Origin of the sequence: Acinetobacter sp. WCHAc060025 (genome assembly GCF_004209355.1) — a bacterium.
GTDB lineage: Bacteria > Pseudomonadota > Gammaproteobacteria > Pseudomonadales > Moraxellaceae > Acinetobacter > Acinetobacter wuhouensis.
The window spans coordinates 1-57,671 of record NZ_SGSX01000009.1; the positions used below are offsets into that span (position 1 = coordinate 1).

Annotated in this window: 56 protein-coding genes (1 of these 56 running past the window's edge); 24 read left to right on the forward strand and 32 right to left on the reverse strand. The window is 38.3% G+C overall.

The features are described 5' to 3' along the window. Positions 1-15 precede the first annotated feature (15 nt). The 4 genes from EXE09_RS08895 to EXE09_RS08910 form a co-directional block, all read right to left on the reverse strand. Complete coding sequence (locus EXE09_RS08895; protein ID WP_068974547.1) at positions 16-231, reverse strand: hypothetical protein; 216 nt, start codon at positions 229-231, stop codon at positions 16-18. A 22-nt stretch (positions 232-253) separates the two neighbouring features. Further along, entirely contained in the window at positions 254-1,432 is a 1,179-nt protein-coding gene (locus EXE09_RS08900; protein ID WP_130117026.1) for a cyanate transporter, read from the reverse strand. A 91-nt stretch (positions 1,433-1,523) separates the two neighbouring features. Beyond that, on the reverse strand, positions 1,524-1,988 hold the full coding sequence (locus EXE09_RS08905) for a nucleoside deaminase (protein ID WP_068974545.1): 465 nt from the start codon (positions 1,986-1,988) through the stop codon (positions 1,524-1,526). A gap of 18 nt (positions 1,989-2,006) precedes the next feature. Beyond that, positions 2,007-2,675 (reverse strand): ankyrin repeat domain-containing protein, encoded by a 669-nt coding sequence (locus EXE09_RS08910; protein WP_130117027.1) that lies wholly within the window; start codon positions 2,673-2,675, stop codon positions 2,007-2,009. Positions 2,676-2,861: 186 nt separating this feature from the next. Between EXE09_RS08910 and EXE09_RS08915 the strand changes: the two genes are divergently transcribed. Beyond that, positions 2,862-3,725, forward strand: a complete 864-nt coding sequence (locus tag EXE09_RS08915; RefSeq protein WP_130117028.1) for a LysR family transcriptional regulator — start codon at positions 2,862-2,864, stop codon at positions 3,723-3,725. A gap of 269 nt (positions 3,726-3,994) precedes the next feature. Here EXE09_RS08915 and EXE09_RS08920 read toward each other — a convergent pair whose 3' ends face one another. From EXE09_RS08920 to EXE09_RS08945, 6 genes are all read right to left on the reverse strand, one after another. Then, positions 3,995-4,828 (reverse strand): tetratricopeptide repeat protein, encoded by an 834-nt coding sequence (locus EXE09_RS08920; protein WP_165382047.1) that lies wholly within the window; start codon positions 4,826-4,828, stop codon positions 3,995-3,997. A gap of 89 nt (positions 4,829-4,917) precedes the next feature. Beyond that, on the reverse strand, positions 4,918-5,517 hold the full coding sequence (locus EXE09_RS08925; protein WP_130117030.1) for a hypothetical protein: 600 nt from the start codon (positions 5,515-5,517) through the stop codon (positions 4,918-4,920). 58 nt (positions 5,518-5,575) lie between these two features. Then, positions 5,576-8,215 carry a bifunctional aconitate hydratase 2/2-methylisocitrate dehydratase gene (locus EXE09_RS08930; RefSeq protein WP_130117031.1) on the reverse strand — a complete coding sequence of 880 codons (2,640 nt, stop codon included), beginning with the start codon at positions 8,213-8,215 and terminating at the stop codon, positions 5,576-5,578. Positions 8,216-8,523: 308 nt separating this feature from the next. After that, positions 8,524-8,793, reverse strand: coding sequence for a hypothetical protein (locus EXE09_RS08935; protein ID WP_068974539.1), 270 nt, complete (start codon positions 8,791-8,793; stop codon positions 8,524-8,526). Between the two features lie 130 nt (positions 8,794-8,923). Further along, positions 8,924-9,298 carry a hypothetical protein gene (locus EXE09_RS08940; protein ID WP_087551728.1) on the reverse strand — a complete coding sequence of 125 codons (375 nt, stop codon included), beginning with the start codon at positions 9,296-9,298 and terminating at the stop codon, positions 8,924-8,926. A 95-nt stretch (positions 9,299-9,393) separates the two neighbouring features. Next, positions 9,394-10,158, reverse strand: coding sequence for a glutathione S-transferase family protein (locus EXE09_RS08945; protein ID WP_130117032.1), 765 nt, complete (start codon positions 10,156-10,158; stop codon positions 9,394-9,396). A 398-nt stretch (positions 10,159-10,556) separates the two neighbouring features. On the opposite strand from EXE09_RS08945, the gene EXE09_RS08950 reads away from it, so the two are divergent. The 7 genes from EXE09_RS08950 to EXE09_RS08980 all read left to right on the forward strand — a co-directional run bounded on the left by EXE09_RS08950 (position 10,557) and on the right by EXE09_RS08980 (position 18,145). Beyond that, positions 10,557-11,762, forward strand: a complete 1,206-nt coding sequence (locus EXE09_RS08950) for an SfnB family sulfur acquisition oxidoreductase (RefSeq protein WP_130117033.1) — start codon at positions 10,557-10,559, stop codon at positions 11,760-11,762. Positions 11,763-11,795: 33 nt separating this feature from the next. Then, on the forward strand, positions 11,796-13,043 hold the full coding sequence (locus tag EXE09_RS08955; protein ID WP_130117034.1) for an SfnB family sulfur acquisition oxidoreductase: 1,248 nt from the start codon (positions 11,796-11,798) through the stop codon (positions 13,041-13,043). Then, positions 13,043-14,482: an LLM class flavin-dependent oxidoreductase gene (locus EXE09_RS08960; protein ID WP_130117035.1), complete on the forward strand. Its 1,440-nt coding sequence runs from the start codon at positions 13,043-13,045 to the stop codon at positions 14,480-14,482. The genes EXE09_RS08955 and EXE09_RS08960 overlap by 1 nt, the downstream gene beginning before the upstream one ends. Positions 14,483-14,709: 227 nt before the next feature. Beyond that, complete coding sequence (locus EXE09_RS08965) at positions 14,710-15,576, forward strand: MetQ/NlpA family ABC transporter substrate-binding protein (RefSeq protein WP_130117036.1); 867 nt, start codon at positions 14,710-14,712, stop codon at positions 15,574-15,576. A 10-nt stretch (positions 15,577-15,586) separates the two neighbouring features. Next, positions 15,587-16,423, forward strand: a complete 837-nt coding sequence (locus EXE09_RS08970) for a MetQ/NlpA family ABC transporter substrate-binding protein (protein WP_130117037.1) — start codon at positions 15,587-15,589, stop codon at positions 16,421-16,423. Positions 16,424-16,434: 11 nt separating this feature from the next. Continuing rightward, positions 16,435-17,505 carry a methionine ABC transporter ATP-binding protein gene (locus tag EXE09_RS08975; RefSeq protein WP_130117038.1) on the forward strand — a complete coding sequence of 357 codons (1,071 nt, stop codon included), beginning with the start codon at positions 16,435-16,437 and terminating at the stop codon, positions 17,503-17,505. Further along, on the forward strand, positions 17,486-18,145 hold the full coding sequence (locus EXE09_RS08980; protein WP_130117039.1) for a methionine ABC transporter permease: 660 nt from the start codon (positions 17,486-17,488) through the stop codon (positions 18,143-18,145). The genes EXE09_RS08975 and EXE09_RS08980 overlap by 20 nt, the downstream gene beginning before the upstream one ends. A gap of 30 nt (positions 18,146-18,175) precedes the next feature. Here the strand turns inward: EXE09_RS08980 and EXE09_RS08985 are convergent, their stop codons facing one another. Then, positions 18,176-18,562, reverse strand: coding sequence for a hypothetical protein (locus EXE09_RS08985; protein ID WP_130117040.1), 387 nt, complete (start codon positions 18,560-18,562; stop codon positions 18,176-18,178). Positions 18,563-18,668: 106 nt separating this feature from the next. Here EXE09_RS08985 and ychF point away from each other — a divergent pair, with 106 nt between their 5' ends. Beyond that, positions 18,669-19,760 (forward strand): redox-regulated ATPase YchF, encoded by a 1,092-nt coding sequence (gene ychF / locus EXE09_RS08990; protein WP_130117041.1) that lies wholly within the window; start codon positions 18,669-18,671, stop codon positions 19,758-19,760. A gap of 214 nt (positions 19,761-19,974) precedes the next feature. Further along, positions 19,975-20,586 (forward strand): superoxide dismutase, encoded by a 612-nt coding sequence (locus EXE09_RS08995; RefSeq protein ID WP_130117042.1) that lies wholly within the window; start codon positions 19,975-19,977, stop codon positions 20,584-20,586. A gap of 199 nt (positions 20,587-20,785) precedes the next feature. Here EXE09_RS08995 and EXE09_RS09000 read toward each other — a convergent pair whose 3' ends face one another. Further along, positions 20,786-21,328, reverse strand: coding sequence for a DUF962 domain-containing protein (locus tag EXE09_RS09000; protein ID WP_130117043.1), 543 nt, complete (start codon positions 21,326-21,328; stop codon positions 20,786-20,788). A gap of 122 nt (positions 21,329-21,450) precedes the next feature. On the opposite strand from EXE09_RS09000, the gene EXE09_RS09005 reads away from it, so the two are divergent. Further along, positions 21,451-22,146, forward strand: coding sequence for a Crp/Fnr family transcriptional regulator (locus EXE09_RS09005; RefSeq protein ID WP_130117044.1), 696 nt, complete (start codon positions 21,451-21,453; stop codon positions 22,144-22,146). 313 nt (positions 22,147-22,459) lie between these two features. Continuing rightward, positions 22,460-22,897: a hypothetical protein gene (locus EXE09_RS09010; protein WP_130117045.1), complete on the forward strand. Its 438-nt coding sequence runs from the start codon at positions 22,460-22,462 to the stop codon at positions 22,895-22,897. 123 nt (positions 22,898-23,020) lie between these two features. Here the strand turns inward: EXE09_RS09010 and EXE09_RS09015 are convergent, their stop codons facing one another. Beyond that, positions 23,021-23,503: a hypothetical protein gene (locus EXE09_RS09015; RefSeq protein ID WP_130117046.1), complete on the reverse strand. Its 483-nt coding sequence runs from the start codon at positions 23,501-23,503 to the stop codon at positions 23,021-23,023. A gap of 103 nt (positions 23,504-23,606) precedes the next feature. Between EXE09_RS09015 and EXE09_RS09020 the strand changes: the two genes are divergently transcribed. Together EXE09_RS09020 and ygaH are read left to right on the forward strand one after the other, a co-directional pair. Continuing rightward, on the forward strand, positions 23,607-24,344 hold the full coding sequence (locus tag EXE09_RS09020) for an AzlC family ABC transporter permease (RefSeq protein WP_130117047.1): 738 nt from the start codon (positions 23,607-23,609) through the stop codon (positions 24,342-24,344). A gap of 1 nt (position 24,345) precedes the next feature. After that, entirely contained in the window at positions 24,346-24,687 is a 342-nt protein-coding gene (gene ygaH / locus EXE09_RS09025; RefSeq protein WP_130117048.1) for an L-valine transporter subunit YgaH, read from the forward strand. 7 nt (positions 24,688-24,694) lie between these two features. Here ygaH and EXE09_RS09030 read toward each other — a convergent pair whose 3' ends face one another. Continuing rightward, on the reverse strand, positions 24,695-25,489 hold the full coding sequence (locus tag EXE09_RS09030; RefSeq protein WP_130117049.1) for a PoNe immunity protein domain-containing protein: 795 nt from the start codon (positions 25,487-25,489) through the stop codon (positions 24,695-24,697). A gap of 156 nt (positions 25,490-25,645) precedes the next feature. Here EXE09_RS09030 and purT point away from each other — a divergent pair, with 156 nt between their 5' ends. Genes purT through dapC form a run of 3 tightly spaced genes read left to right on the forward strand, consistent with a single transcriptional unit; the run spans position 25,646 to position 30,776 of the window. Continuing rightward, positions 25,646-26,845 carry a formate-dependent phosphoribosylglycinamide formyltransferase gene (purT, locus tag EXE09_RS09035; RefSeq protein WP_130117050.1) on the forward strand — a complete coding sequence of 400 codons (1,200 nt, stop codon included), beginning with the start codon at positions 25,646-25,648 and terminating at the stop codon, positions 26,843-26,845. Between the two features lie 49 nt (positions 26,846-26,894). After that, positions 26,895-29,561: a [protein-PII] uridylyltransferase gene (glnD, locus tag EXE09_RS09040; RefSeq protein ID WP_130117051.1), complete on the forward strand. Its 2,667-nt coding sequence runs from the start codon at positions 26,895-26,897 to the stop codon at positions 29,559-29,561. Between the two features lie 45 nt (positions 29,562-29,606). Further along, complete coding sequence (gene dapC / locus EXE09_RS09045) at positions 29,607-30,776, forward strand: succinyldiaminopimelate transaminase (protein ID WP_130117052.1); 1,170 nt, start codon at positions 29,607-29,609, stop codon at positions 30,774-30,776. Between the two features lie 71 nt (positions 30,777-30,847). On the opposite strand, the gene EXE09_RS09050 is transcribed toward dapC, so the two are convergent. Next, complete coding sequence (locus EXE09_RS09050) at positions 30,848-33,025, reverse strand: TonB-dependent receptor (protein ID WP_130117053.1); 2,178 nt, start codon at positions 33,023-33,025, stop codon at positions 30,848-30,850. 316 nt (positions 33,026-33,341) lie between these two features. Here EXE09_RS09050 and EXE09_RS09055 point away from each other — a divergent pair, with 316 nt between their 5' ends. Together EXE09_RS09055 and EXE09_RS09060 are read left to right on the forward strand one after the other, a co-directional pair. Continuing rightward, positions 33,342-34,532, forward strand: coding sequence for an efflux RND transporter periplasmic adaptor subunit (locus tag EXE09_RS09055; protein ID WP_130117054.1), 1,191 nt, complete (start codon positions 33,342-33,344; stop codon positions 34,530-34,532). Between the two features lies 1 nt (position 34,533). Continuing rightward, entirely contained in the window at positions 34,534-37,707 is a 3,174-nt protein-coding gene (locus tag EXE09_RS09060; RefSeq protein WP_130117055.1) for an efflux RND transporter permease subunit, read from the forward strand. Positions 37,708-37,923: 216 nt separating this feature from the next. On the opposite strand, the gene EXE09_RS09065 is transcribed toward EXE09_RS09060, so the two are convergent. Further along, the gene (locus EXE09_RS09065) at positions 37,924-38,175 is read right to left on the reverse strand and encodes a hypothetical protein (RefSeq protein WP_068974514.1); all 252 of its coding nucleotides are present in this window, start codon (positions 38,173-38,175) and stop codon (positions 37,924-37,926) included. Positions 38,176-38,483: 308 nt separating this feature from the next. Between EXE09_RS09065 and EXE09_RS09070 the strand changes: the two genes are divergently transcribed. Then, a complete protein-coding gene (locus tag EXE09_RS09070; protein WP_087554065.1) occupies positions 38,484-38,672 on the forward strand; it encodes a hypothetical protein in 189 nt (62 codons plus the stop codon). On the opposite strand, the gene EXE09_RS09075 is transcribed toward EXE09_RS09070, so the two are convergent. The 3 genes from EXE09_RS09075 to EXE09_RS09085 form a co-directional block, all read right to left on the reverse strand. Beyond that, positions 38,659-39,297 (reverse strand): LysE family transporter, encoded by a 639-nt coding sequence (locus EXE09_RS09075; protein ID WP_068974512.1) that lies wholly within the window; start codon positions 39,295-39,297, stop codon positions 38,659-38,661. The two genes, EXE09_RS09070 and EXE09_RS09075, sit on opposite strands and share 14 nt — an antisense overlap. Positions 39,298-39,441: 144 nt before the next feature. Next, positions 39,442-40,023, reverse strand: coding sequence for an FxsA family protein (locus tag EXE09_RS09080; RefSeq protein WP_068974511.1), 582 nt, complete (start codon positions 40,021-40,023; stop codon positions 39,442-39,444). Between the two features lie 131 nt (positions 40,024-40,154). Beyond that, positions 40,155-40,478 (reverse strand): hypothetical protein, encoded by a 324-nt coding sequence (locus EXE09_RS09085; protein ID WP_130117056.1) that lies wholly within the window; start codon positions 40,476-40,478, stop codon positions 40,155-40,157. A 122-nt stretch (positions 40,479-40,600) separates the two neighbouring features. On the opposite strand from EXE09_RS09085, the gene ruvC reads away from it, so the two are divergent. After that, a complete protein-coding gene (ruvC, locus tag EXE09_RS09090) occupies positions 40,601-41,146 on the forward strand; it encodes a crossover junction endodeoxyribonuclease RuvC (RefSeq protein ID WP_068974509.1) in 546 nt (181 codons plus the stop codon). Between the two features lie 23 nt (positions 41,147-41,169). Here the strand turns inward: ruvC and EXE09_RS09095 are convergent, their stop codons facing one another. From EXE09_RS09095 to EXE09_RS09105, 3 genes are read right to left on the reverse strand one after another with little or no spacing between them, the layout of a single operon-like run. Beyond that, positions 41,170-41,511, reverse strand: coding sequence for a hypothetical protein (locus tag EXE09_RS09095; protein WP_087554063.1), 342 nt, complete (start codon positions 41,509-41,511; stop codon positions 41,170-41,172). Between the two features lies 1 nt (position 41,512). Further along, positions 41,513-42,391, reverse strand: a complete 879-nt coding sequence (locus tag EXE09_RS18790) for a hypothetical protein (RefSeq protein ID WP_165382048.1) — start codon at positions 42,389-42,391, stop codon at positions 41,513-41,515. 18 nt (positions 42,392-42,409) lie between these two features. Continuing rightward, complete coding sequence (locus EXE09_RS09105; protein WP_130117057.1) at positions 42,410-43,921, reverse strand: NAD(P)H-hydrate dehydratase; 1,512 nt, start codon at positions 43,919-43,921, stop codon at positions 42,410-42,412. Positions 43,922-43,989: 68 nt separating this feature from the next. Between EXE09_RS09105 and queG the strand changes: the two genes are divergently transcribed. Then, the gene (gene queG / locus EXE09_RS09110) at positions 43,990-45,084 is read left to right on the forward strand and encodes a tRNA epoxyqueuosine(34) reductase QueG (RefSeq protein ID WP_130117058.1); all 1,095 of its coding nucleotides are present in this window, start codon (positions 43,990-43,992) and stop codon (positions 45,082-45,084) included. A gap of 302 nt (positions 45,085-45,386) precedes the next feature. Next, complete coding sequence (gene bioB, locus EXE09_RS09115; protein WP_087554059.1) at positions 45,387-46,376, forward strand: biotin synthase BioB; 990 nt, start codon at positions 45,387-45,389, stop codon at positions 46,374-46,376. Between the two features lie 107 nt (positions 46,377-46,483). Here bioB and EXE09_RS09120 read toward each other — a convergent pair whose 3' ends face one another. The 9 genes from EXE09_RS09120 to EXE09_RS09160 form a co-directional block, all read right to left on the reverse strand. After that, positions 46,484-48,376, reverse strand: a complete 1,893-nt coding sequence (locus EXE09_RS09120; RefSeq protein WP_130117059.1) for a M48 family metalloprotease — start codon at positions 48,374-48,376, stop codon at positions 46,484-46,486. A 112-nt stretch (positions 48,377-48,488) separates the two neighbouring features. Further along, positions 48,489-50,033: an amidophosphoribosyltransferase gene (purF, locus tag EXE09_RS09125; protein WP_068974503.1), complete on the reverse strand. Its 1,545-nt coding sequence runs from the start codon at positions 50,031-50,033 to the stop codon at positions 48,489-48,491. Between the two features lie 24 nt (positions 50,034-50,057). After that, positions 50,058-50,651 carry a CvpA family protein gene (locus EXE09_RS09130; protein WP_130117060.1) on the reverse strand — a complete coding sequence of 198 codons (594 nt, stop codon included), beginning with the start codon at positions 50,649-50,651 and terminating at the stop codon, positions 50,058-50,060. Position 50,652: 1 nt separating this feature from the next. After that, positions 50,653-51,657, reverse strand: a complete 1,005-nt coding sequence (locus EXE09_RS09135; RefSeq protein ID WP_068974501.1) for a quinone-dependent dihydroorotate dehydrogenase — start codon at positions 51,655-51,657, stop codon at positions 50,653-50,655. Positions 51,658-51,746: 89 nt separating this feature from the next. Further along, positions 51,747-52,226, reverse strand: coding sequence for a type II secretion system protein GspM (gene gspM / locus EXE09_RS09140; RefSeq protein WP_130117061.1), 480 nt, complete (start codon positions 52,224-52,226; stop codon positions 51,747-51,749). Continuing rightward, positions 52,226-53,368 carry a type II secretion system protein GspL gene (gspL, locus tag EXE09_RS09145; protein WP_130117062.1) on the reverse strand — a complete coding sequence of 381 codons (1,143 nt, stop codon included), beginning with the start codon at positions 53,366-53,368 and terminating at the stop codon, positions 52,226-52,228. Before gspL ends, gspM begins: the two co-directional genes overlap by 1 nt. Positions 53,369-53,403: 35 nt before the next feature. Continuing rightward, entirely contained in the window at positions 53,404-53,859 is a 456-nt protein-coding gene (gene sixA / locus EXE09_RS09150) for a phosphohistidine phosphatase SixA (protein WP_087554055.1), read from the reverse strand. Positions 53,860-53,954: 95 nt separating this feature from the next. After that, complete coding sequence (locus EXE09_RS09155) at positions 53,955-55,028, reverse strand: NAD(P)H-dependent glycerol-3-phosphate dehydrogenase (RefSeq protein WP_130117063.1); 1,074 nt, start codon at positions 55,026-55,028, stop codon at positions 53,955-53,957. A gap of 128 nt (positions 55,029-55,156) precedes the next feature. Beyond that, on the reverse strand, positions 55,157-55,732 hold the full coding sequence (locus EXE09_RS09160; protein WP_130117064.1) for a nitroreductase family protein: 576 nt from the start codon (positions 55,730-55,732) through the stop codon (positions 55,157-55,159). Positions 55,733-55,941: 209 nt separating this feature from the next. On the opposite strand from EXE09_RS09160, the gene EXE09_RS09165 reads away from it, so the two are divergent. Next, positions 55,942-56,322, forward strand: a complete 381-nt coding sequence (locus EXE09_RS09165; protein ID WP_068974495.1) for a hypothetical protein — start codon at positions 55,942-55,944, stop codon at positions 56,320-56,322. 402 nt (positions 56,323-56,724) lie between these two features. Here EXE09_RS09165 and rhlB read toward each other — a convergent pair whose 3' ends face one another. Next, on the reverse strand, positions 56,725-57,671 hold the 3' portion of the coding sequence (gene rhlB, locus EXE09_RS09170; protein ID WP_068974494.1) for an ATP-dependent RNA helicase RhlB. It continues 205 nt past the right edge of the window; the window shows 947 of its 1,152 coding nt (coding positions 206-1,152); the start codon falls outside the window, past its right edge — the gene reads right to left on this strand; its stop codon occupies positions 56,725-56,727.

Below are 57,671 nucleotides of genomic sequence, written 5' to 3' on the forward strand. Positions count from 1 at the left end.
CTTTAACAAGAACAATTATTCGATGTCAAAAACCCATTTTTTAGCGTCTAAATCACTGGTTGTTTCACAGACATAGTAATCATGATCCCAAGCATCTTGATTGAAAATTTCTTTTTTGAAATAAGTGATTTGTTTGCCATTTTCAATACAGACAAAGCTGTCGCCTTGGTCTTTGACTTGTGTTCCGTTGAGGAAGCCTCCTATACAGAGGAATCGGGATTGTGAAGGCATGTAGAAGCTCAACTATCAGCACTTAGTTTAAGCGTATTACTTTATCATAATGTTGCGGATTCAACCTGATCATCAATACACCTACTACAATCACCATGGAGAAATGCCAAACCCAACCCATCACATAAGTACCCGTTAAACTATGGAAAACTGCAAGCAACCAAGGTGCCATCGCAGCCAGAATAAAACCACCACCTTGCATTAAAGCAGATAATTGACCTGCATGTATAGGATCAGGCAAATGATCTAAAACCACCACCATCAATAATGCAAAGCAACCACCTAAACCCGCACCCACTGTCACTGCCCATAAATACGGCATCCATTCAGGTCGCAATGCCAAACCAGCAAAACCAACCAATTGTAAAACCAAAGTCAAAGCAAGCCAGCTACGACGATCTTTGTTGTCACGAGATAAATAAGGTAAAAGTAATGCTGCCGCAGCTTGGCTTAAGGTAAGCACTGCCATTAAATGCCCACTGGCTGTGGTGCTCCAACCCAAATCCTGAAATGCAGGTGCGAGCCATGCAACAATTGAAGAATATCCTCCATTGATTAAACCAAAACAACTGATCAATAACCATGTTCGTGGCTGTTTGAGCGAAACCCTAACCTTCGGCATAGTTTTGGTTGCTGCTGAATTTGGTTGAATAAAAACATTGGCAAAAAACAAAGCAATCATTGCAGGGATGATGAAAATTGCCAATCCCATTTTCCAGTCACCACGACTTTCAGCAACAGCAGGTGCAAGCAAAGCACCCAATGCCCCTCCACCCATGAGCATGGCGGAATATAATCCCATCATCGGGCTTAAGTGCTGAATAAATTCTCGTTTGATTAAACTCGGGAAGATTGCCTGAATCACGGCAACACCAAATCCAATGATAGCCGCAGTTAAAATTAATACCGCACCATTAGGCACGACAAAACGTAAAGCACAGCCTAAAGCAATCAGCATCAATGCACTGAGAATCGCTTTACGCTCACCCAGTAGATTTTGTATGGCGGGTGCAATAAATGCGATGATTCCCATCAGCAACATCGGCACTAAAGTTAGTAAAGCAACACCTTGTAAACTTAATCCTGTGCTGTGGCGAATTTGATGTATTACAGGACCGATACTGGTCATAAATGGACGCAGATTTAAGCCGACCAAAGCCACTGTGATGACCAACATGCTGCGATGATTGAGGAATTTCATAGTTCTACATTTATATCTATTGATTGCACTTAGGTTTTGCTACGATGATTATTGAACCTTTATATCGTTCAGCTTTTATCCAGCTTAAATTTCATTGCGTAGATGCTTTCCAAAATGCATATAAATCTGGCTTATGCTCAATCCGTACAGGAATATATTGAATATTCATACTTTGTTCAGCAAAAGGCTTGGCAAGGTCTGCATAAATCCCCGCAGTAGACAAACCAAATGCTTCTCCATCTTCATTGGAATGTGCATAGTAAACTGCTTCCACGCCTGCCATACGCATCGCAGCCATACACATTGGACATGGCTGACCACTGGCGAAAACCGAACAACCTGCTAAATTGGCAGTACCTAACTGCTGACTTGCTGCACGGACAGCCAAAAGTTCAGCATGTGCTGTAGGATCATTTGTAGTTATAATCTGATTGACACCTGTTGCAATCACATTGTCATCTTTGACCAAGACTGCCCCAAATGGACGTCCACCGACTTCACAGTTTTGATAAGCCAATTCAATCGCTTGCTTAAGAAAATTTTCTATATTTTTCACAGTTACCCTCCACTTAAACTATTTTGTACCTGCATTCAACAATGCTTTTTCAATAGCAGAATAATGACGTTCTTGCGCATGTTGTAATGCAGTCACTCCCTCACGATCAGGAATATTCACATCTGCCCCTGCTTGAATTAGCAGATTGATAATATCTAAATACTTTTGGCTACCATCCCCCAAAACCACCGCTTCCATTAAGGCAGTCCAACCAAGATTATTGATATGGTTCACATCCACGCCCGCCTGAATTAAAGTGCGTACCGTTTCCACATGCCCACGTTCAGCCGCCGGAATCAGTGCCGTACCGCCATAACGATTGGTACTTTTCAAGTCTGCGCCATGTTGCAAGGTCATTTTTAAAATTTCCAAATGACCTCGCGCGCCTGCATAGAGATAAGGACTATCCTGAATAAGATCTTTAGCATTCACATCTGCACCTGCTTCAATCAATGCTTTTGCCACATCAACATTATTTTCATGTGTAGCAACCAATAATGCGGTTGCGCCTGATAAATCACGTGCGTCAATCGGTGCTTTTTCTGACAATAATTGTGAAATTTTTGCAACATCATCCGTTTCTGCTGCTTGATGTAAAGTTTCTGTTTGCATTGAAGCTCCTGAAGTTGCATGACCACATGCGCTCACTGCAACAGCACATAGCGTGATTATCCATGATTTATACATTGCATCATCTTCCTTATAAACAGCACTCAGCGCGCATCAAAATATTTGAATTTCAGTGAATATGACTCAGGATAGCCAAATAAATGACTATTTAAAAATTAAATTATTTAATCAAATACATTAAGATATTAAATAGTATCTGATGCACATTTGCCTGTTTATCGTTTTATAGAATGGTGGCTTTTCATGTTTGATCCGCGTCTTCTTCGCGCTTTTGTCAGTATTGTCGATGCAGGCAGTTTTACTTTGGCTGCTGAACGTTTGCACATGACCCAATCTACGATCAGTCAACAACTGGCACGTCTTGAAGATGCTGTAGGAAAACCGTTAATTGATCGTCAATCTCGTCCCTTACAACTGACTGCATCAGGTGAACAGCTCATTCGTTATGCACGACGAATTTTGGCTCTACAGCTGGAAGCTCAACAAATTTTAGATGATCCTACAGGTACGATTCCTATTCGTATTGGTTTGCCTGAAGACATTATGAATGCTGAAATGGCACTGATTTTAGGGAGTTTTACTCAAGCAAATCCAAATGTGCGTCTTGAAGTTACATCGGGGCTAAGTCGTGAATTAATGGAGAGTTATTGTAATGGTCAGTTTGATATTGTGATTGTTAAGGAATCTGCTGCCAGTGCAGATCATCGTGCGACATTTCCAGAGCCTTTGGCATGGTTTGAAAGTATTGATCATGGCGGAAATTGGCAAAATCCCCTTGCCCTTGTCGCTTTTCATCAAGGTGGATTGTATCGATATGAAATGTTCGAGCTTTTGGAACGTGAACAGCAAAACTGGTACATTGCTTTTACTGGAAATAGTATCTCCAATATATTAGTCAGTGTTGAAGTAGGTTTAGGTTTATCTCTTTTACCTATTGCAACGACAAAGAATTATCGTGTCCGTCAATATACACAGTTTGGTTCAGTTACCCCTATCGCTATTTCTATTTATGCATGGGATCGTGACGGTTTGATTGACTCATTGGTTGAGCGGATGACGACTGTTTTACAACAAAGATTTAATGAGTTTAATTGCTTAAATCTATAAACATCACCTTATAAATAATGAAAAAGACAAGCATTTGCTCATCTTTCTCTTTCTAGCTTAATGAAATCTATGTCATCAACCCATTTTTTAGCGTCTGAATCTCTGGTTGTTTTTCAGTAGATAAATTGTCACACATCCTGATTGAAAATTTCTTTTTTGAAATAAGTCACTTGATTACCATTTTCGATAGAGACAAAACTGCCGTCTTGGTCTTTGACTTGTGCCCAGTTTAAAAACTACCATATTGCATATCCTAACTTATCAAAATTTTATTTGCATTTAGGAGTTTTTAATTGGTTTTTTGATGCTACTTTATCAAAAATATCAGAAGTTAATACAGGATCTTGCGCGCAAGCTGACTGAAACCATTTCATTGCCTCAGTTTCATTTTTAGAAACACCTAACCCACCATAATAGAGTGCAGCCAAACTAATTTTAGATTTATAATCACCCTTAGTTGCTGCTTTTAAAAGCCATTTATATGCATTAGCATAATCAGGATTCTGGTTATTCTTTTTAAGATATATCATTGCAATTAGAAATTGATATTTTAAAATACCCTTTTCAGCTAAAAGTAGTGTTGGTTTCTCAGCTAAATTCAAATTATTTACTTCGTAGTAGTAATAATTAGCCAAGCTTTCAATATCTTTTTGTTGCCCTAGTTCCGCAAGCTCAATCAGAATCCTTTCTACTCTCTCTTCATTTCTTGTTATCTCATTACGATAATACATTCTTAATAAATTACGCTGAGAATCTTCAACTTTTCGATCTGCTGCAATCGAAAACCATTTAGCTGCTTCAGGATAATTAACTGGCACTCCCTGTCCTTTATAATAGAGAACTCCCAAATTATGATTAGCAGAACGATGCCCTAAAGCAGATGCTCGTTTATATAGTTCAATTGCTTCACTTAAATTTTTTTCAATACCGTACATACCATTTTGTTTTAGTAGAGCTAATTCATAAAGACCTTGTTTGTCATTGCTTTTTGCTTTTTCTATCGTGCTTGTAACATCATAATTCTTTATTTCTTCAGCATAAGTAATCGTTATGAAACTAAAAACCAAAACAAGTATACTAAATATTTTTTTCACAAATTTCATTTTCATTCTTTAAAAAACATATTATTCAAATAGAATAAATTATTGTTTACACTTAGTCATGAACATTAGTGTCTAATGTATGTGAAGCATTATTCATTATAATTGTCCGACTTTTTTATAAAATCTTCACGCTCAATCAACATATCCCATTCTGTTAAGCTATAAATTTTTAAATTTTCCACTTTGGTGCCGACCAATAAAAACCGATCATCCCACGTTAGAACTTCATTTAAATCATTCGGTTTATTTTTTGAAAAGATTGGAAAAATTTCAGGTTTAAAATCCATCAAACCACTTTCAAGCAATGCTTTAACTTCTTTCGGATTTTCAGGAATCTTATGAAAAATTGGAATTCTAGCTAAAATCTGTTCTGTAATTTCACTCGCATTATTATATAAATCATCTAAATACCACTTTTCGTCTGTGCATCGCCATAAATATAGATCACATTTCTCTTGATGAATACGCAAAGTTTCAGTGATTGCATCAGGATCTTGATACCAAACTGAAAATTGTAAGCTCTCAGTTGGCACAATTTTAAATTCAGGCAAAGACATATAAGAATTATTCTTTAATACTTCTAAAAATAATTTTCTTAAACTTTCTTTTAATAATTCAACAGCTTTTGTATTACTCAATATTTGTATGAGTTCAATTTTATAGTCTTGTAAATTTGGGATACTTTTCATTTTATTATCAAAAAATAAGGGCTGAATAATCAGCCCTTATTTTCAACTACTTAATCAATTAAGACAATTGAGCAGCAGCAATTTTCTTAGTATCAACTTCTTTAGAAGCGTCAGTATACGTTTCCATTTTGTCGAAGCTTAAGTATTGATAGATGTCAGCAGACATGCTGTCAATCTGAGCTGCATACTGTTGATATTCTTCTGGAGTTGGTAATTTACCAAGTACAGCAGCAACAGAAGCAAGTTCAGCAGAAGCTAAATAAACGTTCGCACCTTGACCTAAACGGTTCGGGAAGTTACGAGTAGAAGTCGATACACAAGTCGTGTTCGGAGCTACACGTGCTTGGTTACCCATACATAATGAACAACCTGGCATTTCAGTACGTGCGCCAGCTTTACCATAAATGTTATAGAAACCTTCTTCCATCAATTGACGCTCGTCCATACGCGTTGGTGGAGCCAACCATAAACGAGTAGACAATGAACCACCTGGTACTTTATCTAGTAATTTACCAGCAGCACGGAAGTGACCGATGTTAGTCATACAAGAACCAACGAATACTTCGTCAATTTTCACGCCTTGAACGTCAGATAACAATTTCGCATCATCTGGATCGTTTGGACAGCAAAGAACTGGCTCAGTGATTGTCGCAAGGTCAATTTCATACACTTTAGTGTATTCAGCATCAGCATCAGCTTTAAGAAGTGATGGATTCGCCAACCATTTTTCCATGTTCTCAACACGACGAGCCATAGTACGCGCATCGCCATAACCTTCAGAAATCATCCATTTCAACATAGTAATGTTTGATTTAAGGTATTCAGCAACTTTCTCTTCAGAAAGCGTGATTGAACAACCAGCAGCAGAACGTTCAGCAGACGCATCAGAAAGTTCGAATGCTTGCTCAACAGTTAAGTCAGTTTCCATTTCTGTTAAGTCGATCTCAAGGATACGACCAGAGAAGATGTTCTTCTTACCTTTCTTCTCTACAGTTAAGTCACCTTGTTGGATCGCAACATAAGGGATTGCATGTACAAGGTCACGTAAAGTGATACCAGGTTGCATTTTACCCTTGAACTTAACAAGAATAGATTCAGGCATATCAAGTGGCATAACACCAGTTGCTGCAGCGAACGCTACAAGACCAGAACCTGCTGGGAAAGAAATACCGATTGGGAAACGAGTATGTGAGTCACCACCAGTACCAACTGTATCTGGAAGAAGCATACGGTTTAACCAAGAGTGGATAATACCATCACCTGGACGTAGTGATACACCACCACGGTTCATGATGAAATCAGGAAGCGAGTGTTGCATTTGAACGTCAACTGGTTTTGGATACGCAGCTGTGTGACAGAAAGATTGCATAACAAGATCAGCAGAGAAGCCTAAGCAAGCTAAGTCTTTCAATTCGTCACGAGTCATCGGACCAGTTGTATCTTGCGAACCAACAGTCGTCATCTTAGGTTCACAGTAAGTACCTGGAAGTACACCTTGACCTTCAGGAAGACCACAAGCGCGACCAACCATTTTTTGAGCTTGAGTGAAGCCTTTACCAGTTGCAGCAGGTTGAACTGGTGCACGGAATAAAGTAGAAGCAGGAAGACCTAAAGCTTCACGCGCTTTAGTTGTCAAACCACGACCAACGATCAAGTTAATACGACCACCCGCACGAACTTCATCTAGAAGAACTGGAGTTTTAAGTTCAGCTTCAGCAATCACAGCACCATCTTTAGATGCAGTTACTTTTGCAGCAGCGTGATCAATTTTAAGAACGATTTCGTCGCCCATGTTCATGTTTTGAACGTCGATTTCAACTGGTAATGCACCAGCATCTTCCATAGTGTTGAAGAAAATCGGCGCAATTTTAGAACCTAAGCAGTAACCACCGTCTTTTTTGTTTGGAATGTGCGGAATGTCATCACCGAAGAACCAAAGAACAGAGTTAGTTGCTGATTTACGAGATGAACCTGTACCAACAACGTCACCAACGTAAGCAACTTGATTGCCTTTCGCAACAAGATCTTTAATTTGGTTCAGTGGACCAACTTCACCAGGAACTTCTGGGTTGATACCGTCACGTACGTTTTTCAACATTGCATTTGCATGTAATGGAATATCTGGACGGCTCCAAGCGTCTTGTGCAGGTGACAAGTCGTCTGTGTTTGTTTCGCCAGTTACTTTGAAAACTGTAAGTTTGATTTCTTCTGGAACATCTTTACGGCTAGTGAACCATTCAGCATCAGCCCAAGATTGCATCACTGCTTGTGCATTTGCATTGCCTGCTTTTGCTTTGTCAGCAACGTCATGGAACGCATCAAATACAAGAAGAGTTTTCTTAAGTGCTTCAGCAGCAAGTTCAGCAAGCGCAGCATCATCAAGAAGAGCAACTAAAGGCGCTACGTTATAACCACCAAGCATAGTACCTAGTAAGTAAACCGCGCGTTCTTTAGAAACTAATGGAGAAGTCGCTTCACTTTTTGCAACAGCTGTTAAAAATGCAGCTTTTACATAAGCAGCTTGGTCAACACCTGCTGGAACACGATTTTCAAGCAAGTCAACTAAGAATGCTTCTTCGCCAGCTGGTGGATTTTTTAATAATTCAACTAGTTCAGCAGTTTGAGCATCATCAAGTGGCTTCGGTGGGACTCCGAGTGCGGCACGTTCTGCAACGTGTTGGCGGTAAGCTTCTAGCACGGTGTTATTCCTCTTTTTTAAAAAATTGCTTATGAATTCCAGCTTGTCAAAAGCTTCACGAGCAATATGGACTGTCAAATTTTACTAAAAATCATGTCAAAAGTTAATGCAATGAACGTATTAATTCGTGATGACCATTATTTTATAAATAAATAGTTAAGCACATCTTATACGGAAAACTTGAAATTTGATCATTCAACAATCATTTCAGAGATTACTGACATTCGCATTACTTTTAACGACATTTTATAGACATAAAAATGGCAACCTAAATGTTGCCATAGTATTGTGACTAAAAGTATTACACCTTAGTGGACTGTTGTACTGTTTACGTACTTTTGAAATTCAGTACGACAACCTTCAAATTTCATTTGCACTTCGTCCTCATGCAACATCATGTGATCTGCACTGGCAAAGGATATTTTGACTAAATAGAGTTTGGCTTGTTCATCAATCATTTCTTGGAAAAAAACTTTATCACCAAGACTCAGTACATAATGGCTCCCACTAATGACAGCCACACCTTGTTCATCTTCTACGAGCAAATCCGCATTGTGTAAATATGCAACAACTTCCATGATCAGTCCTCGCGAGTTTTTATTTTCTATTTCTATATTTTATATATGCTTTTCTTTTTTTATGCTAATCATATTTTGTGACTAAATTTGACCTATTTCCATAAATGACTGATATAAAAAAACCGTTCACTTAGAACGGTTTGTAATCTGGCATTTTTTTCGGATCATGTGGTGTTTTTAAACACTGTTCATAGGCTTCTTGTTTGAACTTGGTTTGTACCGCAGTTTGATCAGCTTTCAATTCTGCATCTGGTAATGCATAAATTTTTTCAAGATATTCAAGTACAAAACCTTTCGTTGTTGGATCTGTTACTTTATTGGCATAGTCTAACGCTTCTTTATGCGTAATACCGTTTTGACGATCTAAAGTGATCGAACGCGCTGCATTGCCAATACTGGTACAGTAACCTTGCCAAATCTCTTCAGGCGTTGCAGGTTTTTTTTCAGCACAACCTACCATCAATAAAACAGTGCTTAAAGCACCTAACATCACGAACTTTTGCATTCAAAAAATCTCCAATCACGCCCTATGATACTGAATTTTTCAAAAAAATGGAGACTTATATTGAGAATCTATCTCGATTACACCTGTAATTCTATTTAAATCCCGCGCCAATCCACACGTGCATGACGTTCGGTTGCATAAATTCGTTTGATATATTGTCCCAAAGGAAGTTCCAGTAAATGCTGGCAAAACGCTGTGAATTCAACTGAATTATGCTCTGCCTGTTCTCTTTCCCATGGCGTTGAATCAAGTGTCAGTAAAGGTGCAAGCATAGAACATACCGCAATATCAGCCAATCCTAAACGATCTCCAACCATATAACGACATCCATTTTCAACTAAAACTTGATTCAGGCTTTCAATCGTCATATCGAGGCTATATTTAGACTGTTCCACACGCTCATCATCGAGCTGATAGCGTTTTGACATCAAACTTTTTAGAATTGGTTTGGAAAATTTCTCAAACTGACGTAAATAACCTTTTTCACCGATAATAATTTCAAGTGATTCATCACCTTCAGCCAGTGCATGTGCCAAGCCCCAACGACGTACATGAATCCCCAGTTCATTACAAATCCCATCTATTTCTAAGATCTTTTCACGTAATGTCGTGTCACCACGAATCAAACGATGTTCTGGATAGACATCATCTAAATACAGTGCAATTTGGGTTGTTCCCGCTACATATTTTTCGCCATCTTTTAAAATCGGTAATTTATTTTGCCCTGTTTTTAGTTGAGCAAAAGCGCGATGTACACCTAGCGTAACATTTTGCGCAGTAAAATCCAATTCCTTATGATCCAGCAACCAACGTGCTTTTTCGCAATAATGAGAGAGTGGGAATTGGTACAACGTGCGCATGAAATCTCCAAATTTATTCTTCTAATTAAAAACTTAAGGTGATCTAAAATAGATAGATGAATCCTGACTAATCTTCTGTACTTTAGACACTCATCCGCAGAATTACAATGAACATTTTGCTCAAATTATCTGTCATCTCACTCAATTTTCATCGTATCTGTTATCTCTCTTTCTTGAGTCTTTATTTAATACAGGAATAATCAATTTGAAATTGATGTTATTTTCATCTCAAAAATTAGACTTATTTATTAATTTTCAATCAATTAACTTATTAATTATCTTCAAAAACTTTGCACTTTAAATCTTTAAAAATAATTGTGCTAAGTAAATAAGAATCCTTCGTTTAATTTTTACCGCATTATTGCTTAGCGTTTTGGTATTGATCCATAGGTGCCAACATGTCTACTTTAAATTCAACAGCCAATATTTTTATTATTGAAAATGATCAACAAGCAATTAATGCAGCCTATCAAGTTGCTGACTTTGCATTGGTAGAACGAAATATTCGTGATCAACAACGTATTCTCCCTGTTGATGTGATTGACGATTTCAGTCACAAAGGCTTGGGAGGAATTCGCATCGCCAAAAAATATGGGGGTGCAGAAGTTTCCAATAAAACTTTGGTTCAGGTTTTTCGTATTTTATCCAAAGCAGATGCAAGTGTCGGGCAAATTCCACAAAATCAATTTGGCTTATTGAATGCGATTGAACAAATTGCCAATGAACCACAAAAACAGTTTATTTATGGCGAAATACTCAAAGGAAAACGTTTAGCCAATGGCGGTCCTGAACGTCATAGCAAAGATACAACTGCGATCACAACTCGATTAGACAAAATTGAAGATCAATATCTTTTAAATGGCGAAAAATTCTATTCCACAGGGTCTTATTTTGCCGATTACTTGGCCATTCGTGCCTTACATCCTGAGGGCTATACGGTTTTGACCATTATTGATGCCAAGGCAAAAGGTGTTGAAATCTTGGATGATTGGGATGGTTTTGGGCAACGTACTACGGCGAGTGGCACAGTTCGCTTAAATAATGTGGTGGTTCATCCTGACTTAATCATGAAAGAACATGTGCTCGCAGATTTATCTAAATATCGTGGTGCATATTCACAACTGATCCAAGTGGCGATTGATGTCGGAATCGCAGAAGCTGCCTTTGCCGAAACAATTTCTACGATTCATAAAGCACGCCCTATTGTCGATGCCAATGTCGAGAAAGCCAGTTTTGAAGCCTACACCCTACAGGAAGTCGGCAAACTAAATATTTTGCTCGATGCTTCTATTTTACTGTTGGATGAAGCGGCTGAATACCTTGATCAACTTGATTCTCAAGAGATTGTTACACCTGAAGAAGCCAGTAAAGCTTCGATCATTGTGGCTGAAGCCAAAGTCTATGCCAATGATGCTGCCCTACATATTTCTGAAAAGCTGATTGAACTTGGTGGTAGCCGTTCAAGTTTGGAGACACACAATCTCGATCAACATTGGCGCAACGCCCGTGTGCACACCCTTCATGACCCTGTTCGTTGGAAATTTTATGCCATTGGTAATTTTTACCTCAATGGTGTGCAAAACCAACGCCATGCTTGGATTTAACACACAGTAAAAATCATTCATCAGGGGAATAAGATGACCACTTTTCAAAATATTTATAAATCTGAACATACTGAAACAGTAGCAAATCTAGGCTTTGCCAAAGCACATATAATCAAAACTGATGCAGAGGCTTTAGACATTGCCGAAGCCTTAAGTGTGCAATTTAAAGAACGTGCGATTCAACGAGATGCTGAACGTCTTTTGCCTTTTGAGGAAATTGAAGCTTTTAGCCAATCAGGTCTATGGGCAATTACAGTACCAAAACAATATGGTGGTGCGGAAGTTTCCAGTCTGACTGTAGCAAAAATCATTGCACTATTCAGTGGTGTAGATGGTTCAATCGGACAAATTCCGCAGAACCATTTTTATGCTTTGGAAGTACTGCGCAATAATGGCACAGAAACGCAAAAGCAAAAGTTCTATGCCGAAGTACTTGCAGGTGCGCGTTATGGCAATGCATTGGCAGAGTTTAAGACCAAAACCGCAGCGCAAAAACATACCCAAATTGCGCAAGCTCAAAATCAGCATGGCTTTGTGGTGAATGGTGAAAAATTCTATTGCACAGGCAGTTTATTTGCACATCGTATTCCAACGCTTGTCCGTGATGCAGAGGATCGTGAATACCTTGCTTTTATTTCAGCCGATGCTCAAGGCGTTCAACGTATCAATGATTGGACAGGTTTTGGACAAAAAACGGCAGGTAGCGGTACGGTTAAATTCAATCAAGTTTTTGTTGAAGCTGAAGATGTGGTGCGTTTTGATCACGCATTTTCCGAACCCACCTTGGTCGGTCCTTTTGCGCAAATCATGCATGCTGCAATTGAAACAGGCATCGCCCGAGCGGCATTTGAAGAAACCATTCAAAGTGTGAAAAAGGCACGGGCTTGGGTCGATGCCAAAGTAGAAAGTGCAGATCAAGATCCATTAACCATTTATGAATTGGGTCGTGTAGCAGCTGATGTTCAAGCAAGTGAAGTACTCCTCAAACAAGCGGCTCAATCGATTGATCTAGCAAAGCCTCATCCAACTGCTGAGAATATTGCCAAAGCTTCAATCGATGTCGCAAAGGTTCGTGCGCACAGTACAGAAACAGCGCTCAAAGCATCATCGAAATTAATTGAACTTGCAGGAAGCCGTGGCAGTCAACGGACAGATGGCTTAGATCGACATTGGCGCAATGCTCGTGTACATACCTTGCATGATGCATCTCGTTGGAAATATTACTTTATTGGAAATTATGTGCTGAACAATATTCTCCCACCACGCAGAGGGACATTGTAATGACAAATACATCTCAAAAATCGACGCAAAAAAAGCAAATTCTACTCAACGCTTTTGATATGAACAGCGTGGGTCATATCAATCATGGTTTGTGGACGCATCCTCGTGATCAGTCACATCGTTTCAATGAACTCAGTTATTGGACTGATCTTGCAAAAACATTGGAAGCAGGATTGTTCGATGGTTTATTTATTGCCGATATTACAGGGGTCTATGATGTATATCAGAATGGTATAGATTTGACACTGAAAGAATCTATTCAATTGCCAAGTCATGATCCATCTACCTTGGTTTCAGCGATGGCAAGTGTGACTCAAAACTTAGGTTTTGGAATTACAGTCAATCTAAGTTATGAAACGCCTTATCAATTTGCACGGCGCTTTGCGAGTTTAGATCATCTCACCCAAGGCCGTATCGGTTGGAACATTGTCACAGGGTATTTGGACAGTGCCGAGCGTTTAATTGGTCAAAAGGGTTTAAAAGACCATGATCTGCGCTATGAACAAGCCGAGGAATTTTTAGAGCTTTGCTATAAATATTGGGAAGGTTCCTGGGAAAATGATGCGATTCGTAAAGATAAAGTAAATCGTATTTTCACTGACCCCAATAAAGTGCATCAGATTCAACATCAAGGTCGTTTCTATCAAAGTGAAGGTGTATTCCAAGTTTCACCCTCACCACAACGTACACCTGTACTGTTTCAAGCAGGTGCTTCACCTCGTGGTCTAGCCTTCTCTACCCGACATGCCGAATGTGTCTTCATTGGCGGTGACCAACCTGAAAAGATCAAACAGCAGGTTGATAAAATTCGTGAATTGGCTGTGCAACAAGGTCGCAACCCTGAGGACATTAAAATCTTTGTTGGTATTACAGTCGTCACCGCTGAAACGGATGTATTGGCACAGCAAAAACTTGAAGAATATGCAAGTTATGCAAGCCCTGAAGCAGGTTTGGCGCATTTCTCAAGTTCTGTTGGTATTGATCTTGCGCAATATGCAGATGATGAAGCGATTCCTTATCGTCAAACCAATAGCATTGCATCGGTGAATAATAAGTTTAAAGAAAATAAGATCACGCCAAATGATTTAAAAGCACAGCACAAACTTGGTGGACGTTATCCACTGATCATCGGGAGTGGTCAAACTGTTGCTGAAAAACTGATTCAACTAATTGATGAAACGGGTATTGATGGTTTTAACCTGACTCGCACAGTAGCACCTGAATCACATCGTGACTTTATTCAACATGTGATTCCTGAACTTCAACAACGTGGACGATTTAAAACTGAATATGCGCAAGGCTCTTTACGCCAAAAAATCTTTCAACATGGCGATCATCTTACAGCGCTACACCCTGCTTCACATTTTCGATGTCAAAGCGATAAAGATAAGCAACACCAATACATTGTGAGAGAAACAGTGGCTAAGCAAAGTGCTTAATATATTTTCAGGATCGAATAAATAATGAAAAGCCCCTTTGGGATGAGGAGTGGGACTCCACAAGAGGATGAGGAAATCCTTATAAAGATACCTCTCCCTAACCCTCTCCTTACAAGGAGAGGGAACTTTCATTACTTTTCAAAAAATTGATTAAAACGGTTCAAAAGATACAAGTCTATTCGTTTTTACATATCTCAAATGAGATTATTTTATTTAAGGGGTTATACATGACTCAAACAAATACAACAGCCAAATCACAGCAATCCAAAAACAAGTTTATTGTACTTGGTGTGATTATTATCGCGGTCATCGCAGGATTAATTTATTGGAATCAGCATAAAAAAGCAGGTTCAGAAGAGATTACCCTAGGGATTAGTCCACCATTTGCAAAACCTTTACAAGTTGCAGTTGATGAAGCGAAGCAAAAAGGGATTCATGTAAAACTCGTCGAATTTTCAGATTGGAATACACCCAATATCACGCTGAATCATGGTGATATTGATGCCAACTATTTTCAACATCAGCCATTTTTAAGCAATGCCACCAAAGAAACAGGCTTTAAGCTCAAACCGATTGCCACAGGTGTTGCAACCCATGTTGGTCTTTATTCTAAAAAATATAATTCCTTAGATGCTGTGCCTGAAAATGCACGTGTGGTGATTCCCAATGATCCTGTGAATCAAGGTCGTGCTTTATTGTTATTACAACAAGCCAAACTCATTACGCTCAAAAACCCTGAAAATCATTTGTCGAATTTGCAAGACATTATAGAAAATCCAAAGCATTTTAATTTCATCGAAGTTGAAGGACCGCAGACTGCACGTGCAGTTGATGATGCTGATTTGGTATTTAGCTATCCACTCTATTTACGTTTGGCAAAAACCATTGATCCAAATAAAGCTTTGTTATTGGATGACAATACCAATACCCGTTATGCCATTTTATTTGTGGTGAAAGATGATTATGAGCAAACCCATCCTAAGAAAGCAGAACAGTTAAAAGAGTTTATTAAAATTTACCAAACTTCTGACAAAGTTAAACAAGCTTTAAATGATGATGTCGGTGAAAACCTATGGTTTGCAGGTTGGAAATAAGGAATAAATCATGTCGCAAGTTTCCAAACTCAAAAGCAAAAACCTGATCATTGGGCTTATCGTTATTCTTGTCGTAGTCGGACTATTCAGTTATCGCTATGTCAAAAACCAACAGCAAGATAATGTCTTGACCATAGGCATCAGTCCACCTTATGCAGAACTCTTGCAAGCGGTTGCCAAAGAAGTTGAAAAAGATGGTATTCATGTCAAATTGGTAGAATTTTCGGATTGGCAAGCACCGAATGTTGCAGTACAGAACCGTGACATTGATGCGAATTTTTTCCAACAAAGTGTATTTCTTAAAAATGCCATTAAACAGACCAATTACGATTTGCATGCTTTTGGTACAGGCAGTGGTAGTCATGTTGGTTTATATTCAAAACAATATAAGTCCTTAGATGCATTGCCACAAAATGCGCGTGTGGTCATTCCAAGTGATCCTGTAAATTCAGCACGTGCATTGATCTTATTGCACCGTGCTAGATTAATTCAGATCAAAGATGTCAATAATGAATTGTCTACTCTTCAAGATATTGTCTCCAATCCTAAGCAATTGAAATTTTTAGAAGTTGAAGGTCCGCAAACAGCTTTGGCTTATGATGATGCTGATCTCATTTTTGGTTTCCCTCATTATCTAAATATGGCGAGAAAAGCAGATCCGCACAGCGCATTGTTCTTAGATCCGATTGATAAAAAGTACGCGATTCTTTTTGTTACACGCAGTGATTATCAAGACCAAAATCAAAAATTAGCAAAATTTATCCATGCTTTCCAAAACTCACAACAAGTCCGTGAAATTTTAGACAAAGACTTCGGTAAAGACATGTGGTTTGCAGGTTGGAAATAAGGAGAATAAATATGGTTAGCTTCGGTTCACAAGTCGATTTTTCAGTCCCTCATATTAAAATTCGTGATCTCAATAAATATTATGATGGGCAAAATCAACAAACTCATGCATTGAAAAATATCAACCTCGATATTCCACAAGGCAAAATTTTCGGCATCATCGGTAAAAGTGGTGCAGGAAAATCATCACTGATTCGTACCTTAAATGGTTTGGAAAGTATTTCCGAGGGCAGTATTCATATTCATCAACAGAATTTAGCGGAGTTGAGTCATGCAGAATTGATTCAAACCCGTCAAAAAATTGGCATGATTTTTCAGCACTTCAATCTCATGTCAGCCAAAACTGTTTGGGAAAATGTTGCACTGCCTTTAAAAATAGCGCATGTGAATAAAGCTGAAATCGAAACTCGTGTGAATGAAGCGCTCACATTGGTCGGTTTGGACAGTAAAGCCAATAACTACCCTGCTCAATTGTCTGGCGGACAAAAACAGCGTGTTGGGATTGCACGTGCTTTGGTACATCATCCTGAAATTTTACTTTGTGATGAAGCCACTTCAGCACTTGACCCTGAAAGCACCTCAGTGGTGCTGTCTTTATTGAAAAAAATCAATCGTGAATTAGGGATTACCATTGTTTTAATTACCCATGAAATGCAAGTCATTCGTGAAATTTGCGATCAAGTGGTGGTGATTGAACATGGTGAAATTGTTGAATCGGGGCAAGTATGGTCGGTATTTTCACAGCCACAACAAAAAATCACGCAGGAATTATTGAACTTAGAACAATTGGATTTACCGTTTCAAGTGAATCGTGAACTGCACAATGATTCAACACATAGCATTGTCAAACTTCGTTATGAAACTGACCCGAAACATTCACCTGATTTAACTCAAGTCTTCCAAGCATTTGATCATTCAGTACATTTATATCAAAGCCATATTGACAGCATTCAAGGGCATTTGATTGGAACACTCATCGTTGGGACTGCTCAAACAGATCTCGACATTCAACATCTACAAGAAAAACTAAAACATCACATTGCGCAAATTGAGGTACTCGGCTATGCAAGACCAACTCATTGATTTATTACTGACAGGTACGATTGATACTTTAATCATGGTTGGCGTGTCTGCCGTAGTTGCCTTTTTAATTGGTTTACCTTTGGCTGTTATTTTGGTCAATACCTCTGAGCAAGGCATTTATCCCTCCAAAAAAATTAATCATGCGCTCGGTACTATAATTAACATCACGCGTTCTGTCCCTTTTTTGATTTTAATGGTTGCGCTGATTCCGCTTACACGTTGGATCGTCGGCACAAGTTATGGGGTTTGGGCAGCCGTCGTTCCATTGACTTTAGCAGCAACGCCTTTCTTTGCACGTATCGCAGAAGTCAGTCTACGGGAAGTTGATCAAGGTTTAATTGAAGCAGCTCAAGCGATGGGTTGTAATCGCAAACAAATCATTTGGCATGTCCTTTTGCCTGAAGCTTTACCTGGAATTGTTGCAGGTTTTACTGTCACCATCGTGACCATGATTAACTCTTCTGCGATTGCCGGTGCTATTGGTGCAGGTGGCTTGGGTGATATTGCCTATCGCTATGGTTATCAGCGTTTTGATATGCAAATCATGTTTGCTGTGATTGTGGTTCTAGTGGCTTTGGTCATGCTCGTTCAAGCATTTGGGGATAGTCTGGCGAGTCAGTTGGATAAACGGAAAATATAATATCCTCAGAACTATGTGAAGCTAAAGGGGTTAAATTATATAGCCCCTTTCTCGTAGAATAGGATTTAAATAATAGTTCAGTAAATCCAAGTCTGCATCATTTAATTTCATTTTGATCCTATCAATAACTTCAATGAATTCAGCTAATGGAATAACTTTTAGTAGCTTTAAATAATATTGTTCAGATGCGTGAGGTATGGTTTGTAAATAATATTCAAGAATCGCCCTACGTTGTGATTTATTCCATGTATCACTAGCTATCAAAAAATAAGCAATATAATAATCTTTAGCTGTGATTGGATAATGTTCAAAAAGCCACTGCAAACGTGAAGAACGCTCTACTTTCCGAAATGCCAATTTTATTTGCTTGATTTGTTCCTGCAAACTTAAAGTCTCCATTTTTAGATACGCAACCATTTATGATTCTTTGAATTATATAAATCCTATATCTTAGACCTGACTTTATCAGCGCTTTCATGTAAAATCATCGGCAATTTTTATATAACACTTTGTGAGTTATTTCATGGGTTTTAATTGCGGTATTGTCGGCTTGCCGAACGTGGGTAAATCTACACTTTTCAATGCATTGACTAAAGCTGCTATTGCTGCGGAAAACTTCCCATTTTGTACGATTGAACCAAACACAGGTATCGTTCCTGTACCTGATCCACGTTTAGACAAATTGACTGAGATCGTTAAACCACAACGTGTGATTCCAACAACGATGGAATTCGTTGATATTGCAGGTTTAGTCGCTGGTGCATCTAAAGGTGAAGGTTTGGGTAACCAATTCCTTGCAAACATCCGTGAAACAGATGCGATTGCACATGTCGTTCGTTGTTTTGAAGATGAAAACGTGATTCATGTTAATGGTAAAATTGACCCATTAGATGACATCGCAACCATCAATACTGAACTTGCACTTGCAGATTTAGATGCTGTTGCTAAAGCTTTATTACGTTTAACAAAATCTGCAAAAGGTGGCGACAAAGAAGCGATTGCTGTTAAAGCAGTTTTAGAAAAAATTCAGCCTTTACTGGATGAAGGTAAACCTGCACGTGCCGCAGACCTTGATGATGATGAGCGTAAATTGGTTCGTGGTTTTGGTTTAATGACTTTAAAACCAACGATGTACATCGCGAACGTTGCTGAAGATGGTTTTGATAATAACCCACATTTAGAAGCTGTGAAAAAGTTAGCTGCTGAAGAAAATGCAATTGTAGTGCCACTTTGCAACCAAATCGAAGCTGAAATTTCATTACTTGAAGATGAAGATCGTGCTGAATTCCTGGAAGCTTTGGGCATGGAAGAACCTGGTCTAAACGTGGTGATTCGTGCAGGTTATGGTCTTTTGGGTCTGCAAACTTACTTTACAGCGGGTGTACAGGAAGTACGTGCCTGGACTGTGAAAATTGGTGCGACTGCTCCTCAAGCGGCTGGCGTAATTCACACTGATTTTGAAAAAGGCTTTATCCGTGCTGAATGTGTAGCCTATGATGACTTTGTTCAATACAACGGTGAAAACGGCGCAAAAGAAGCGGGTAAATGGCGTTTAGAAGGTAAAACTTACGTTGTTCAAGATGGCGACGTATTACACTTCCGTTTTAACGTGTAATTTTCCGAACATTTAAGTTCAACAAAACCATCCTTGATCAGGGTGGTTTTTTTATTTTAAAGTCATTAAAAATCAAAATACTGTATACGCTCACTTAAAATATTCAACGCCCTCTCAAACTAAACAGTATCGAACTAAAGGATAAAGATTTGCATAATCATAATTTTTATTTAATAATAATTCTCATTATCAAATAAACACAAGGTTCAATTTAATGGCTTATACTCTTCCTCAACTCCCTTATGCATACGATGCGCTTGAACCTAACATTGATACAAAAACAATGGAAATCCATCATACCAAGCATCACCAAACCTATATCAATAATATCAATGCTGCGATCGAAGGAACTGAATGGGAAAAATTTTCAGTAGAAGAACTGGTAAAAAAAGTCAATGAAGTCCCTACTGAACTTAAAAATAATGTAATCAACAATGCAGGCGGACATGCCAATCACAGTTTATTTTGGACAATCATGAGTCCTCAAGGTGGTGGACAACCTGTTGGTCAAATTTCACTGGCAATTGAACAAGAATTAGGTGGTTTTGATACATTTAAAGATGCTTTCACCAAAGCTGCTTTAACCCGTTTTGGCAGTGGTTGGGCATGGTTGAGTGTTACACCTGAAAAGAAAATCATCGTTGAAAGTAGTGCCAACCAAGATTCACCTTTAATGCATGGCAATACACCAATTCTAGCTTTGGATGTCTGGGAACATGCTTATTATTTAAAATATCAAAACCGTCGTCCTGAATATATTGGTGCATTTTTTAATGTGGTGAATTGGCAAGAAGTCAATCGTCGTTATTTAGAAGCTATACAATGAAATAGCAACCTCTAGCATGCCAAACTTTAATCATCCACTCATGAAAAGATTAAAATTCTGCATCGGAATTGCAATCCTCTTCTTTGGACTGATTTTATTCATCAAAGAATTTGTATTCTGAATAAAGCGATCTATAAGTAAATATGCACCAATAAGCCCCTGTAAATCAATTTAAAGAGGCTTATTCAATTCAAATTCTCTATTTAGCATGCACTGTTTGTAAAGATTTTTCATCCATCGCATGACGTTGCTGTCTTGCCTCTTCTAACATTTTTGCTTGTAGATCTTTACGGAAACCCAATAAAAAAACAGCTTCAGCCAAAACAAATAATGGACCAATTGCTAGACCGACAAGATCATCGACAAATGCAGGCTTTTTCTTTTCATAGAAATGTCCAACGAATTGAAAAACCCAACCCACCACAAAAGTTCCTATGCTGATTGTTAACCAAGCGCCCATGCCCAATTGTGCAATTTTATAAGCAAATGGATAGGCAATCGCATAAATTACCAGCATGAGTAAACCAAAGGCTTTATCTAAGCTAAAATAGTAAATCACATTTAAAACCAATAAAATTAAGGCGAGTGTTATTTCAAAGCCTGACACCACAAAGCCAGCTCTTGCTGTTAAGCACATGATTGAAAAAACAATCATCGGAATACCAATAAAATGCGTCAATACATTTTTATGATCTAAATGATATGCTGCATATTGGCTTAAAAGTTGTTCTAACTTGGTCATTTGCTACATCCTTGTTCTGTTAATGTTTTCACTATATAAAAATTTCAAGTTATGAGTTGTCGGCTAGCTGACAAATACGATATTTTAGGCCCCCAAATTAATCAAAATTAAAAGGATGACTAGTGCTGAATTCAAAGGATATTGAATTACTCAATAATAATTTATGGTATTCGCAACTACCTGAATTATTTCAACAGTTTATTCAGCAACATTCTGCATATCAAAGTTATGAACGTAACCAAGCGATTTTTAGATCTGGTGATACTTTCAATGGAATTTATGCAGTTTTAGAAGGTCGTGTTCGCTTAGGCTATATCGATATTGAAGGCAATGAATCTGTCGCTGCTATTGTTGAACCGATTATGTGGTTTGGGGAAATTTCTCTCGTCGATCAACAGCCGAGATCGCATGATGCCATTGCCGTGACAACTTGTAGAATTTTGCAAATTCCTGATCATGCCATTCAAAACATGCTCAACGACAATCCACAATTTTGGTTTCATATCGCTCAGCTCACCAGTCAAAAGCTACGCTTAGCATTTTTAGAATTAATTTCAATTCAGACTCAACACATTCAACAGCGCTTAGCACAACGCCTTGTCTTTATTTTAAATGGCTATGGTAATCACGTGCAGATCGAAAATAACACCATTCACCTATCCCAAGAGCAATTGGCACTGATGCTGAAATGTTCCAGACAAACCATTAACCAAGAGTTACATGCCCTTGAACAACAAGGCATTTTAAAAATTGCATTTAAAAAAATTGAAATTTTGAATATTGAACAGCTTTATCAGATTGCGCAACATCATGATTAAGCATCTTTGAGTACAATATTTCTGTTTTATTGTAAGTGCTTATCTATCCACTCCATCTAAGCTAAACCATTATTTTAAATATAAAAATAATTTTATATCACAGCATAAATATCTTGGTATAAGTCCACGTAAAATATAAAACAATAAATTGATGACTTCAAAATAGTTACTTAATTCAACATTAAAAGATAAAAAAAGATGCATTAATCCTATAAATTACTGCTTTAATTCACGATTACCCTCTTTTCAAATATTCTTCAAAATATTACATTCTCATTAGGCGCTAATGCCATCAAAAAACAAGTTGAAACGAATGAAAAAAATCACAACATACATCACAGCTGGATTATTTACTGTACTTAGCGCTTCTGCTTTTGCATGTCCTAAAGGTACGACATTGGTTGGCGGTACAGGTCCGAATCATAAAGGTGGAAAATGTGTTCCTGCATCTGGTGCTCCAGCTGCGACTAAAGCAACAACTACGGCAACTAAAGCAAAAGCAGATACAACGAAATCAAAAGAAAAAGCGACTACCGCAACGAAAGCAGTTGCTGAAAAACCAAATCAAGTTGCAAACAAAGCAAAAACTGATGTGACAGCTGCTAAAGTAAAAACTGAAACAGCAACCAAAACCAAAGTAGATAATACGAATGCAAAAGCTGATGTAACAAAGGCAAAAGCTGATGTAAAAGTAACTGCTACAAAGGATAAAGCGGTTAAAACAGCAACGACTAATCCTTTGAAACCATAAGGCGATAGACTAGCAGATTTTTATTTAAAATCATGCTCATACAAAAATGGCGAGTGAAATGACTCGCCATTTTTCTATTTTTAATCTTAGAGGCTATAGTCTTAAAAGCTCAGAATAGAGCTATTAGAAAATATTATTATTCGCCTTTGTATTGCCAAGACTTGGATTATCAATCGCCTCTTTACACTGTGCTTTATCACGCTCGTAATTAAGTTGATTTTTTTGCATTTGTTTATCTTTTTCAAGTGTTGAGCGCGCCCATGTGTCTAAGCTGGTTAGTGCTTTTCGACATAAAGCATATTTACCTTCAGTCACTGAATCAGTCATTTTTACATTGATACGCCAATCTGTACTTAACTTACGCACTGGTTTTCTGACATTATTTTCAATAAGATTCAATTGTTTACGATAAACAAAAGGATCAACTTCGTTAATGAGTTTCCACGCTGCATTGGCGTAGGCGGTCGCGTCATTGGTCAGTTTAGGTGCAGGTTTTACTTCATATTTAGGTTTTGCTTCGTCAGATGAATTACCACATGCTTGTAAACTCAATCCAGCGAGAATCAAAGCGATACTCAATAATAATTTCGACTGATTTGCGAACATAAAGTTACGCCTACTTAAACAATTCGGTACTATGCTAGTAAATTCAGGTAGAATACTCAATCTTGAATTTACCTTTTGTTTTATTCTGCGTTTTAGGTGTCCTGTGTCCGAGCACAATCCTCCAGTTCAAACTGCTGGCTTTTGGCAAGGTGCTAAAGATAGTCAAGCTATTATTTTTACTTACCTCCCCGTTTCTTTTGCCTTCGGCGTTTCTGCAACTCAATTTGGTTTTAGTGCTTGGGAAGCTTTATTCCTCTCTTGTTCTATGTATGCGGGTGCGAGTCAATTCCTTGTTGTTGCTTTACTCGGTAGTGGGACTTCGATCTGGATGACAGCTTTGACTGTCATCGCTTTAGATATTCGGCATGTACTCTATGGTCCAGCCTTGCAAAACCTGATTCAAGATCGTTTAAACTTAAAGAAAACTGCAATCTGGTCTTGGGGTTTGACCGATGAGGTTTTTGCCGCAGGAATGATCAAACTTTCGCAAAGACGTCAGGAATGGTCAGAATCTTGGATGCTCGGCTTAAGTCTTTTTAGTTGGTTATCTTGGGCATTGGGATCTTTTTTAGGTGGTTTATTTGCCGACCAAGTCAGTGATTTACCTCAATTCCTACAAGCTGCTTTAGATTTCCTACTCCCTGCACTATTCTTAAGTTTCTTACTTGCTGCCTTTGAGAAAAAGCATACTTTTGTCGTTGCTGTATCTTTGATTGTTTCTGCTTTGGCGTGCTATTTCATCAATATGTCTGCTGCGATTTTTATTGGTATTACATCAGGTATTTTAGCAGGGTTATTTAAGCATTATGTTTTAAAACAACAAGATGAAGTGAGTGTTTAACATGGATCTACAGATTATTTTAGTGGGCATCTTGGTCGGTATTGCAAATTTTGCATCGCGCTTTGGTCCATTTTATGTGATTCAAAAGAGTCAGAAAAACACTCAGAATCGTGGTGCGACATGGCTAAAAATCGCTTTAGGTAGTATCGGAATTGCTGCAATCAGTTCGATGCTTGTTGTTGCAACACTTCCACCATTAATAGAAACACCGAATAAAAGCTTTGCCATGTTAGTTGGTTTTATCGTACTGACTGGATTGTATTTTAAATTTAAACGTATTGTTTTAGCGACGTTGACTGCTGCTTTGGCGTATGGTGTGGTTTATACGTATATATCTTTATAAACAAATTTCATTGGTAATTTTTATAAAAATTTACTAAATCTTTAGGATAATATACTGATTGTTGAAACTCTTCATCAGAGTCTAATTCTAACAGTATAACAGAACATGCCGTTTCAAAACTCCAATAACCGTAATATCCCTGACTACTTTTATGTGTATCATGCCATGATGTTGCCTTAAGTTCACTGTACCAATTTTTTAAAAATTTTCTTAAAAATAAATATGAAACATCATTATCTTGTGCTGAAAATGCTTCGCACAAATTTAAATAGGGTTGAGGAACTAACGCAGATTCACAATCATATCTTTCTAAATCTCCAAACGATAGAAATTCTTCGATTAACCAATCCTGTCCAGCATTCATCCGCTCTACACCATCAACTAGTGTTGCTACACGTCTAATGAGACTTTTTAAATGCAAAAGATAACATATACTAATTAACCCAATATATTCACAATATTCATTTACATTTTCTAGATCAAATACACTTCTATTATTATCTTTATGATATGTTCTTAACGCACTAGCATACTGCTCATAAAAAGAAATGACATGTTCAAAATCTTTTCTTAAATCATCAATATTCTTACCCGCCGTATATTCTAAACGCCACAATAAAAAGCTATTTTCAGCCACAATCGCTTTCGAATACAACCATCTCTCATGTAATGACTTTCCAACTCCTGTTGGCTGTATTTTAAAAAGTTCAATTGTCCCTAAAGTTTCATTTTTTAACTTGATATATTGGTTAAAGCTTAAATACCTCTGCCTACATTTTGAATTGTAAATTTCTTCATCCATTTCAATATCATTTTTTTCGAAATTATTACTTTTATTCTATCCGAGTTTCTTAGGTTTTTATCCAACAAAAAATACGATTTTATGTCAATCAAAGCGCTACACAGTCCATAGTTCTGCTATGCTTAAAACCACTAACCCAAAGCATGGAAGAAAAGCATGAGCGTTACCCTTGGCACTCCACTTCAATCATCTGCGTTTAAAGTTTTACTGTTAGGTTCAGGAGAACTCGGTAAAGAAGTGGTGATTTCACTACAAAGACTTGGTGTAGAAGTTCACGCGGCAGACCGCTATGAAGATGCACCCGCCATGCAAGTTGCTCATTTCTCTTATGCCTTAAATATGGCAGATCCTACAGAATTAAAAGCACTGATTCAAAAAGTAAAACCGAATCTTATTGTTCCTGAAATTGAAGCCATTGCAACACAAGTCTTAGTCGAAATAGAACAAGAAAATATTGCGACCGTGATTCCATCTGCAAAAGCAGTAAATCTCACCATGAACCGTGAAGGTATCCGTCGTTTAGCTGCTGAAGAACTTGGATTACCAACCTCTGCTTATCGTTTTGCCAGCACTTTAGAAAGCTTCCGTGCAGCTTGTGATGACATCGGTTATCCAAACTTTGTTAAACCTGTGATGTCTTCTTCAGGTAAAGGACAATCACGTGTCAAAGAATATGCTGAAGTCGATGCAGCTTGGGAATATGCGCAAACGGGCGGTCGTGTAAATCAAGGCACTGTAATTGTTGAATCACAAATTGATTTTGACTTTGAAATTACTTTACTTACAGTCCGTTCAAAAAATCCGGAAACAGGTGTAATTGAAACTTCATACTGTGACCCAATTGGACACCGTCAAGATTCAGGTGACTATGTAGAAAGCTGGCAACCTCAAGCCATGACCGAGGCTGCTTTAGAAGAAGCAAAACGTATTGCCAATAAAGTCACTGTAGCCCTTGGTGGATGTGGGATTTTTGGCGTTGAACTGTTTGTAAAAGGCGATAAAGTATGGTTTAGTGAGGTATCACCTCGCCCACACGATACAGGCTTAGTCACACTTGCATCACAATTCCAAAGCGAATTTGAACTTCATGCACGTGCGATTTTAGGTTTACCAGTGAATACTGAACGTCATAGTGTTGCAGCCAGTGCGGTAATTTATGCTGGAAAGGATGCGAGCAACCTTTCCTATTCTGGCTTAAATCTTGCATTACAAAATCCTGCGACAGATTTACGTCTATTCGGAAAGCCTGAAGGATTTAAACGTCGTCGTATGGGCGTAGCAACAGCGCGTGCTGAAACAACAGATCAAGCGCGTGAACTTGCACAAGAAGCTACTTCAAAAGTCATTGTTAATTAGTCTTTTAAGACTTTCATAATTAACCTATAAATTTGCGGACAAAAGATTCATGATCAACACCTCTCCACTGTTGGAATATGTAAACGACACTCACGACATTAAGATACTCAATCAATGGCGTACCGATGTCGAGCAACAGTTAACAGAGGCGTATGATCATGGCACGTCGATACGTGAAATTGTTCGCACACGTTCAAACCTTGTCGATGAAGCTTTAACATATTTGTGGAAGCGTTCAGGGCTTGGTCAAACTGATTTGGGTTTATTTGCAGTCGGTGGTTATGGGCGACGTGAAATGTTGCCCTATTCTGATGTCGACATCATGATTTTGTCAGAAGAGGATCTCTCTGCTGAACAAGAAAAAGTTGTGACGGATTTTATCTCAACACTTTGGGATGTCGGTAATTTTAAACCTGGCATTAGTGTACGTACTATTCGTTGTTGCTTTGAACAAGCAACCAGTGATTTAACGGTTGCCACTTCGTTGATCGAAGCTCGTTTAATCACAGGTAACTCTCATCTTTCCAAATGGCCACGTCGAGTCGTATCACAAACGTGGACAGATAAAACCTTTTTCGATGCGAAAATGGCTGAGCAAGCGCATCGTTATGCGCAACACAATAATACTGAAAGCAACTTAGAACCTGATATTAAAAATGCGCCAGGCGGAATCCGTGACATTAACCAAATTGGCTGGATTGCCAAACGTCATTTCCGTGTCAATCGTATTTATGACCTTGTCCATTTAGGTTTTATTTCTGAGTTTGAATTGGGCGTACTCGAAGAAGCAGAAAACTTCCTTTGGGAAATTCGTCATCATTTACATCGTTTAACGAAACGTGATGAAAATCGCTTATTATTTGATTATCAACGCGATATAGCTGCAAAATTCGGTTATACACGTACCGAAGAACAACACCATAATTATCCAATTGAACAATTCATGAAGCGCTATTATCGCACAGCGCAACAGGTTTCAACCTTAAATGAAATGTTATTGGCTTATTTCAATGAATCAGTCATTACGCCACGTTTGCCTGATTATGAACGACAAATTGAAAATATTAACGAACATTTCAAACTAGTTGATGGCAAGCTTGCAGTTCAACATCATAAGATTTTTTCTGAAAATCCAAGTGCAATTTTAGAAATTTTTTACATCATGGCGAATCGTCCCGAAATTGAAGGGATTCGTGCGCGCACTCTACGTTTGCTCACTTTAGCTGCCAAACGTATTGACCAAAATTATAGAAACAACCCTGCGCATCAAGCTTTATTTATGGCGATTATTCGTTCTCCATACCGTTTGTATGAAACGATGGTTGCAATGAAGCGCTATGGTGTTTTAGGCAATTATATTCCTGCTTTTGGGCAAATCATGGGGCTGATGCAATATGACTTGTTCCATATCTATACCGTTGATGCACATACTTTATTGTTGATTCGTAATTTAAATCGCTTTAAAGAACCTGAATTTGCCAAAGACTACCCTGTTGTCAGTTCTGTATTCCAACGTCTTGTTCGTCGTGACATTGTATTTTTAGCTGCGATATTCCATGACATTGCCAAAGGTCGTGGGGGTGACCACAGTGAGCTTGGTGCTGTAGATGCAATCGAGTTCTGTGCCGCACATGGTTTTACTGAACGTGAATGCAATCTGGTTGCCTACCTGATTCATAACCATTTACTGATGTCGATGACGGCACAGAAAAAAGATATTTCTGACCCAGATGTGGTCAAAGAGTTTGCTGAAAAAATTGGAGATATGGAGCATTTGGATTATCTCTACACATTAACTGTAGCAGATATTAATGCGACCAACCCTAAGCTGTGGAATACGTGGCGCTCTTCACTGATGCGCCAACTTTATACACATGCACGTGATGTAATTCGTTCTGGATTGGGTCGCCCTGTCGATTATCAAATGTTAATCGAAGACACTAAATTTGCAGCCAGTGAAAAATTAGTCGATGAATTTCCACTGGATCAAGTCGAAAAAGTTTGGCAAGAACTGGGTGATGAATATTTCTTAAAAGAATCTGCCGATGAAATTGCATGGCATACCCGCGCCATTTTACAGCATGGTGACAACCCTGCACCATTAGTGCTCATGCGACCGCACCGAAAAGCAGCACAAGATGCTGTGCAGATCTTTATTTATACTCAAGATCAGCCAAATTTATTTGCAACAACCGTGGCGATTTTAGACCGTATGAACCTCGATGTTCAGGATGCACGAATCATCACTGCGACCAAAGCTTTTAGTTTGGACACTTATGTGGTCTTGGATCGTTTCGGCACTTTGGTGACTGATCGTGAACGTGAAGAAACCGTGAAAGATGCACTTATAAAAGCCTTAAGTGAGTCTGATAAATATCCAGGTTTAATGCAACGTCGTATTCCACGTCAACTGCGTCATTTTGATATTGAAAATACTGTCGATGTAACACTAAATGATGTCTTGCAACAAAATATGGTGGAAATTTCCACCCTTGACCAACCAGGCTTATTGGCTCGCATTGGTGGTCTATTTATGATGCAAGGTTTAGATATACATTCTGCTAGAATTGCGACACTCGGTGAGAAAGTAGAAGATATTTTCTTTGTCACCAAAAAAGATGGTAAACCTTTAAATGATGAAGAAGTTGAAGCCTTTAGCGCAAAATTAAAAGCCGCTTTAGATGAAGCCTCAAGTCAAATTTTTGAGCAACATTAATTTTCACCTATTTTTAATCATTCAATTTATTGTGGTAATTGTTTCATGAACTCTAGTTTGTCTTTATTACATCCTTATCCTTTTGAAAAATTAACTCAACTTTTTCAGGATGTAAAACCTGCAAATTTGCCTTTGATTCCACTCTCAATCGGTGAGCCAAAGCACCCTGCACCTGAGTTTGTGAAACAAGCTATTATTGATAATTTTCAGCATCTTTCAACCTATCCAAATAGCAAGGGTTTGCCTGAACTGCGTCAAAGCATTGCCAATTGGTTAAGCGATCGTTTTAAATTAAATTCGATCAGCGCTGAAGATCATGTTATTCCAGTAACGGGTACGCGTGAGGGTATTTTCTCTTTTGTACAAGCTTTGATTAACCGTGAAGAAGCACCTTATGTGGTGATGCCAAATCCGTTCTATCAAATCTATGAGGGTGCAACACTTCTTGCTGGAGCTAAACCTTACTTCATTAACTGTACTGAAGAAAATCACTACCTCGGTGATTTTGATGCAGTCCCTGCTGAAGTATGGGAAAAAACTGCATTACTTTTTGTCTGCACACCAGGTAATCCGACAGGTGCGGTACTATCAAAAGAACAGTTTAAAAAATTAATTGCACTCTCTGACCAATACGACTTTGTCATTGCATCTGATGAGTGTTATTCAGAATTATGGTTTGACCAAGCACCTGTCGGTCTTTTAGAAGTTTGTGCTGAAATGGGTCGTGACGATTATAAAAATTGTATCGTTTTCCACTCCCTCTCTAAGCGTTCAAATTTACCAGGTATGCGTTCAGGCTTTGTTGCAGGCGATGCAAATTTACTCAAACCTTATTTGAAATTCCGTACTTATCACGGCGCTGCAATGCCTGTTCAGCACCAACTAGCATCAATCGTGGCTTGGAATGATGAAGTGCATGTTGAAGAAAATCGTAAATTGTATCGTGCCAAATTTGAATTATTTCAAAATGAACTTAGCCATCTACTACCACTTCAAAAACCAGATGCAGGTTTTTACTACTGGCTAAAAGTCGATCATGATGAAAATTTTGCGAAAATGTTGATGGAAAAAGCCCATATCAAAGTTTTACCAGGTCGTTATCTATCTCGTGAAACGGAACAAGGCAACCCAGGTGAAGGTCATGTGCGTATGGCTTTGGTTGCAGATATTGCACAATGTGAAGAAGTTATAAAACGCTTAAAAACGATTTTATAATGCCAATTTAATCGTCATTTAGCTATATAAAAAATACCCCGATTTTGGGGCATTTTCTTATCCGTCATGTATTAAAAATCAAAAGTCGCACCTATTTTAAATGTACGCGGGTCACCCAATGATAAATAAGAATAATCATTTACTGATGCTGAAGCCCAGTAATCTTTATCAAAAACATTACTCACTGAGAAATTTAATGTCGTTGGTACATTTTTAAATTGAGTCTTGTAGCTCGCACCCAAATCTACACGTGTCCAATCATTCAATTTTAATGTGTTGGCATTATTTGCATAAGTAGAACCTGTATAAACCACACGACCATTCACACTTACATCTTGTTCAATTGGTAATTTCCAATCTGCTTCAACGTTAGCTTGAAACTCAGGAACACCAATAACGCGATTACCATTGTATAAACCTTGGAAAGTATCCTTCTGTTTCGTATTAATCCAAGTTGCTCCACCTAAAAGTTTCACAGAATCTGTTAATTGCCCATAAGCATTAAACTCAATACCTTGGTGAATATTGGTTGCTTGGCTCAATTGTGGAGTACCCGCAGTATTCACAGAAGCCTTTTGACGATCTGTGTAGAAATAACTTAATCCACCGCCGATATGATCATTTTCATACTTTAAGCCCAGCTCTTTCTGCTTAGAAACAAAAGGATCGGCAATAAAATTATTCCCAACACTATCCTGAATTGCATCGCCTTGGACGAGTGCTTCAATATAGTTTGCATAAACCGCCACTTCAGGTGTCAATTTATAACTTACACCTAAAGCAGGTGTAACTTTATTTTCACTGATGTTGTACTTATATGTCCCGTATGAATAAACGTCTTGATCAATTTCTTGATAACGAGCACCAAGCATGACTGTTAAGCGATCATTCAATGCAGAAATATTATCACCTAAAGCTATACTTCTTAGCGTGCTTAAACCTGCTTTTGGATATGTACCAGCAGCCCCTAACCATTTGTCAATTTTAGAATCTGATGTATAAATAGGGTTATAGAAATTATCATCTAAACTTGTTGCATAACCATAACTATAACGTTTATCTGCACGGTAAATTGAACTAGAAGCCACGACGTTATGCTTTAATGCACCTATTTCAAATTTCGTCTTTACACCAATTTCAGCAGTTTGATTGGTGTCTTTACGAGGAATTGTAGAAGCTGATAATTTTGTCGCTCCTGTTGCCGTATTGCTTAGTTGCTGACTCGAATAGACACCATCTTCTTCAGTTTTTCGGAAACCATAAGCAGCATAAGCTGTTGTTGCATCGCTCAAATCATACTCAGCACGGAAACTGCCAAACAAATCTTCCTCATTAGAATATGTCCATGATTGACCATGATAATTTGCATATTGCGAGGCACTTGGAAGTGAAGTCACAGCATTAGTTAAACGTAAACTTGGGCGATTCGATTTCAAACGGTTATTGTTATACCCCAAATCACCTGAAAGACGTAATTGATCACCTTTATAATCCATTGCAATAGAAGCTAATCCCAATGAATTATCTTCTTTGTCAATTTCAGTATTTCCACCACGGTATGCAGCATTAACACGGATACCGAATTTATCATCTTCACCGAAACGTCTTGCGACATCCGTAGAAAGATAACCACCATTAAAATCTGTACCTGCACTCACACGATTGAGTGGCTCATTTCCAGCTCGCTTTGGTAAGAGGTTAATTGAACCACCAATTCCTGTCCCGCCAGGTATTGCACCATTTAAAAATGCTGAAGCACCTTTGAATACTTCAACACGTTCAAAAAGTTCAGTTGGAATATATTGACGAGGTAAAATCCCATACAATCCGTTATAAGCAGTATCATCAGATGCTAAGATAAAACCACGGATGAAATAAGCTTCTTGAAAATTACCAAAACCTTTTGCAGTTCGTACCGCTGAATCTGCTTGTAAAACATCACCTACACTTTCTGCTTGGCGATCTTGAATATATTGATTGGTATAGCTTGTTAAACTAAATGGTGTATCTAGATTATTTTGATTTCCAAATACGCCCACCTTACCACCTGTTGCGACTTGACCACCTGCAAATTCAGGTGTTAAACCATCTGCAGATGCATCAGCGCTGGCTTGAACGGTGATCGTACTCAATTGTTGTGTATGATCACTTGTAGCAGTGCTAGTGGAGTTTTCAAGTTGTTCTGCATGAACAACTGCTGTATTGGTTGCGAGTGCCATGAGCACAATCAACGGTTTAATTTTTAACATGGGAGGTCTAAAAGATCAGAAATTTAATCGACACAATATTAAATGATAATGATTTTTATTTAAACCTTTATTATCTTTTATATGCTTATCTATACCACACTATAACCGAACTCAAGCTTATACACTTATAGCTCTAGCCAAGGTATAGACCCTGCTTTTATTGAACAGAACTGTTAAGTGTCAACACTCCTTGATATAAGATGATTCTTTCACCCTACTCTCAAACTTTATTCCTTAAAACTTAAGTAATATCCTCTTGACCAATGATTCATCACTTAGACATACTGAGCTATCTTGGTTTATTTAAAAGTTAAAAATGACTTTGCATGATCCTTTGCAGAAAAAAAGCATAAGTTCAAAAGTATGGATCGCTCTTATTGTGATCATTTTAGCTTTTATTATTGCTTTAATTGCTTATAAATTTTCTAATAAAAAAGCGTCTGATACGCAGAATACTACAGCCACAGAAACAGCAAAGCCTGCTCTCACTGTGACAGTCACTCAGCCTGAAATACAAAACTGGCAACAGAGTCTAACCGCCAATGGCAATATTGCAGCATGGCAAGAAGTCGTAATCGGAAGTGAACTTTCAGGACAACGCATTACCAAAGTCAATGTCAATATTGGCGATGCTGTCAAACGTGGTCAAGTTTTAGCAGAGATCAATAATGAAAGTATTCGTGCAGACTTAGCCACAGCGAAAGCCAATTATGCAGAAGCCAAAGCGGTTCTTGCTGATGCAAGCATTAACAATCAAAGAATTCAACAACTTAAAAACACGGGTGCAATTTCTCAACAAGAAGCGACTAAATACCTGACCTCACAAAGTACAGCACAAGCCAAATTGGATGCTGCCAAAGCGCAAATCGATAGTAATCAAATACGCTTATCTCAGACGCAAGTAATTGCCCCAGACAACGGTGTGATTTCAGCACGTGCTGCAACAGTCGGCTCTTTGGCACAAACTGGGCAAGAAATGTTTCGTATGATTCGTGACGACCGCTTGGAATGGCGTGCAGAAGTCACAGCGACTGATCTCTATAAATTAAAACAAGGCAATACAGTTCAAATTACTTCACCTGACCCAAACCGTCCAAAAATCACAGGAACGGTCAGAATGATTGCACCTGTGATTGATCCTCAAACACGTTATGGTCTGGTCTATGTAGATATTCCGAACACAGATGCAGTTCGTATGGGCATGTTCGTGAAAGGTGAATTTGATCTTGGAGAAAAGTCTGCGATCACCGTTCCACAAACAGCAGTGTTGCTTCGTGATGGTTTTTCTTATGTGTTTATAATCGGTAAAGATCATCGTGTTACTCAACAGAAAGTAACCCTTGGTAGACGCTTAAATGATCGCGTTGAAATTTTAGATGTAGCAGAAAATGTCAAATTAGTCGCTACAGGTACAGGGTTCTTAGCCGATGGGGATTTGGTGAAAATTGGGCAAAATATTCCTGACACTCCTCTCAGTAAACAGCTTGTGACGACACAGGAGAAATAGGATGAATTTCTCCGCATGGTCTATTCGCAACCCAATACCATCGATTTTATTATTTATCATGCTGGGTTTGGCAGGATTACTTTGTTTTAAGTGGATGAAAGTCCAACATTTTCCAGACATTGAATTGCCAATGGTCACAGTGAGTGCAGCCCTACCAGGTGCAGCTCCGCCACAGCTAGAAACTGAAGTTGCACGTAAAATTGAGAATTCAATCGCCACGATTCAAGGCTTAAAAAATCAATACGCCAGTATCAAAGATGGTGTGGTTACGATTACTGCTGAATTTCAACTGGAAAAGCCGCTACAAGAAGCCGTAGATGACGTTCGTAATGCTGTTTCTCAAGTCCGCTCTGATTTACCCGCCGATCTTCGTGATCCGATTGTCAGCAAAATTAATCTTTCAGGTTCGCCGATTTTAACCTATACCATCCAATCCCCTCGAATGGATGAGGAGGCACTGTCTTGGTTTGTAGACTACGATGTGGCTCGAACCATGCTCAAAGTTAAAGGCGTAGGTGCTGTTTCACGTGTTGGCGGTGTCACACGGCAAGTTGATGTTGAACTTGACCCTGAAAAATTACTGGCTTTAAATGCAACAGCGACTGATGTCACCCGCCAACTGCGCCTAGTACAACAAGAAGCTTCTGGTGGACAAACCAAGATCGGCGGAAGTGAGCAATCCATTCGTACCATTGCGACTGTAAAAACAGCGGCTGAAATCGCGGCAATGGAAATTCCACTCAGTAGTGGGCAACATGTCCGTTTGGATCAAGTTGCGACTGTACGAGATGGACTTGCGGAGCGGAGATCTGTTGCGCTGTTGAATGGTCATCCAGTGATTGGGTTTGAAATCACGCGAAGTAAGGGTGAAAGTGAGGTAGACGTCGAAATAGGCGTCAAAGAAGCTTTAGATAAACTTAAAGCCACCTATCCAGATATCCAAATTACCGAAGCATTTAACTTTGTAAATCCAGTTAGCGATAACTACAAAGGCTCAATGTCGTTACTATATGAAGGTGCGATTCTTGCGATTTTAGTGGTTTGGTTATTTTTAAGAGATTGGCGAGCCACAATCATTGCAGCTACAGCGCTTCCACTTTCAATCTTACCTGCTTTGATTGGAATGTATTATCTTGGCTTTACATTAAACACAGTTACCCTGCTCGCGATGTCACTGGTCGTGGGGATACTGGTTGATGATGCCATTGTTGAAATTGAAAATATCATACGGCATTTGCGGATGGGGAAAACGCCCTATGAAGCTGCAATGGAAGCTGCCGATGAAATCGGTTTAGCCGTGATTGCAACGACATTTACACTCATTGCAGTTTTCTTACCCACCGCATTTATGAGTGGAATTGCGGGGAAGTTTTTTGTCCAATTTGGTTGGACTGCGGCTTTAGCAATTTTTGCTTCACTCTTAGTTGCACGATTACTCACACCGATGATGTCTGCTTACTTTCTCAAACCGTGGATTAAACCTCACGGGGAGACAGACACAATTGAACAAACACCACTAAATGAACAAGAACATATAGTTTCAACTGATCATGGTGAAAAGGAATTAGTTCAAGATCGAAGCAAAGATGGGCGTGTCATGCGTACCTATATGAGTATGGTGACATGGTGTATTCATCATCGCTGGATCACATTATCTGGCGCTATTTTATTCTTTATTGGTTCTATCTTACTTATTCCACTTTTGCCGACAGGCTTTGTTCCACCTCCTGATACTGGACAAACTCAAGTTCGTGTGGAGCTTCCACCAGGATCACAGTTTGCAGATACGCTGAAAGCCGCAGAATATGCACGTAATTTAATTAAAGCAAATAGCGAAGTTAAAAGTATATACACCACTATTGGTGGTGGTTCAGCGGGTACAGATCCTTTTGCTAGTGGAGCATCCAGTGAACCACGAAAAGCAACACTAACGATCCAACTTACAGACCGTTCTGACCGTTCAGTAAGCTTACAAGAAATTGAAAATGATTTACGTGAGCGCCTCGTTGTACTCCCAGGTGGGCGTATAGAGGTAGGCATTGCGGGTAATAATAGTCAATTTCAAATTTCACTGTCTGGTGATGATTCTGATACGCTCATCGCGACAGCACGGCAACTTGAACGTGAAATTCGTACAATCCCCAATATCGGGAGTATTACATCGAGTGCTGCGCTAATTCGTCCTGAATTAGTGATTCGTCCAGACTTTTCTAAAGCTGCAGACCTTGGCGTAACCACTCAAAATATTGCGGAGACTGTTCGTGTTGCGACAGCTGGTGATTTTGATCAAAATCTTGCGAAACTCAACCTTTCTCAACGTCAAATTCCGATTGTGATTAAACTTCCTTTAGCTGCACGCCAAGATCAAGATTTGATTAAGCGCTTGATGATCAATGGTACTAAAGGCCCCGTAATGCTAGGGACTATTGCGCAAGTCGAAATTGAAAGTGGTCCCTCACAAATTGATCGCTTTAACCGACTACGCAATATTAATTTCAGCATTGAGTTAAATAATCAGCCTTTGGGTGATATTGCTGCTGCCGTTGATCAGCTTCCAACCATGAAAAATTTACCACCTACAGTTAAAAGAACAGATATAGGTGATGCAGAAGTTATGGCAGAATTATTTGCCAGCTTCGGTTTAGCCATGCTCACAGGCGTACTATGTATCTATGTAGTCTTGGTATTATTATTTAAAGACTTTTTACAACCCATCACTATCTTGGTTGCATTACCCTTGTCACTCGGCGGTGCTTTCGTACTCCTTCTATTCGCTAAAAGTAGTTTTTCAATGCCGAGCCTCATTGGTTTAATTATGTTGATGGGAATCGCCAGTAAAAACTCCATTCTCCTTGTCGATTATGCAATTCTCGCCAGAAACGAACGGCAATATTCACGTTTCAATGCCCTACTCGATGCCTGTCATAAACGAGCACGTCCAATTATTATGACAACACTGGCAATGGGTGCAGGTATGTTACCGATTGCTTTAGGAATTGGAACTGATCCAAGCTTTAGAGCACCTATGGCGATTTCTGTGATTGGTGGTTTGATCACCAGTACGTTCTTATCACTTTTGGTCATTCCAGTTGTCTATACATTTATTGATGACATTAATAATAAAATTCATAGTTTTAGAAAAACCAAACCCAAGTTACAGCCATCAACAGATTAGAACTTGACTTAAAATGAACCCCAAGAAATTAAAAAAACTCGCTTAGGCGAGTTTTTTTGTAAGGTGAAGATATAAAAATGTTTGATTCAAAAATATGTCCTCCTCTTTCACTCTAATGATAAATAAAATCTCATCCCCAAAGTTTCAATCTACTTGTTTTAATATTTTGCATATAGTAATCATCATGCTCTTAAATATTATTATAAACAACGAAAACTAATGTGTACCAGACTTTGAATCTTGTTGTAATACATCAAAAATTGAGACTTGTGTTGGGGTTTCAATATTATGATTTTGAATATAAATATGCCCGACTTTAAATGTCACCGCAGTAAAAAAACATGCAACTAGGCAAAAAATCCATAAACCGTATGGGCTTTTGATATGTTGAGAACCACATTTAGGACAAACTTTTTCAGTCGAACTAACAGCTTCATTACAGCATGCGCAGTGATATTGTAGAATCATCGTTATATCTCCTTTTTGTGCGCTATTATTGTTTTTATTTATTACAATAAGATTATATCCATTAACCAAATGTAATTTTTTACTTCATAATTTAGTGTACATGATTACTTTATTTTGACAAGTCTTATTTGTTTCAATTCATTTTTCAATAACTTCATAAACTTAACGATACTACAAGCATCAATGAATCACTACTTTCCTTGTAAATCAAGGTTCTACATATAAAATTTAAACCAGAAATAAATAGAAACAAATATCACTTTTTCACGATATAATTATTCAATATATTGGCAAGCTTGGGGTTTATTGTGGTTCAACTGATAAAAAAAGGTGGTCTGAGAGAACGTGCGAATCGTAGCTCAAAATATTCTCAATCTGAAAATAATATCAAGACTCTAGACCCGCATCGTTATAACAATCAACTTCAAGACGCTGAAAAGCAAGCTTTAGTTCCAAGCTCAAACGCTGAAAACAATCAAAATACTAAGCCAGATTAAACATTTTCAACACATCTACCCATAAGAAAATTGCGAATAATAGAAAAAAACTTCCTGACAAAATATCAATATAACTTCCTGATTTTTGGTAAATTGCCTTGATCTTTGGAATTGACATAATCAGCATCAATAAACTAAAAACGAAAAAAGTTTGAATCGGAATAATCACTGCTAACTGTGGTTTAAGGTTCATTCCTGCTGTCGAACTCAAAGCCAATGAAAATACACTACTGAAATAAATCACAATTTTGGGATTGGCTAAGTTGGTATATAAGCCCAATAAGAAATAATTCTTGGGCTTTTCTTCAATCTGACCATCAAGATTTGTACTTTGTTTTAATGATGCAATTCCGCCTTTCAACATGCCATAGCCCATTTTTGCTAAAAAGAATCCACCAATAAGCATCAGAACTTGCTGAATCCACGGCCATTGTTCAAGTAATACGGTAAAACCCAATAGCGTTAACGCAACCCACACCACCACGCCGACAGAAATGCCTAAAATAATTTTTAGTGTATTGGCACGTGAGGTTGACGCAGCACTTTTCGCAACGAGTAGTACATCTGGACCAGGACTGAGTTGAGCAATGAAGTGTAATGCGCAAATGGTCAGTAACATTGACATAATAAATACGAATAATCTTAAATCATCAGCGCAATATTATACTGTTTGATCAAATCAATAGTGAGAATTCACAGTGTTTTAAACATAAAAAAAATGCAAAAAAAAGCTGAATCATGAGATTCAGCTTTAAAATTACGACAAATATTATTTTTTATTGACATCTTTAAATTCAATTTGCTTATGTTCTGGTTCAACTTCATGCGCTTCTCCATCAATAATGGTTGACCCACGATTGTTAGGATTGCCTGACTGTTGATTTTGCATGTCTTGCATTTGACGCATTAAATCTGCAAATGGGTTTTGACCTTGAGCACCGCCCATGTCTCCCATATTGCCCATGCCACCCATCATATTGTTCATCATGGCTTGCTGTTTCTTCGCCATGAAGCTCATGCCTGCTTTTTTAATCATGTTTTGCACAGGTGGAAGTAACATCAACAATGCCAATACATCGGTAATTAAACCTGGAATCATTAAAAGAATGCCTGCAAAAGCTGTTGCCATTTTTTTGGCAATCGTAGGATCATTCCCCATCATTCCTGTCATTTGCATTTGTTGCAATTGCGGCATAATGGTTGCTGTACTTGAACGCAATAAATTTAAACCAATGAAAAATGCAATCAAGAACCAAAAGAAAACGTACCAACCACTGGTAAATTGAGCAACCCCAATCCATACAGCGATTTCAAGAATAGTACCAATCAAAATAATAGGAAAAAGTTTCATCGAAACAATGCATCTCAAAGATTAAATAAAATTTAGTATGAAAATTATATGAAAAATATAAATTTCATTGCTTTATCTTTTATATGGGCATTTCAAAACTTTTAAAGGGCTTATTTTAGTTTTTCCGCTTTTTATTGCTTTTGCCATTCGTTTTCAGTGGTTTTATAGAACAAATACAATGCGATCACGGTACCGATTGGAAATAAAAATAATAGGATTACGGCAATAAATTTGGATATATTTCGTCCTCGCATCGAACCTTGTGCAGATTCATTTGAAGCGACAAAATGTAAATACATCATCCAACCGAATAAAACCAGTAAGACTAAAAAGACCAACACAGCATCAAGATCGAACTTCCTCAAAATACTAAAGCCTAAAAATATCAAACCCAAGCTATAGATCAAAGCAATCATTCGATGAATCCAATACACTTCTTTATTTTTAATATTCATCTCAGCCTAAATCATTTGAACCCCAATACTTTGCACGGCGATTATACAATGCCTATAAATTTCTACTTACATTTTATTTTTGGAATCATATAATTGATTCAATATTTACGATAAGCAGTATTATGCCTTTAATTATTGGAATTGACCCAGGTTCACGCTTAACAGGTTATGGCATCATTGAAAAAGATGGTCAAAAACTCACATTTGTTGATGCAGGGACGATTCGCACTGAAACCACTGAAATGCCTGAGCGTTTAAAGCGTATATTTGCAGGTGTAGATCGTATTGTTAAATTTCATGGACCAACTGAAGCAGCTGTAGAACAAGTGTTTATGGCACAAAATCCCGATTCTGCATTAAAACTCGGGCAGGCACGTGGTGCTGCAATTGCGGCTTTGGTCAATTTAGATCTACAAGTGGCTGAATATACAGCTCGTCAAATCAAACAATCTGTTGTCGGTTACGGTGCTGCCGATAAAGAACAAGTCCAAATGATGGTCATGAAATTACTGAATCTTTCGATTAAACCACAGCAAGATGCAGCTGACGCACTTGCCGCTGCCATTTGTCATGCACATGCTTCTGGCAGTATGAGCAAACTTGCTGTATTGAATGCTTTAGGTGGTATGGCACGTGGTCGTAGCCGTAACAGCAGTCGTAGACGTTAGTTTTAGCAAAACATCTGAAATGCCTAAACTAAATAAGCTGCACTGTCCTTTTTCACTTCGCGAATGCTCGGTTGCTTTGAATAAGTTGCAATGAGCATTTTTCCAGAGGTTCGTAAATTTTTCTTCTGTTCAGGATCGATACGAATAAGCACTAATTCTTCTGGAATACGTTGATTAGCAATTTCACGACAAATGATGAAATTTTGGTTACGTTCAACCACTTTAAAGTTAGAAAATTCTTTTTGCAGTTTTTCTTTAAAACTTAAATTTTTATCTTCTTTCTTATCACTACCGATCTGCGTATAAATAATCATCAGCACACATGCGGCAAAGACAATTCCAACCACTAGATATTTTTCTAACATTCTATTTTACTCGAATATACTTTTGCTGCGCTTCATTGTAATGGTACACATGCGTTGCATGAATAGGAACAATTTTAGCAATATCATCCTGATAAATTTGTTGAGTTCCTGAATAATGGATTTCAATATCATATAAACCATCATGTTCAGTGCTTAAAAACCGATAATCACCTTGCGTATTATATATTTTGTCGCTGCCTGTCACTTCATTGTCATTACTAATTTCGGCAACTTCAAATTTATTCATCTTCGGATTTTCATCAAATGGAGTAATAAATAATTTTGTATGAGAATAGCCTTGTCGACCATATTCTTGTTCTTCAACATAACCTTTAATTTCAGGTCCTACCTTGCGAATATTTTTAATGATGTCTTCAACAGGATATGGTTGAAAATTAAAATCACCTTTAAACCAACCATTTTCATCTAGGCTTCGACTGATTAATTCAAATTTTCCATTTTCATTTTTTCTAAAAAGATAAAACTGTGTAAATGTTGCACATACTCCACAAAATTTAAGTCGAGCATCTTCTTTATCAATTAATATTTTTGTCGTAGAGATCAAATAACGAGCTTCATTTTGTGCATTTTGAAAAGTTTTCGCTGGACTAAAAACGATGACAGCATCATCATTTTCATCTATCCCTACTTCACTGGCATTTTTAATTCCAACATATTGAACTTTCTCATGCTCAAGTTCAGGAATTTTGACGTATTGAATATCTTTCTGATAAAACGCCATCATCACCGTTTTAAAATCTAAATCTTTCAAAACAATGACATTATTTTTCTTCTCAATTTGAGTTGAAATTGGTTGTGCTATTGCTAATGGGCTAATAGCACTGATCAAAATTAATACCAGTAAAATTTTATTTATCATAAATAAGCATTATTCTTATCATTCGTTTTGGATTTTAACATGATTTACAACTTGATAAACTGCCTCATTCATATGATGTGCTTGTAAACCTCGCATACCTTTTTGCGCCAAATAATCTCCTGCAAGCGCATGTAGAGTTACAATTTCATGTAGGTGAATTTCATCAGAAAACTGAGCTTTTAGGCTAGCGATCATCCCTGCCAATACATCCCCCATTCCACCTGTTCCCATGCCTGCATTACCTGCGGTACATATCCACAATTGATCTTCGAGAGTTAAGCTTCCTGCACCTTTAAGCACCCATTGACCTGAGTATTTTTCTTGAAGCTGATGAATAGCATGTATTCGATCATTTTCTATTTCCGCTACAGAACAATTAAGTAACTTCGCAGCCTCACCTGGATGCGGCGTTAAATAAGTTTCCGCATGTAATTGTAGCGGTTGCTCTGCCAAAAACCATAATGCATCGGCATCTAAAACTATTTGCAAATGCTGAGTCGTATGTAATGTTGTTTGAATTGGATGGAACCACTGCTCAAATTGCTGTTTTGCCCAATCATCACGACCAAGCCCCATACCAAAACAAACAGCATCTACATGATTTAATAAAGCAGTAATGTCTGATGCATTTAATGCATTAATATCACGCAACATAATATTTGGTGAACGTGACAAAATCGCAGTATGGTGTTTTGCATCACATGCAATCGTGACCTTCCCTGCACCTGCGCTAAATGCAGACTCAGCTGCCATCATCACCGCACCGCCCATTTCGGCATGACCACCCACCACTAAGACATGCCCATAACTGCCTTTATGACCAAAGGCTTGGCGCTGTGGTAATACAATCTCAGTTGGAGAAAGTTGCGCAATCGGTTTTAATTCTTGGTCTTTAGGAATAGCTGAAATCACTTCAATTTGACCAGGGTATTCTTTCCCTTGCCCTGTGAATAGCCCTGCTTTTAAACCTAAAACTGTAAAAGTCTGATCTGCTTTAATGGCAATCGGTAAAGGCTGTCCTGTATTGGCATTCAAACCACTTGGAATATCAATAGCAATTTTCAAACCTGATTGAGCATTAAATTTCTGAATAATACCTTGCCAAGATTCATCTAAATCACGATTTAGACCAATGCCAAATAATGCATCGATATGGCAATCAAACTGTTGTGTAATATAGAAATGCTGATGTATTTTCACTTGATTTAACTGAGCAATATGCATCGCAGACTTTAAATCAGTTGAATGTCCAGCTTCCGCCGAATAAATTTCAACCTCATAACCTGCTTGTTTTAAATAACTTGCAAGACAATAGCCATCCCCTGCATTATTTCCAGCGCCACACCAAACTGCGATTTTATCAATTGATCGTGCTGAATCTGGTGAATGATGACTTTGAAATTGCTGAATTAAATGCTGTGCAATTGACCATGCAACCTGTTGCATCAGTCCAAATGAACTATTTTGCTGTGCAAACCAACGACGTTCCCATGCTTGAATGTCATGGCTATGATAAACTTGTTGATGCATGATCTTATTCATTGTCTTATGCATAGTCCTGTCCCTTTTTCTCAAATTTTATAGCGCATTCATCTACTATGTCAGCAACTTCAACTACACCATCCATTCCATTGCAACAGCTTGATCTTCAAGAGTTAAAAACTTGGATCAAACAACAAGCTTTGCAACTTGGCTTTGCTGATTGTGTCATTGCTCGTCCAGATGCTCAAGCTGAATTACCACGATTTAAAGAATATTTAAAACGTGGCTATCACGGCGACATGAAGTTTTTAGAAGAAAATTTAGAAAAGCGTGCTGATCCAACTTTATTGGTACCAGGAACTAAAAGCATTATTTGTGTACGAATGAATTACTTGGTTGAAACACCTAAACCTCGCTATGTACCAGATGAACCCAATTCAGCGATTATTGCGCGCTATGCACGTGGGCGTGACTATCACAAAGTCATGCGTGGGCGATTAAAAACATTAGCGTCGATCATTCGTGAACGGACTGGTGAGTTTGAATCACGTCCCTTTGCAGATTCTGCACCTGTATTTGAAAAGTCTTTGGCTGAAAATGCAGGCATGGGATGGACAGGCAAACATACTTTATTGATTCATAAAAAATCAGGCTCTTTTTTTGTATTGGGTGAATTATTTACCTCACTGGAACTGCCCTTTGATGAGCCTGCAACGCATCATTGTGGTTCATGTACGGCATGTATCGACATCTGCCCGACCCAAGCCATTGTCGAACCTTATATGCTCGATGCACGAAAATGTATCGCTTATCTCACCATTGAATATAAAGGCATCATTCCAGAGGAATTACGTCGTGGTATTGGTAATCGAGTCTTTGGTTGCGATGACTGCCAGCTGATTTGCCCTTGGAATAGCTTTGCCAAAAAGGCATCGATTGAAGATTTTAATCCGCGTCATGGCTTAGATGATGTAAGTCTATTAGATCTATGGCAATGGGATGAACAAACCTTTCTTGACTGTACTGAAGGCAGCCCAATACGTCGTACAGGTTTCCAAAGCTTTAAGCGGAATATTGCAATTGGACTGGGAAATGCACCATTTTCGCCAAAAATTATCCAAGCATTGCAACAAAATAATCCACAGCATGATCATGTTGTGCAAGTCCATGTTGATTGGGCGATTGCAGAACAATTAGCCAAGAAGCCATAAATTCAAAACTTTGGAATGGTCATTTATAACTTATTCTTAAATTACAAGTTCATGACAAAGTTTTCAAAATTTTAAAGTTTTAATGACCAAGAGTCTGAAGTTTATCTTTTTACAAATTAAATATTGTTAGTAAATTCACATAAAATAGTGCAACTTCGCAAGTATATTCACAATTTTACTTTTCCATTCAATTAAACTTTTTTATCGTAAGATACCATTATATTTGGACATTTTTGCCCTTTGGAATTGGCATGATTTCTGTATGATAAACACATAGATCATAATTATCACGGATTTGAACCATGACTGTACGCAATGACTGGACTCGTGAAGAAATTCAAGCTTTATACGAGCAACCATTTCTTGACTTGGTATTTCAAGCGCAACAAACACATCGTCAACATTTTGATGCCAATACCATTCAGGTCAGTACACTACTCTCAATCAAAACAGGAAAATGCCCTGAAGATTGTAAATATTGTTCTCAATCTGCGCGTTATGATTCAAAACTTGAAGCTGAAAAACGTATCGCGGTTGATAAAGTAATTCGTGAAGCCAAAGAAGCTCTAGAATCAGGTTCATCACGTTTTTGTATGGGCGCTGCATGGCGTAATCCGCATGAGCGTGATATGCCTTATGTCTTAGAAATGGTACGTGAAGTTAAAGCACTTGGCTTAGAAACATGCATGACCTTAGGTATGCTCAACCAATCTCAAGCAGAACGCTTACACGAAGCCGGTTTAGATTATTACAACCATAACTTAGATACTTCTCGTGAATATTACCCAAATGTGATCAGTACACGTACTTATGATGACCGCTTAAATACACTTGATCATGTACGCAATGCAGGCATGAAAGTATGTAGTGGTGGTATTGTCGGTCTAGGTGAAAACCAGAATGATCGTATTGGCTTATTACTTGAGTTGGCGACTTTAGCCGTACATCCTGAATCTGTTCCGATCAACATGCTCGTACCCATTGAAGGCACGCCTTTGGCTGATGTTGAAAAACTTGATGTAACAGAATGGATTCGTACCATTGCTGTTGCACGTATCATTATGCCGAAAAGCTATATTCGCCTGTCTGCGGGTCGTGAATCATTGTCAGATTCTGATCAAGCTTTGGCATTTATGGCAGGGGCAAACTCATTGTTTAGTGGTGAGAAATTATTGACTACACCAAATGCTGGCGATGGACGCGATAAGCAACTCTTTAATAAATTAGGTTTAACTGCCGAAAAAGCCAAACCAACTGTTGCTGAACTTTCAATTGATGCAATGGCAAGTTGATCGCCATTTTTTAAATCTGAATTCGCTTAAACAACACCTCATCTCTCTTCAACTTAGAGATGAGGTAAATAAACCCCACGTGTATCCTCTGAATTCACTCAAACCCATCAAACAATCATTACACTATTCTTCTTCTGCATCTGATCTACGATTTCTTGTGTTTTAAATCCTAAACGCCAATATAACAACTCAAGCACATCCAATTCATCTTGAGTAATAATACGATCATTCCACAAACAAATTTCTGCAACCCCTAAAATACTTAAGCGATCACGCAATAATAAACCTGCAATATCATTCAGAATTTCACCTAGATCAATCGGTTCATCCGAAATTTCTTCGAATAAGTCCAATTCATCTTTAGATAATACACGCTCAAGAATTTGATAACGAACATCAAGTTGATTGGCACTATTAATCTGCTGTACATGTAATAGAGCATCAATCAAACGAACAATTTGCGGTTTAACCGTTTCAAGTGATGATGGTGTATGCATCGGCAATAAATGCAACTCTGCTTTTACTCGCTCAATTAACAAAGCATCTAGCAAGCCAATTTCACCATCTTCTTGGATAATTTTCGCCAATTTAGTAACAAATTGACGTGCACTGGTCGCAGGCATATTACCTAAACTCTCACATGCATCATGGAAAATTTGAATATGCACACGACCATCCAAATGCAGTAAAGAGTCAATAATAGCGCGGCTCACTTCTGCATTTGATGGAATGAATTCACGATACTGACGAATCATCAAAATTGCGACCATCACCTCACGTGAACCCGTTGCCGTTTGCATCGCTCTTTGTATTAAATCTGGACGCTCAATTTGACGGCGTACTTCTGGATTTAAGGGCTTAATCGCATCATTTAATGCAAAACTGATTGGAGATAAACGCAATAATGGCAAAGGTTGTGGTGACACCCATGGGTTATACACTTCACTCGTTGACTCATCCAAGGGACGTAATAAACTAAATAAAAGTTGGCTTCGTAGTTTTTTTAGATTTTCCAATTGTAAATCTTGCAACAATGTCGGGTTCAGTTCATAGATTCGCTCTTCAATACTTGGATGTGTATTTAGCCAACTTTGTGGTCCCAATGAGTTTGCAAAACACATATGTGCAATAGATTCTGAATATTCACTATGAATTTGTGAACCTGCATGATGCACATAAATTCTTAATAAAGTTTGTACATTGGCATTGTTGAGCAATAATTTTTTAGTTTTATAATCGTTATAAAAAGTTCGACCACCTAAAGTAAAATATTTAATCAAGCGGTTGATTAAAATCCCCATACTTCCCAACAGCCAAATTACCCCACCGATTGCGACAAAACTTGTTTCAAAACGATGTTGCTTCCCTTTGGTTTGGTATCGCTTAAATCCTTGCTTGGTGAATTTACTGCCTAATTGGCTAAATGTAATCAACCCACTAAACAAAATTTTCAGCCGAGTATTTTCACGCACTTCACCTGATAAAATTTGATTAAACTCATGTCCCAACAAACCATAAAGTTCTAATTCATCTAAATTTTGTAAAGCTCCCCACGTCAAAATAATGACCGTATCACGCGGATGAAAGCCCGCTGTTAATGCATTTACACCCACTTCATCAGGCAATACATATAAGGTCGGTGCATCAATCTCGAATGTTTCAGCAAATTTATCTGCCAATTTTAATGCAACACTTTCTTCAGGCGTGCTTTCGATTTGACTTAAACGACGAGCTTTTAACTGCTTTGCAAGGGAATGCCCACCAGAGCGAAATACATAAAATTCATATAAAATTGACCATAGAATAATGATCAAGACCAAGCCCACACAATAAGGACTAAGCACATGCCACCAAATCAGTTGGGTCGGATCAATATAGTGGACGAGCAAGCCCAATACTGTATTTAAAATAAAAATAGTCAAAATAACCGCAAGTAAGCATGAACTTGCAGACCACAACATATTCTTGTTTTTTAATAAATAGTGACTGACATCGTTCAATGTAAATTCCCTCATTACATTGCAAAATACTGTACAAAAAATACTATAAATCAAAAGTGCATATGAAAAAAGCGGGAATTCCTCGCTTTTTCACATGAATCAAAATAGAAATTTACATTTCTTCTTTGATGCCACTCAAATCTACAGATGAAGCATCGATATTCACATCAATATAACCATCTTTTTGCTTTTTCGCAGTATCGCTACGGCTATTTTCAAGATCGATGAGATATTGTTCATCAATATCGCCCGTCACATAAATACCATCAAATACAGAGCAATCAAACTCTTCTACTTCAGGCACTTTATGGGTTTTAACTGCCGCTTTTAAATCATCCAAGTCTTGGAAAATTAAACGGTCTGCACCGATAATTTCTTCGATTTCTTTGACACTACGATGTGATGCAATCAATTCTGCTTTGGCTGGCATATCGATACCATACACGTTTGGATATTTCACCATTGGTGCTGCTGAAGCAAAATAAACATTTTTTGCACCCGCATCGCGTGCCATCTGAATGATTTCATTACACGTTGTACCACGGACGATAGAGTCATCAACCAACAGTACATTTTTCCCTTTAAATTCAAGTTCAACAGGGTTTAACTTCTGACGTACAGATTTCTTACGTTGCTGTTGACCTGGCATGATGAAGGTACGACCGATATAACGGTTTTTCATAAAACCTTCACGGAATTTCACACCTAACACATTCGCCAACTCTAAAGCAGAAGTACGACTGGTATCAGGGATTGGGATAACCACATCGATGTCATGCGTGTCTCCCCATTCACGAAGAATTTTCTTCGCAAGGGTCTCACCCATTTTCAAACGTGCTTTATATACAGAAATTCCATCAATCGTTGCATCTGGACGTGCAAAATACACATACTCAAAAATACATGGACGATAGCGCGGATTATCAGCACATTGTTGAGAGAAGAATTCACCATTTGAATTGATAAATACCGCTTCACCAGGTGCAATATCACGCTCTACTTTAAAACCAAGTGCTGTAATCGCAACTGATTCAGAAGCAATAATATATTCTTTTTCACCATTTTCAGTTAAACGTGAACCGTAGATCAATGGACGGATACCATTTGGATCACGGAAGCCAACTAGACCATGCCCTGTGATCATCGCAACCACACCATAAGCACCTTTACAGCGCTCATGCACACGTTTTACTGTGTGGAAAATATCTTCAGGGGTTGGTGTTAAAGAAGCACTTTTTTGCAACTCATGTGCAAAAACGTTTAACAATACTTCTGAATCTGAATCAGTATTCATATGACGTAAGTCAGTTTTGAATAAATCTTCATGAATATCTGGCGCATTGGTCAAGTTACCATTGTGCGCCAAAGTGATCCCATAAGGAGAGTTCACATAAAATGGTTGCGCTTCTGCACTGCTTGAAGAACCAGCAGTCGGGTAACGTACATGACCAATCCCATAATTACCCAAGAGCGCACGCATGTGGCGAGTATGGAATACATCACGCACCATACCGTTGTCTTTTCTTAAAAAAAGACGTCCATTATGACAAGTCACAATCCCAGCTGCATCCTGTCCACGATGTTGTAACATCGTCAACGCATCAAATAACATTTGGTTCACAGGTGATTTACCGGCTATACCAACGACTCCACACATAACTACCTCGCAGACCAGCTAGGACTAATAAAACGGATTCTTTGTTGAATGTTCTGACTTTTCATCATCTGACGTTTTAGATGATCGATCAACAGATTGCTCAGAAGCACCATCTGGACGGTCTTCTGAATGAATATGATGTAATGCTTCATTTGCGGCATCTTTTGAAATTTCAGTTGCCAAAGGTGCAAATGGTAAAAGCGTTTGAATAAATTTGGACTGTTTCCACGTTGGGGAACTTTCTACCCAAGGACCTAGCCCCTGCATAGTTATGAGGACGATGAAGAGACCTTTCAAGGTACCGAGGGCACCACCCGCTAAACGGTTTAAAGGTCCGAGTTTTAATGTCTTTAAAATTCTATTTAATAATGCTGTTGCTAACCAAGTTAAAACAATAATGACCAAGACAATAAATGCAAATGCTGCAATTTTTTGCACCACAGGATCCTGACTGAGTGCAGACATGGAAGGCGCGATGATATTGGCATATTTAGCACCCACAATCAGTGCAAAAATCCATCCTATCAAGTTCGCAAAGGCTTTAACAAATCCTTGTCGCAAACCGTTTAGCCCTCCGATGAGCAGTAAAATCAGTATAATTATGTCTAAGGTATTCATTTTAAGTCATAGCATCAACACAGTCTTTGATCAGCGTAGGACCAGTATAGATCATCCCACTATAAATTTGTACAAGGCTCGCCCCTGCTTGTTGCTTGGCAACAGCTTGCTCGCCTGACAAAATCCCGCCCACACCAATTAATGGAACTTGACCTTTTAATTTCTTCGCAAAAGCAGCAAGACAAGCTGTGCTTTTTTCAAATACTGGTGCGCCAGATAAACCACCTGCTTCATCACCACATGGCAAACCTTCCACGCCTTCACGTGACAAGGTTGTATTGGTCACAATCAAACCATCAATTTTAAATTGCAATAATTGTGAAGCGATAAAATCAATATCTGAAGCCTCAAGATCTGGAGCAACCTTAAGTACTAGTGGTACATAATGCTGAAACTCTTCAGCTAATTCTAATTGACGATTTTTGAGAGTTTCGAGTAACTCTGTCAAAGCATGACCGCTTTGTAGAGAACGTAAATTTTTGGTATTTGGTGAAGAGATATTCACGGTGATATAGGATGCGTAATTATATACTTTTTCTAAGCAAATCAGATAATCAGAAACAGCATCTTCGACAGGTGTTGACGCATTCTTACCGATATTAATCCCAAGAATACCTTTAAATTTAGATGCTTTGACATTCTCAACCAATTGATCGACGCCATCATTATTAAAACCCATACGGTTAATAATGGCTTTGGCTTGAGGAATACGGAATAAACGAGGTTTTGGATTACCTTCTTGTGGTTTTGGAGTAATCGTACCAATTTCGATAAAACCAAAGCCTAAACCTGCTAAGGCATCGATATAAGCACCATTCTTGTCGAGACCTGCGGCTAAACCGACTGGGTTTGGAAACTCAATACCCATACATGTGACAGGTTTTGCAGCTACAGTTTGACGCATTGCACCCAGTTTATGGGCAGATTTAAGCATGGACAATGTAACTTCATGTGCACGCTCTGGTGCTAAAGAAAACAACAAAGGGCGAGCAAGTGAATACAACATAGCTATAAAAGTCTACTGCTTTTTAAGTTGCCACATTATAGGCACAGTATGCTAAAAAGGCTATGCTTCTACTCGGTTTATTTTCACCACTACTGAACTGTCGCTGTTAATTTAATCTGACCACCGTCTTTCATCAATTCCAATTTTTCCAGACTCACACCCATTTGTGCAATTTGCGTCAAAAAGTTTGCTAGTACCGCATAATTCTGATGTGATGCAACAATTTGAAACTGCTCACCGACCTGTTGCGAAGCGACAGAAATCCCTTGTTGTTGGGCAACTCTTTGGATTTTATCGGCTGTGGTCAGCGCCAAATCATCCGCAGGTTTCATGGTCACAACATTACTTTGCATCCACACCACAAGATCTTTCATTTCATTGAGACGAACTTGCTGTTTCTCTGCTGCTTTATGGGTAAACCACAAAGCTGAACCAATCGCGACAACAATCAAGAAAATACTGGTAAAAATCACCATCACACGTTCACGAGTGGTCATTTTTTCTAAATTTTCAGATGCTTTCTCAGACCATGCATCCAATCGGTTTTGAAAGTTTTCCATGCTTTTCATTATTGTATCTTCACCAAACCGACAACAGAGCCACCCTGTGTCTGAACATTGCCCAATTCCGCCTTAAAGCCTTGCTGATTCAATTGCGTTACTAATGTTTGTAAAGCATCAGATGACTTCGCCACTAAGTCCATATTTAAAATAGCGGTATCATAATTGACACGATTGGCGATAATTTGATGTTGCATCAATATTGGGCCAACACGACTTAACAATTGCAAAGCTTGCGTATTTGCGCCCTGACTCAGTGCCAATTTATTTTTAAACTGGCGCTCTACAGATTCCTCGGTAATACGCTGTTCATTTGGAAACCAGTTTTTATATTGGTCTACTGCGATCAAAGCCGTTTGATCTGCCAATTTTTTTAACTTAAACCAACGCAATCCATCATAGCTGAGTTGCACAATAATTAGTGCCACGAGAAGAACAGCACAGGCTTGCCAATAACGCGAAACACCATCATTGCTTTGTTTAGCTTTAGGCAACACATTATAAGGATGCTGTTTTGGCTTTTTCAGCTCAGTGAATTGATAATTAAACGACTCACGCTGATTCGTTTCTGCAATTGCAAATAAATTAGACACTTGTTCACTGGTTAAATCACTGTGTTTATATAATTTTTCACGATCTGCGAAATCTAAATATAAACCAAGATCATCTATCGAATTTCCCAACCATTCATTTTCACGAACAAGTAACTGACCATTGATATTGGCAAGAATGGTTTGCCCTGCTTCAGGCACAGGAAGCATTAAAAAGTCAGGCAATAACGAGACAATTTTTAATGGAATCAATGACAATGAATGCTGCATCGTGGTTACAGCATGATGATTAATCCCCAATACAGATACTTGATCAGGTTGTTGAAAATGTGAAAACACTTTCATCTGATCAATCGGCATGATCACATATTCTTCAAGTAAATACTTAAGACCATCCACACCCAATTGTTTATATTGTGCTTTGCTAAATTTTTGTTGAAGAATTTGCACTTCACGGCTTGGAAAGAAAACAACCGCTTCCTCTCCTTGGTAAAGTTTAATGTCCTGTATTAATTGTTCTAGACTCGAAGAAGTCGTCCAATCCGTTCCTCGAGACCATTGCCAAACCCCATTGGCTTCAGGCATCCATAAGTACAACATTTATCGTTTTCTGCTCAGTTCTTTTAACAATGCTTTTATACAGTCGGAATAAAGGCTTTATTTTGTGTCGATAGACCATTTGCAATCACTGTTTGCTCATAAATTCGAGCTTCAGCCAAGGCAAAAGGATTGAAATTTTCATGTGTTAACTGTTCTGCGATATGCCCAACCACATTCATATGACAGACTACCACAATACGTTCAAATGGTAATTGTGACAACCATTCTATTGCAAGTTTTGCATCATCATCAGGTTTAATCTGATCACAAATCAATACTGATACATGTGGGAAATGCTTTTGGATATGTGCCAAAGTTTCTTGCGCACGTAGTAATGGACTGACAATAAAAACATCAGGATTCACATTTTCTTTTACAAACTCAGCAGTTTGTTCAGCTTGCTGATGTCCACGAGGTGTTAACGGACGTTTACTATCAATCCCATCCGTAGCAGGAGAAGCCTCACCATGACGAACTAAAGTCAGTTGCATAAATTTTCCTTTTCAATATCGCACAGATTATAACGAGGCTTTATGACAAATCCATTTTAAAATTAACAAAATATCAAAAAAATGTGGATGAATACCTATACTTCATGATGTGGAAGAACAAACTCAACATCACTACGATGACCATTTTTCATCAAAGATACTGCAATATTTAGAGGTGGTGCACCTTCAAAAATGACTTCATACAATGCTTGAGTGATCGGCATATACACATCTAACTCTTTAGCACGTGTATTCACTTGGACAATCGTATTAATCCCTTCCGCAGTTTGCCCTAATTCTTTGGTCGCCTGATCTAAAGTTTTCCCAGAACCCAAAGCAAAACCCACTTGGTAATTACGGCTTAGTGGACTATTACAGGTTGCAAATAAATCACCTACACCAGATAACCCTAAGAAAGTTAATGGATTCGCACCTAGCTTCACCGCAAAACGACTCATTTCAGCTAAAGCACGGGTCAAAATCATACTCTTGGTATTTTCACCAACTTTATATGCTGCCGCCATACCCATTGCGACTGCATAAATATTTTTTAGCGCACCACCCAATTCAACCCCATGTACATCATCACTACCAAACACACGGAACAAAGCACTGTGTAAAGCTTGTTGAACTGCATAACGAACCAATTCAGAATCACTGGCAATTACAGTACCTGCAGGTTGACCTGCGACAATTTCTTTGGCTAAGTTTGGTCCAGACAATACACCATAAGGCACTTCTGGCAATTCTTCGCGGATGATGTCACTCATAAAACTAAAGGTTTTTGCTTCAACGCCTTTGGTTAATGATACGACTGCTTGAGCGCTAATAAATGGTTTAATCTGACGTAAAACATCACGGAAAGAATGACTTGGAATAGCAACCAGAATAATGTCACGACCACAAACAGCTTGTTCCAAATTCGAAACCGCACGCAATCCATCTTCAAGTTTAAAATCAGGTAAATAACGTTTATTCACATGCGTTGCATTGATTTCTTTGGCAATCGCTTCGTCACGAATCCAAATCATGGTGTCGCAACCATTACGTACCGCTGTATTTGCCATTGCAGTACCAAAGCTTCCACCACCAAGCACGGTGACACGTAATGCTGTTTTTTTATCTATAGCAACAGGTTCAACCAAATCTTTAAACTGTAAATCTGACATTATTTTTATCCCAAAACTTTTAGCAATTTTTAAACGAAGAATAATTAAATTTCTAACGATCTTTTTGAAAAACAGTATCATCTTTTTTTTCACGATACTGCTATTTTCAACTTAACACGTAACAACCGCTATTTTGTCCAAAAATAAACATAAGGTTGAACATCTATTTCAGCACGTGGCGCAATTGCTTTTGCTGCTGTCCCAACATAGATCACCCCAGAGATTAAATCACGCTCTGCCAAACCCAATGCTGACTTTAATAAATTCGACTCAACCACTGCTCCACTACGCCACATGGTAGCAAAGCCCTGCGCTTGCATCGACAAAAGGAAATTTTCAATCGCTGCACCTGAACTTAAAGTCTGTTCAAACAATGGAACTTTAGGATGGTCTTGGAATTTGGTTACTGCCAATACGATAATTGGTGCACGGAAAGGATGGTGTTTAACGCGCTCAATTTGCGCCGCATCCATCTCACCCAAATCTTGAACAGCTTGCGCCAATAACTCACCAAATGCCTCACGTTGCTCACCTTCCACAACGATAAATTGCGTCGGTTTTAAACGATGATGATCAGGTGCTGTTAATGCGGCATGAAAAGCAATATTCAATTGATCATGTGTAGGTGCAGGCTCAACCAAATGTCCAATAGATTGTCTTTGGTGAATATTGTCATGTACTGCTTGAAAATTTGATTCCGACATTGACCGATTATCTAATAAAGTTCATTTGTCTCAAGAGTACCACACTCTAAAAAGATTACGCTATCCTGACAAATGTTAAATTCACCTGTCCCAATTCATTCACAGTAAAACCATAAGAAAATGCAAATTTTTACAAGATTTCCTATATTTAGTCTAAACATTATGCTCAAATATTATAAATACTGTTGCATATTTAAATAGGAAACAAGATGAAAAAAATTTCAGCAATTGCATGTTTATCTAGCATCGTTTTTGTTTTAACAGCGTGTACATCAAATCCTACAAAAACACTCGCAATCCAAAATGCCAATAACCAATACGAAGTTACTGGCTTGGGTAAAAGCCAAGTGATTGCTAAAAATAATGCGATTACTGCGGCCAACAGTACCTGTGGTAAAAAAGCAGCACCGATCTTAGTCGATGAAAAGAATGAGTATAATGGTGCATTAAAAGGTGTATTTGATGAGCAAACTGGGAAAATGATCACCGCTGCGGCAGGTGTGATTGGCTCAGTAATTGGTAAGAGTAATGGTATTGAAAAAGATACAGACTACCAAACCAAGTTAACGTTTACATGTAAAGCGAATTAACTGATGTTACGCAGTAGCATTAAAAATTTATTTTGATCTCAATGAAATTTGATACGCGTTAACGTCATCCGCAATGTGTTTGAGGCAGGGCTACATCTATAAGTTAATGTTTCTGCGAGTTATCAATCAAAAGATGGTAGTTGACGAGTTTTGCGGTGAGAAGCGAAGCTTCGCAAGATGGTTTCCTTGCGCAGTTTCACTGCTCATTTTGCCGAAACAAAAGTGTGGTCGAGCCGAAGGCTTACCACTAAATCTAAACTTTGGATGTAAGACTCCGCCAAGTAAGTTTTAAAACGATTCTGTTCTTTTGAAGTGCGTAACATCAGTAATTAATACTGACAGATAAAAAATCCCCTTAGATCAAGGGGATTTTTAAATCATTTCAATAAATAATGCGTTAAATTAACAATAACCTTCCAAACGAGTTAATGGTAATTTTTGACCAATCGCTTTCTCAATGGTTGGTAAATTAAATGCATCATCTTCAGATAAGAAACTAATACTCACACCCTGAGAACCTGCACGACCTGTACGACCAATACGATGCACATAATCATCTGATTGCTCTGGCAAAGTAAAATTCACGACATGTGAAACACCATCCACATGAATACCACGACCTGCGACATCTGTTGCGATCATGATGTTATGTTTGCCATTTTTAAATTGGTCGAGCATTTTAATGCGTTTATCTTGCGCAATCTCACCTGACAGCATCACCACTTTATAACCATCTGCTTTTAAATGATCATAAAGTTTACGCACTTGGTCACGACGGTTGGCGAAAATCATGACTTTTTCAATCGGTTCATCTGCTAAGATTTCACGTAGTAGACGATATTTATCTTTTTTCTCTACTACATACACACGTTGTTCAACATCTGCATTGGTTTTCTTTTCTGGTTCGATTTCGACCGTAACAGGTTCAAATAACCATTGCTGTGCAAGATTTAAAACATCATAACTAAATGTCGCAGAGAACATTAAAGTCTGACGTTGTTCTTTACGAGGTGAAAAACGCACAATACGTTTTACTGATGGAATAAAGCCCATGTCCAATAAACGATCGGCTTCATCAATGACTAAGAATTCAATTTGATCAAGCCAAACTTCTTTTTGTTCTGTGAAATCAATCAAACGACCTGGTGTCGCCACCAAAATATCAACAAAACCTTGGTCTAATTGTTTACGTTGCTTATCAAAATCTACGCCACCGACCAAGGTCACAACATTGAGGTTGCTAAACTTTACTAAATCTTTTGCATCATTTTCGATCTGGATCGCAAGTTCACGTGTCGGTGCAAGAATCAAAGCACGCGGTTCACCACGGAAACGTTGTTCTTTTACAG

Excerpts from the sequence above, each read along its gene's own strand:
- EXE09_RS08935 (WP_068974539.1), bottom strand. The coding sequence starts at position 8,793 with ATGGAAGTTGTTGCATATTTACACAATGCGGATTTGCTCGTAGAAGAT.
- bioB (WP_087554059.1), top strand. The coding sequence starts at position 45,387 with ATGACTGTACGCAATGACTGGACTCGTGAAGAAATTCAAGCTTTATAC.
- gspL (WP_130117062.1), bottom strand. The coding sequence starts at position 53,368 with ATGTTGTACTTATGGATGCCTGAAGCCAATGGGGTTTGGCAATGGTCT.
- EXE09_RS08965 (WP_130117036.1), top strand. The coding sequence starts at position 14,710 with ATGACTCAAACAAATACAACAGCCAAATCACAGCAATCCAAAAACAAG.
- EXE09_RS08980 (WP_130117039.1), top strand. The coding sequence starts at position 17,486 with ATGCAAGACCAACTCATTGATTTATTACTGACAGGTACGATTGATACT.
- EXE09_RS09105 (WP_130117057.1), bottom strand. The coding sequence starts at position 43,921 with ATGCATCAACAAGTTTATCATAGCCATGACATTCAAGCATGGGAACGT.
- EXE09_RS09085 (WP_130117056.1), bottom strand. The coding sequence starts at position 40,478 with ATGAATATTAAAAATAAAGAAGTGTATTGGATTCATCGAATGATTGCT.
- EXE09_RS08920 (WP_165382047.1), bottom strand. The coding sequence starts at position 4,828 with ATGAAATTTGTGAAAAAAATATTTAGTATACTTGTTTTGGTTTTTAGT.
- EXE09_RS09010 (WP_130117045.1), top strand. The coding sequence starts at position 22,460 with ATGAAAAAAATCACAACATACATCACAGCTGGATTATTTACTGTACTT.
- EXE09_RS08995 (WP_130117042.1), top strand. The coding sequence starts at position 19,975 with ATGGCTTATACTCTTCCTCAACTCCCTTATGCATACGATGCGCTTGAA.
- purF (WP_068974503.1), bottom strand. The coding sequence starts at position 50,033 with ATGTGTGGAGTCGTTGGTATAGCCGGTAAATCACCTGTGAACCAAATG.
- EXE09_RS08955 (WP_130117034.1), top strand. The coding sequence starts at position 11,796 with ATGACCACTTTTCAAAATATTTATAAATCTGAACATACTGAAACAGTA.
- EXE09_RS08960 (WP_130117035.1), top strand. The coding sequence starts at position 13,043 with ATGACAAATACATCTCAAAAATCGACGCAAAAAAAGCAAATTCTACTC.
- EXE09_RS08925 (WP_130117030.1), bottom strand. The coding sequence starts at position 5,517 with ATGAAAAGTATCCCAAATTTACAAGACTATAAAATTGAACTCATACAA.
- EXE09_RS09130 (WP_130117060.1), bottom strand. The coding sequence starts at position 50,651 with ATGAATACCTTAGACATAATTATACTGATTTTACTGCTCATCGGAGGG.
- glnD (WP_130117051.1), top strand. The coding sequence starts at position 26,895 with ATGATCAACACCTCTCCACTGTTGGAATATGTAAACGACACTCACGAC.
- ygaH (WP_130117048.1), top strand. The coding sequence starts at position 24,346 with ATGGATCTACAGATTATTTTAGTGGGCATCTTGGTCGGTATTGCAAAT.
- EXE09_RS09055 (WP_130117054.1), top strand. The coding sequence starts at position 33,342 with ATGACTTTGCATGATCCTTTGCAGAAAAAAAGCATAAGTTCAAAAGTA.
- EXE09_RS08945 (WP_130117032.1), bottom strand. The coding sequence starts at position 10,158 with ATGCGCACGTTGTACCAATTCCCACTCTCTCATTATTGCGAAAAAGCA.
- EXE09_RS08985 (WP_130117040.1), bottom strand. The coding sequence starts at position 18,562 with ATGGTTGCGTATCTAAAAATGGAGACTTTAAGTTTGCAGGAACAAATC.
- EXE09_RS08975 (WP_130117038.1), top strand. The coding sequence starts at position 16,435 with ATGGTTAGCTTCGGTTCACAAGTCGATTTTTCAGTCCCTCATATTAAA.
- EXE09_RS09135 (WP_068974501.1), bottom strand. The coding sequence starts at position 51,657 with ATGTTGTATTCACTTGCTCGCCCTTTGTTGTTTTCTTTAGCACCAGAG.
- EXE09_RS08895 (WP_068974547.1), bottom strand. The coding sequence starts at position 231 with ATGCCTTCACAATCCCGATTCCTCTGTATAGGAGGCTTCCTCAACGGA.
- EXE09_RS09015 (WP_130117046.1), bottom strand. The coding sequence starts at position 23,503 with ATGTTCGCAAATCAGTCGAAATTATTATTGAGTATCGCTTTGATTCTC.
- EXE09_RS09165 (WP_068974495.1), top strand. The coding sequence starts at position 55,942 with ATGAAAAAAATTTCAGCAATTGCATGTTTATCTAGCATCGTTTTTGTT.
- EXE09_RS09030 (WP_130117049.1), bottom strand. The coding sequence starts at position 25,489 with ATGGATGAAGAAATTTACAATTCAAAATGTAGGCAGAGGTATTTAAGC.
- EXE09_RS08940 (WP_087551728.1), bottom strand. The coding sequence starts at position 9,298 with ATGCAAAAGTTCGTGATGTTAGGTGCTTTAAGCACTGTTTTATTGATG.
- EXE09_RS09160 (WP_130117064.1), bottom strand. The coding sequence starts at position 55,732 with ATGTCGGAATCAAATTTTCAAGCAGTACATGACAATATTCACCAAAGA.
- dapC (WP_130117052.1), top strand. The coding sequence starts at position 29,607 with ATGAACTCTAGTTTGTCTTTATTACATCCTTATCCTTTTGAAAAATTA.
- EXE09_RS09000 (WP_130117043.1), bottom strand. The coding sequence starts at position 21,328 with ATGACCAAGTTAGAACAACTTTTAAGCCAATATGCAGCATATCATTTA.
- EXE09_RS09060 (WP_130117055.1), top strand. The coding sequence starts at position 34,534 with ATGAATTTCTCCGCATGGTCTATTCGCAACCCAATACCATCGATTTTA.
- ychF (WP_130117041.1), top strand. The coding sequence starts at position 18,669 with ATGGGTTTTAATTGCGGTATTGTCGGCTTGCCGAACGTGGGTAAATCT.
- ruvC (WP_068974509.1), top strand. The coding sequence starts at position 40,601 with ATGCCTTTAATTATTGGAATTGACCCAGGTTCACGCTTAACAGGTTAT.
- EXE09_RS08900 (WP_130117026.1), bottom strand. The coding sequence starts at position 1,432 with ATGAAATTCCTCAATCATCGCAGCATGTTGGTCATCACAGTGGCTTTG.
- EXE09_RS18790 (WP_165382048.1), bottom strand. The coding sequence starts at position 42,391 with ATGATAAATAAAATTTTACTGGTATTAATTTTGATCAGTGCTATTAGC.
- EXE09_RS08950 (WP_130117033.1), top strand. The coding sequence starts at position 10,557 with ATGTCTACTTTAAATTCAACAGCCAATATTTTTATTATTGAAAATGAT.
- queG (WP_130117058.1), top strand. The coding sequence starts at position 43,990 with ATGTCAGCAACTTCAACTACACCATCCATTCCATTGCAACAGCTTGAT.
- EXE09_RS09050 (WP_130117053.1), bottom strand. The coding sequence starts at position 33,025 with ATGTTAAAAATTAAACCGTTGATTGTGCTCATGGCACTCGCAACCAAT.
- sixA (WP_087554055.1), bottom strand. The coding sequence starts at position 53,859 with ATGCAACTGACTTTAGTTCGTCATGGTGAGGCTTCTCCTGCTACGGAT.
- EXE09_RS08910 (WP_130117027.1), bottom strand. The coding sequence starts at position 2,675 with ATGTATAAATCATGGATAATCACGCTATGTGCTGTTGCAGTGAGCGCA.
- gspM (WP_130117061.1), bottom strand. The coding sequence starts at position 52,226 with ATGAAAAGCATGGAAAACTTTCAAAACCGATTGGATGCATGGTCTGAG.
- EXE09_RS09080 (WP_068974511.1), bottom strand. The coding sequence starts at position 40,023 with ATGAAACTTTTTCCTATTATTTTGATTGGTACTATTCTTGAAATCGCT.
- EXE09_RS08970 (WP_130117037.1), top strand. The coding sequence starts at position 15,587 with ATGTCGCAAGTTTCCAAACTCAAAAGCAAAAACCTGATCATTGGGCTT.
- EXE09_RS09065 (WP_068974514.1), bottom strand. The coding sequence starts at position 38,175 with ATGATTCTACAATATCACTGCGCATGCTGTAATGAAGCTGTTAGTTCG.
- EXE09_RS09075 (WP_068974512.1), bottom strand. The coding sequence starts at position 39,297 with ATGTCAATGTTACTGACCATTTGCGCATTACACTTCATTGCTCAACTC.
- purT (WP_130117050.1), top strand. The coding sequence starts at position 25,646 with ATGAGCGTTACCCTTGGCACTCCACTTCAATCATCTGCGTTTAAAGTT.
- EXE09_RS09155 (WP_130117063.1), bottom strand. The coding sequence starts at position 55,028 with ATGTCAGATTTACAGTTTAAAGATTTGGTTGAACCTGTTGCTATAGAT.
- EXE09_RS08915 (WP_130117028.1), top strand. The coding sequence starts at position 2,862 with ATGTTTGATCCGCGTCTTCTTCGCGCTTTTGTCAGTATTGTCGATGCA.
- EXE09_RS09095 (WP_087554063.1), bottom strand. The coding sequence starts at position 41,511 with ATGTTAGAAAAATATCTAGTGGTTGGAATTGTCTTTGCCGCATGTGTG.